At 67.7% G+C, this 56,397-nt stretch carries 55 protein-coding genes and 2 tRNA genes (2 of these 57 running past the window's edge); 31 read left to right on the top strand and 26 right to left on the bottom strand.

Features of this window, described 5'->3' with window-relative positions:
- The 7 genes from tig to JOD66_RS21090 all read right to left on the bottom strand — a co-directional run.
- Positions 1-703 carry the 5' portion of a trigger factor gene (gene tig, locus JOD66_RS21120; RefSeq protein ID WP_204838771.1) on the bottom strand. Its footprint begins 683 nt before the window's first position, so only the first 703 of its 1,386 coding nucleotides appear in the window; it begins with the start codon at positions 701-703; its stop codon lies off the left edge, out of view.
- A gap of 70 nt (positions 704-773) precedes the next feature.
- Positions 774-846, bottom strand: a tRNA-Pro gene (locus JOD66_RS21115).
- 39 nt (positions 847-885) lie between these two features.
- Positions 886-956: transfer RNA gene (locus tag JOD66_RS21110), tRNA-Gly, on the bottom strand.
- Positions 957-1,064: 108 nt separating this feature from the next.
- Positions 1,065-2,111 (bottom strand): PP2C family protein-serine/threonine phosphatase, encoded by a 1,047-nt coding sequence (locus JOD66_RS21105; protein WP_204838770.1) that lies wholly within the window; start codon positions 2,109-2,111, stop codon positions 1,065-1,067.
- Positions 2,108-2,956: an Fpg/Nei family DNA glycosylase gene (locus tag JOD66_RS21100; RefSeq protein WP_204838769.1), complete on the bottom strand. Its 849-nt coding sequence runs from the start codon at positions 2,954-2,956 to the stop codon at positions 2,108-2,110. Before JOD66_RS21100 ends, JOD66_RS21105 begins: the two co-directional genes overlap by 4 nt.
- Complete coding sequence (locus JOD66_RS21095; protein ID WP_204838768.1) at positions 2,956-3,459, bottom strand: ribose-5-phosphate isomerase; 504 nt, start codon at positions 3,457-3,459, stop codon at positions 2,956-2,958. Before JOD66_RS21095 ends, JOD66_RS21100 begins: the two co-directional genes overlap by 1 nt.
- A 159-nt stretch (positions 3,460-3,618) precedes the next feature.
- Positions 3,619-4,986: an NAD(P)H-quinone dehydrogenase gene (locus JOD66_RS21090; protein ID WP_204838767.1), complete on the bottom strand. Its 1,368-nt coding sequence runs from the start codon at positions 4,984-4,986 to the stop codon at positions 3,619-3,621.
- Positions 4,987-5,029: 43 nt separating this feature from the next.
- On the opposite strand from JOD66_RS21090, the gene JOD66_RS21085 reads away from it, so the two are divergent.
- The 6 genes from JOD66_RS21085 (at position 5,030) to JOD66_RS21060 (ending at position 13,355) form a co-directional block, all read left to right on the top strand.
- Entirely contained in the window at positions 5,030-5,899 is an 870-nt protein-coding gene (locus JOD66_RS21085) for an ABC transporter substrate-binding protein (protein WP_204838766.1), read from the top strand.
- Positions 5,896-6,756 (top strand): amino acid ABC transporter permease, encoded by an 861-nt coding sequence (locus tag JOD66_RS21080; RefSeq protein ID WP_307823635.1) that lies wholly within the window; start codon positions 5,896-5,898, stop codon positions 6,754-6,756. The genes JOD66_RS21085 and JOD66_RS21080 overlap by 4 nt, the downstream gene beginning before the upstream one ends.
- The gene (locus JOD66_RS21075; protein ID WP_204838765.1) at positions 6,756-7,514 is read left to right on the top strand and encodes an amino acid ABC transporter ATP-binding protein; all 759 of its coding nucleotides are present in this window, start codon (positions 6,756-6,758) and stop codon (positions 7,512-7,514) included. The genes JOD66_RS21080 and JOD66_RS21075 overlap by 1 nt, the downstream gene beginning before the upstream one ends.
- Positions 7,515-7,589: 75 nt before the next feature.
- Complete coding sequence (locus JOD66_RS21070) at positions 7,590-8,285, top strand: alpha/beta fold hydrolase (protein ID WP_204838764.1); 696 nt, start codon at positions 7,590-7,592, stop codon at positions 8,283-8,285.
- A 118-nt stretch (positions 8,286-8,403) separates the two neighbouring features.
- On the top strand, positions 8,404-12,414 hold the full coding sequence (locus tag JOD66_RS21065; RefSeq protein WP_204838763.1) for a hypothetical protein: 4,011 nt from the start codon (positions 8,404-8,406) through the stop codon (positions 12,412-12,414).
- 470 nt (positions 12,415-12,884) lie between these two features.
- A complete protein-coding gene (locus JOD66_RS21060) occupies positions 12,885-13,355 on the top strand; it encodes a hypothetical protein (RefSeq protein WP_204838762.1) in 471 nt (156 codons plus the stop codon).
- Here JOD66_RS21060 and JOD66_RS29745 read toward each other — a convergent pair.
- Positions 13,305-13,577: a helix-turn-helix domain-containing protein gene (locus JOD66_RS29745; RefSeq protein ID WP_372442674.1), complete on the bottom strand. Its 273-nt coding sequence runs from the start codon at positions 13,575-13,577 to the stop codon at positions 13,305-13,307. The two genes, JOD66_RS21060 and JOD66_RS29745, sit on opposite strands and share 51 nt — an antisense overlap.
- A 78-nt stretch (positions 13,578-13,655) precedes the next feature.
- Here JOD66_RS29745 and JOD66_RS21050 point away from each other — a divergent pair, with 78 nt between their 5' ends.
- The 6 genes from JOD66_RS21050 (at position 13,656) to JOD66_RS21025 (ending at position 23,521) form a co-directional block, all read left to right on the top strand.
- Positions 13,656-14,834: a hypothetical protein gene (locus JOD66_RS21050; RefSeq protein WP_204838760.1), complete on the top strand. Its 1,179-nt coding sequence runs from the start codon at positions 13,656-13,658 to the stop codon at positions 14,832-14,834.
- 385 nt (positions 14,835-15,219) lie between these two features.
- Positions 15,220-16,287, top strand: coding sequence for a hypothetical protein (locus JOD66_RS21045; protein ID WP_204838759.1), 1,068 nt, complete (start codon positions 15,220-15,222; stop codon positions 16,285-16,287).
- Between the two features lie 245 nt (positions 16,288-16,532).
- On the top strand, positions 16,533-17,585 hold the full coding sequence (locus JOD66_RS21040; protein ID WP_204838758.1) for a tyrosine-type recombinase/integrase: 1,053 nt from the start codon (positions 16,533-16,535) through the stop codon (positions 17,583-17,585).
- A gap of 11 nt (positions 17,586-17,596) precedes the next feature.
- Positions 17,597-17,929, top strand: a complete 333-nt coding sequence (locus JOD66_RS21035; RefSeq protein ID WP_204838757.1) for a transposase — start codon at positions 17,597-17,599, stop codon at positions 17,927-17,929.
- 192 nt (positions 17,930-18,121) lie between these two features.
- The gene (locus JOD66_RS21030) at positions 18,122-21,634 is read left to right on the top strand and encodes a hypothetical protein (RefSeq protein WP_204838756.1); all 3,513 of its coding nucleotides are present in this window, start codon (positions 18,122-18,124) and stop codon (positions 21,632-21,634) included.
- A 768-nt stretch (positions 21,635-22,402) separates the two neighbouring features.
- The gene (locus JOD66_RS21025) at positions 22,403-23,521 is read left to right on the top strand and encodes a DUF8611 domain-containing protein (RefSeq protein ID WP_307823634.1); all 1,119 of its coding nucleotides are present in this window, start codon (positions 22,403-22,405) and stop codon (positions 23,519-23,521) included.
- 475 nt (positions 23,522-23,996) lie between these two features.
- Here JOD66_RS21025 and JOD66_RS21020 read toward each other — a convergent pair whose 3' ends face one another.
- Both JOD66_RS21020 and JOD66_RS21015 read right to left on the bottom strand, forming a co-directional pair.
- Positions 23,997-24,500 carry a DUF5994 family protein gene (locus JOD66_RS21020; protein WP_204838755.1) on the bottom strand — a complete coding sequence of 168 codons (504 nt, stop codon included), beginning with the start codon at positions 24,498-24,500 and terminating at the stop codon, positions 23,997-23,999.
- Positions 24,497-25,546 (bottom strand): fatty acid desaturase family protein, encoded by a 1,050-nt coding sequence (locus JOD66_RS21015; protein WP_204838754.1) that lies wholly within the window; start codon positions 25,544-25,546, stop codon positions 24,497-24,499. The genes JOD66_RS21020 and JOD66_RS21015 overlap by 4 nt, the downstream gene beginning before the upstream one ends.
- Positions 25,547-25,646: 100 nt before the next feature.
- On the opposite strand from JOD66_RS21015, the gene JOD66_RS21010 reads away from it, so the two are divergent.
- Both JOD66_RS21010 and JOD66_RS21005 read left to right on the top strand, forming a co-directional pair.
- On the top strand, positions 25,647-26,387 hold the full coding sequence (locus tag JOD66_RS21010; RefSeq protein ID WP_204838753.1) for a GAF and ANTAR domain-containing protein: 741 nt from the start codon (positions 25,647-25,649) through the stop codon (positions 26,385-26,387).
- 50 nt (positions 26,388-26,437) lie between these two features.
- Positions 26,438-27,160, top strand: a complete 723-nt coding sequence (locus JOD66_RS21005) for a GAF and ANTAR domain-containing protein (protein ID WP_204838752.1) — start codon at positions 26,438-26,440, stop codon at positions 27,158-27,160.
- Positions 27,161-27,313: 153 nt separating this feature from the next.
- Here JOD66_RS21005 and JOD66_RS21000 read toward each other — a convergent pair whose 3' ends face one another.
- Both JOD66_RS21000 and JOD66_RS20995 read right to left on the bottom strand, forming a co-directional pair.
- Positions 27,314-27,559, bottom strand: coding sequence for a hypothetical protein (locus tag JOD66_RS21000; RefSeq protein WP_204838751.1), 246 nt, complete (start codon positions 27,557-27,559; stop codon positions 27,314-27,316).
- Between the two features lie 4 nt (positions 27,560-27,563).
- Positions 27,564-28,043: a DUF5994 family protein gene (locus JOD66_RS20995; RefSeq protein WP_239546760.1), complete on the bottom strand. Its 480-nt coding sequence runs from the start codon at positions 28,041-28,043 to the stop codon at positions 27,564-27,566.
- Between the two features lie 547 nt (positions 28,044-28,590).
- Here JOD66_RS20995 and JOD66_RS29620 point away from each other — a divergent pair.
- Both JOD66_RS29620 and JOD66_RS20985 read left to right on the top strand, forming a co-directional pair.
- Positions 28,591-29,280 (top strand): LuxR C-terminal-related transcriptional regulator, encoded by a 690-nt coding sequence (locus JOD66_RS29620; protein ID WP_204838749.1) that lies wholly within the window; start codon positions 28,591-28,593, stop codon positions 29,278-29,280.
- A gap of 274 nt (positions 29,281-29,554) precedes the next feature.
- Positions 29,555-29,791 carry a lipopolysaccharide assembly protein LapA domain-containing protein gene (locus JOD66_RS20985; RefSeq protein WP_204838748.1) on the top strand — a complete coding sequence of 79 codons (237 nt, stop codon included), beginning with the start codon at positions 29,555-29,557 and terminating at the stop codon, positions 29,789-29,791.
- 76 nt (positions 29,792-29,867) lie between these two features.
- Here JOD66_RS20985 and JOD66_RS20980 read toward each other — a convergent pair whose 3' ends face one another.
- Both JOD66_RS20980 and JOD66_RS20975 read right to left on the bottom strand, forming a co-directional pair.
- Positions 29,868-30,149, bottom strand: coding sequence for a DUF5994 family protein (locus tag JOD66_RS20980; RefSeq protein WP_204838747.1), 282 nt, complete (start codon positions 30,147-30,149; stop codon positions 29,868-29,870).
- A 1,032-nt stretch (positions 30,150-31,181) separates the two neighbouring features.
- A complete protein-coding gene (locus tag JOD66_RS20975; RefSeq protein ID WP_204838746.1) occupies positions 31,182-31,709 on the bottom strand; it encodes a DUF5994 family protein in 528 nt (175 codons plus the stop codon).
- Positions 31,710-32,594: 885 nt separating this feature from the next.
- On the opposite strand from JOD66_RS20975, the gene JOD66_RS20970 reads away from it, so the two are divergent.
- The 4 genes from JOD66_RS20970 to JOD66_RS20955 all read left to right on the top strand — a co-directional run bounded on the left by JOD66_RS20970 (position 32,595) and on the right by JOD66_RS20955 (position 35,245).
- Positions 32,595-33,038: a sortase domain-containing protein gene (locus JOD66_RS20970; protein WP_204838745.1), complete on the top strand. Its 444-nt coding sequence runs from the start codon at positions 32,595-32,597 to the stop codon at positions 33,036-33,038.
- Between the two features lie 75 nt (positions 33,039-33,113).
- On the top strand, positions 33,114-33,293 hold the full coding sequence (locus JOD66_RS20965; protein ID WP_204838744.1) for a helix-turn-helix domain-containing protein: 180 nt from the start codon (positions 33,114-33,116) through the stop codon (positions 33,291-33,293).
- Positions 33,290-34,498: a prealbumin-like fold domain-containing protein gene (locus JOD66_RS20960; RefSeq protein ID WP_204838743.1), complete on the top strand. Its 1,209-nt coding sequence runs from the start codon at positions 33,290-33,292 to the stop codon at positions 34,496-34,498. Before JOD66_RS20965 ends, JOD66_RS20960 begins: the two co-directional genes overlap by 4 nt.
- Before the next feature lie 90 nt (positions 34,499-34,588).
- Positions 34,589-35,245 carry a class F sortase gene (locus tag JOD66_RS20955; protein WP_204838742.1) on the top strand — a complete coding sequence of 219 codons (657 nt, stop codon included), beginning with the start codon at positions 34,589-34,591 and terminating at the stop codon, positions 35,243-35,245.
- Positions 35,246-35,269: 24 nt separating this feature from the next.
- Here JOD66_RS20955 and JOD66_RS20950 read toward each other — a convergent pair whose 3' ends face one another.
- Together JOD66_RS20950 and JOD66_RS20945 are read right to left on the bottom strand one after the other, a co-directional pair.
- Complete coding sequence (locus JOD66_RS20950; RefSeq protein WP_204838741.1) at positions 35,270-35,464, bottom strand: hypothetical protein; 195 nt, start codon at positions 35,462-35,464, stop codon at positions 35,270-35,272.
- 46 nt (positions 35,465-35,510) lie between these two features.
- Entirely contained in the window at positions 35,511-36,557 is a 1,047-nt protein-coding gene (locus JOD66_RS20945) for a CAP domain-containing protein (RefSeq protein WP_204838740.1), read from the bottom strand.
- 564 nt (positions 36,558-37,121) lie between these two features.
- Between JOD66_RS20945 and JOD66_RS20940 the strand changes: the two genes are divergently transcribed.
- Both JOD66_RS20940 and JOD66_RS20935 read left to right on the top strand, forming a co-directional pair.
- Positions 37,122-37,577 carry a hypothetical protein gene (locus tag JOD66_RS20940; protein ID WP_204838739.1) on the top strand — a complete coding sequence of 152 codons (456 nt, stop codon included), beginning with the start codon at positions 37,122-37,124 and terminating at the stop codon, positions 37,575-37,577.
- Positions 37,574-38,347, top strand: a complete 774-nt coding sequence (locus JOD66_RS20935) for a hypothetical protein (RefSeq protein ID WP_204838738.1) — start codon at positions 37,574-37,576, stop codon at positions 38,345-38,347. The genes JOD66_RS20940 and JOD66_RS20935 overlap by 4 nt, the downstream gene beginning before the upstream one ends.
- A gap of 53 nt (positions 38,348-38,400) precedes the next feature.
- Here the strand turns inward: JOD66_RS20935 and JOD66_RS20930 are convergent, their stop codons facing one another.
- The 7 genes from JOD66_RS20930 to JOD66_RS20900 form a co-directional block, all read right to left on the bottom strand.
- A complete protein-coding gene (locus JOD66_RS20930; RefSeq protein ID WP_204838737.1) occupies positions 38,401-39,159 on the bottom strand; it encodes a hypothetical protein in 759 nt (252 codons plus the stop codon).
- An 88-nt stretch (positions 39,160-39,247) separates the two neighbouring features.
- Positions 39,248-41,011 carry a replication initiation protein gene (locus tag JOD66_RS20925; RefSeq protein WP_204838736.1) on the bottom strand — a complete coding sequence of 588 codons (1,764 nt, stop codon included), beginning with the start codon at positions 41,009-41,011 and terminating at the stop codon, positions 39,248-39,250.
- A gap of 222 nt (positions 41,012-41,233) precedes the next feature.
- On the bottom strand, positions 41,234-41,650 hold the full coding sequence (locus JOD66_RS20920; protein ID WP_204838735.1) for a hypothetical protein: 417 nt from the start codon (positions 41,648-41,650) through the stop codon (positions 41,234-41,236).
- 483 nt (positions 41,651-42,133) lie between these two features.
- Positions 42,134-42,952, bottom strand: a complete 819-nt coding sequence (locus tag JOD66_RS20915; RefSeq protein ID WP_204838734.1) for a hypothetical protein — start codon at positions 42,950-42,952, stop codon at positions 42,134-42,136.
- Positions 42,949-44,082 carry a DNA polymerase III subunit gene (locus tag JOD66_RS20910; RefSeq protein ID WP_239546752.1) on the bottom strand — a complete coding sequence of 378 codons (1,134 nt, stop codon included), beginning with the start codon at positions 44,080-44,082 and terminating at the stop codon, positions 42,949-42,951. Before JOD66_RS20910 ends, JOD66_RS20915 begins: the two co-directional genes overlap by 4 nt.
- A gap of 14 nt (positions 44,083-44,096) precedes the next feature.
- Positions 44,097-45,188, bottom strand: a complete 1,092-nt coding sequence (locus JOD66_RS20905) for a hypothetical protein (protein WP_204838732.1) — start codon at positions 45,186-45,188, stop codon at positions 44,097-44,099.
- Positions 45,188-45,385 carry a helix-turn-helix transcriptional regulator gene (locus tag JOD66_RS20900; protein WP_204838731.1) on the bottom strand — a complete coding sequence of 66 codons (198 nt, stop codon included), beginning with the start codon at positions 45,383-45,385 and terminating at the stop codon, positions 45,188-45,190. The genes JOD66_RS20905 and JOD66_RS20900 overlap by 1 nt, the downstream gene beginning before the upstream one ends.
- A 102-nt stretch (positions 45,386-45,487) precedes the next feature.
- Here JOD66_RS20900 and JOD66_RS20895 point away from each other — a divergent pair, with 102 nt between their 5' ends.
- Complete coding sequence (locus JOD66_RS20895) at positions 45,488-46,045, top strand: helix-turn-helix domain-containing protein (RefSeq protein WP_204838730.1); 558 nt, start codon at positions 45,488-45,490, stop codon at positions 46,043-46,045.
- 3 nt (positions 46,046-46,048) lie between these two features.
- Complete coding sequence (locus JOD66_RS20890) at positions 46,049-47,203, top strand: tyrosine-type recombinase/integrase (RefSeq protein WP_464581138.1); 1,155 nt, start codon at positions 46,049-46,051, stop codon at positions 47,201-47,203.
- 54 nt (positions 47,204-47,257) lie between these two features.
- Here JOD66_RS20890 and lpdA read toward each other — a convergent pair whose 3' ends face one another.
- Complete coding sequence (gene lpdA, locus JOD66_RS20885; RefSeq protein ID WP_204838728.1) at positions 47,258-48,658, bottom strand: dihydrolipoyl dehydrogenase; 1,401 nt, start codon at positions 48,656-48,658, stop codon at positions 47,258-47,260.
- 117 nt (positions 48,659-48,775) lie between these two features.
- On the opposite strand from lpdA, the gene JOD66_RS20880 reads away from it, so the two are divergent.
- From JOD66_RS20880 to JOD66_RS20855, 6 genes are all read left to right on the top strand, one after another.
- On the top strand, positions 48,776-49,954 hold the full coding sequence (locus tag JOD66_RS20880) for a S8 family peptidase (protein WP_204838727.1): 1,179 nt from the start codon (positions 48,776-48,778) through the stop codon (positions 49,952-49,954).
- Positions 49,955-49,994: 40 nt separating this feature from the next.
- Positions 49,995-50,447: a gamma-glutamylcyclotransferase family protein gene (locus JOD66_RS20875; protein WP_204838726.1), complete on the top strand. Its 453-nt coding sequence runs from the start codon at positions 49,995-49,997 to the stop codon at positions 50,445-50,447.
- A 47-nt stretch (positions 50,448-50,494) separates the two neighbouring features.
- A complete protein-coding gene (locus JOD66_RS20870; RefSeq protein ID WP_204838725.1) occupies positions 50,495-51,934 on the top strand; it encodes a YncE family protein in 1,440 nt (479 codons plus the stop codon).
- 13 nt (positions 51,935-51,947) lie between these two features.
- Positions 51,948-52,781, top strand: a complete 834-nt coding sequence (locus tag JOD66_RS20865; protein ID WP_204838724.1) for a purine-nucleoside phosphorylase — start codon at positions 51,948-51,950, stop codon at positions 52,779-52,781.
- A 13-nt stretch (positions 52,782-52,794) separates the two neighbouring features.
- Positions 52,795-53,775: a DUF2332 domain-containing protein gene (locus JOD66_RS20860; RefSeq protein ID WP_204838723.1), complete on the top strand. Its 981-nt coding sequence runs from the start codon at positions 52,795-52,797 to the stop codon at positions 53,773-53,775.
- 81 nt (positions 53,776-53,856) lie between these two features.
- Positions 53,857-54,432 (top strand): Uma2 family endonuclease, encoded by a 576-nt coding sequence (locus JOD66_RS20855; protein WP_239545369.1) that lies wholly within the window; start codon positions 53,857-53,859, stop codon positions 54,430-54,432.
- Positions 54,433-54,439: 7 nt separating this feature from the next.
- On the opposite strand, the gene JOD66_RS20850 is transcribed toward JOD66_RS20855, so the two are convergent.
- Both JOD66_RS20850 and JOD66_RS20845 read right to left on the bottom strand, forming a co-directional pair.
- On the bottom strand, positions 54,440-55,249 hold the full coding sequence (locus tag JOD66_RS20850) for an ABC transporter permease (RefSeq protein ID WP_204838722.1): 810 nt from the start codon (positions 55,247-55,249) through the stop codon (positions 54,440-54,442).
- The gene (locus JOD66_RS20845) at positions 55,246-56,250 is read right to left on the bottom strand and encodes an ABC transporter ATP-binding protein (RefSeq protein WP_239545367.1); all 1,005 of its coding nucleotides are present in this window, start codon (positions 56,248-56,250) and stop codon (positions 55,246-55,248) included. The genes JOD66_RS20850 and JOD66_RS20845 overlap by 4 nt, the downstream gene beginning before the upstream one ends.
- Before the next feature lie 64 nt (positions 56,251-56,314).
- Between JOD66_RS20845 and JOD66_RS20840 the strand changes: the two genes are divergently transcribed.
- Positions 56,315-56,397: the beginning of a helix-turn-helix transcriptional regulator gene (locus tag JOD66_RS20840; RefSeq protein ID WP_204838721.1), read on the top strand. It continues 877 nt past the right edge of the window; 83 of the gene's 960 nt are visible here — the first part of the coding sequence; its start codon is at positions 56,315-56,317; the stop codon falls past the right edge of the window.

Genomic DNA, 56,397 nt, shown 5'->3' with positions numbered 1-56,397 from the left:
GGGTGACCTTGACGGCCACCTCGACGTCCTGGCCCACCAGGTCGCCGGAGACGAGCTGGGTGGTGAAGGTCTTCTCGTCGTCGACGCCCATGCCGACCAGCGCCTCGTCGAGGCCGTCGATCATGCCGCCGTTGCCGACCTTGTAGGAGAAGCCGGAGATCTCGGCGCCGTCGACGACCTCGCCGTCGTTGGTGGCGACCAGGTCGATGACCACGAAGTCGCCGTCCTGGGCCGGGCGCTCGACGTCGATGAGGGTGCCGAAGCGCTCACGCAGCGCCTCGACCTGCTCGGCGACGTCCTCGTCGGTGACCTCGAGGTCGTCGACGGACGCCTCGATGCCGTCGTACGACGGGAGCTCGAACTCCGGCTTGACGTCGACCTCGGCGGTGAACTCGAGCGGGCCCTGGTCGTCGTACTTGAGGACCTCGACCTCGGGCTGGGCGAGGGGGGTGAGGTTGTTCTCCTGGAGCGCCTCGGCGTACTTGCTGCCGAGGATGTCGTTGAGGGCCTCCTCACGGGCGGCTCCGGGGAACTGGCGCTCGATCACCTGGGGCGGGACCTTGCCGCGGCGGAAGCCGGGGACGTTGATCTGCTTCGCGATCTTCTGGTACGCCGCGTCGAGGCTCGGCTTGAGCTCCTCGAAGGGCACCTCGACGGTCAGCTTGGCCCGGGTCGGGCTCAAGGTCTCGACGGCGCTCTTCACAGGTGTTCTCCTACTTGTACTTGTCCGGGATGGTGCACGGGCCGCCAGGCCCGCCGATCAGGGCGATCTGTCGGGGCGACAGGACTCGAACCTGCGGTCTCCTGCTCCCAAAGCAGGCGCGCTAGCCACTACGCTACGCCCCGCGGAACGGCCCGGCGCTCGGGTGGACGGACCGCACTTCGAGGGGATGACGGGAATCGAACCCGCGTAATCAGTTTGGAAGACTGAGGCTCTACCATTGAGCTACATCCCCGACGGTCCCGACCGGGCTCGCGCCCGGCTGAAGACCACGCGCAATCGTGCCACACGCCCGCGCAAGTGCCCCAACCCGGGCGGTCCCCACCGGGCGGCTCAGGGTGGCTCAGGGCCGCCGGTGGACCACCAGCAGCGCCCGGTCGTCGTCCGGCGAGCCGACGGCGGCGACCAGACGCCGGGCCAGGCCGTCCCACGAGCCGCGCAGCAGCGACTCGGCCTCCCCCATCATGTGGTCGATGCCGAGGTCGATGTCGCGGCGCGGCTCCTCGACCATGCCGTCGGTGTAGAGCAGCAGGCTGTCGCCGGGCGCGAGCCGGCCCCGGTAGCACGCGAAGTCGGCGTCCTCCACGATGCCGAGGACCGGCCCGTCGGGTCGCAGCGGCTTCCACCGGCCCGAGCCGGCCTCGCGCTGGACTGCAGGCGGGTGCCCGGCGGAGCGCAGCTCGAAGGTCCCGGTGCACAGGTCGACCGAGACGTGGACGGCGGTCGCGAAGCCCTCCTCCCAGGCGCGCTGGAGCAGGTAGTCGTTGGCCGCCGGGAAGAAGCGGTCGGGCGGCAGCGCGGCGACCAGGCCGCCCATCGCGCCGGAGAGCTGGAGGGCGCGGGTGCCGGCCGCCTCTCCCTTGCCGGACACGTCGACGACGACCAGCTCGATCCGCCGGCCCCGGTCACTGGCGGTGGCGACCACGAAGTCGCCGGCGAACGGCGAGCCCCCGGCCGAGGAGAGCGCCGACTCGACCAGCCATTCCTCCGGGAGCTCGGGGATCTCGCCCTGCGCCAGGATCCGGTCGCGCAGGTCGACGAGCATCGACTGGCCGCGCAGCGGCCCGACCCCGACGTGGTCGCGCCGCAGCGACAGGCCGATCACCAGCAGGCACAGCCCGTACATCACGCAGAGGGCGACGACGACCCGCACCTGGTAGGTCTCCTGCAGCAGCGCGGCGCAGCTGAGCGCGAACATGATGTACGTCGCGAACCACCGCAGCAGCCGGTTGCTGAGGAACAGGATGCCGATCACCAGCGGCAGGAAGACCAGGTTGACCGGGACGTCCTCGGGCTCGACGGCGATGCCGGCGACCACCGCCGCGGCCACGAGCGCGAGGAAGGCGGCGAGCCCGACGTCGGAGCGCAGCCAGCGCCGACCGCGGTTCATCGCGCCGCTCCTCGTCCCGCCCGGGACCGGAACACCGGCTGGCAGCGCGGGCACCAGAACAGGTTGCGCCCGCCGAGGACCTGGGTGCGCACGGTCCCCTGGCACACGTGACACGGCTGGCCGGTGCGCCGGTAGACGTAGACCTCGCCGCCGTGGTCGTCGACCCGCGGCGGGCGGCCCATCGCCTCGGGTGTGTGCTCGGGCCGGACGGTGTCGATCCGCCCGGTCCGCACCCCCTCGCCCATCAGCACCACCAGATCGTCCCAGATCGCACCCCACTGCGTACGGCGAAGCGTGCGACCCGGCCGCAGCGGGTGGATGCGGTGCCGGAACAGCACCTCGGCGCGGTAGACGTTGCCGACTCCGGCGAGCACGCCCTGGTCCATCAGCAGGGTGCCGATCGGCGCGCTGCTGCGCGAGATCCGGGCCCACGCCCGCTCGGGATCGGCGTCCGCGCGCAGCGGGTCGGGGCCGGCCTTCGCGACGACCGCGGCCCGCTCGGCGGCGGTGACGAGCGCGCACGTGGTGGCGCCGCGCAGGTCGGCGTACGCACCGGGCCGGGCCAGCCGCAGCCGGACCTGGCCCACGGGCGGCGGGATCTCCGTCACGCCGTCGCGGACCTCGAAGGTGCCGTAGAGGCCGAGGTGGACGTGGACGAACCGCTCGCCCTCGAACCGGATGAACAGCTGCTTGCCCCAGGCGTCGGCGTCGACGAGCAGCGCGCCGTCGAGTCGAGCGGCGGATTCGGCGAACCGGCCCTGAGGGCTCCCGACCTGCACGCGGCTCCCCCCGAAGACCGCGGTCAGCTCGCCGGCGAGGCGATGGAGGGTATGACCCTCGGGCATCAGTCCTGGTGTCCGAGAGCGGACTCGGGCAGCGGCGGCAGCTCGCCCGTCGTCTCGTACGACGACAGCTGGCCGATGCGCCGCACGTGGCGCTCGTCGCCGGGGAACGGGGTGGCCAGGAACACCTCGACCAGACGCGTCATCTCCTCGAGGGTGTGCATCCGGCCGCCGACGGCGACCACCCAGGCGTCGTTGTGCTCGCGGGCCAGGGTCGCAGTCTCCTCGGACCAGGCCAGGGCCGCGCGGATGCCGCGCACCTTGTTGGCCGCGATCTGCTCGCCGTTGCCGGAGCCGCCGATGACGACGCCGAGGCTGTCGAGCCCCTGCTCCCGGTCGGCGCGCACGCCCTCGGCCGCGCGCAGGCAGAAGACGGGATAGTCGTCGAGCGCGTCGTAGACGAAGGGACCGTGGTCGACCGGCTCGTAGCCGTGCTCGGTCAGCCAGCCGATCAGGTGGGACTTGAGCTCAAGGCCGGCGTGGTCGCAGCCGAGGTGAACGCGCATGGCAGCGATTGTCTCAGGCGGTGGTTTGGGGAGTGGGTGGCGGGCTTGGGATTCATCACGGGATGTAGGCGAATCCGAGCTTCTGTAGCGGAGTTCCGCTACAGAAGCGGCCACTCGTCTACATCCCGTGATGAATCCCCGGCACCCCGGACCCGCCCCTCAGATCTGGTGCAGGCGGCGGGCGGCCTCCGCGATCGACCCGCTGATCGACGGGTAGACCGTGAACGTCTGGGCCAGCTGGTCGGCGGTGAGCCGCTCGGTCACGGCCAGGGCGACCGGGTGGATCAGCTCGGACGCGCGCGGGCCCACGACGACGCCGCCGAGCAGGCTGCGCGAGCCCGGCGCGACGAAGAGCTTCACGAAGCCGTCGACGATGCCCTGCATCTTGGCGCGGGCGTTGGTGGCGAGCGGCTGCATGATCACCTCGGCGAGCACCTCCCCCGCGTCGACCTGCCGCTGGGTGACGCCGACGGTCGCGATCTCGGGGGCGGTGAAGACGTTGGAGGCGACCACGGAGAGGTCGAGCGGCTGTACGGCGTCGCCGAGCACGTGGGCCATCGCGATCCGGCCCTGCATGGCCGCCACCGAGGCCAGCATGAACACGCCCGTGCAGTCGCCCGCGGCGTAGACGCCCGGGGCCGACGTACGGGAGACGCGGTCGACCTTCACGAACCCGCCGTCGTCGAGGACGACGCCGGCCGACTCCAGACCGATGCCGGCGGTGTTGGGGACCGAGCCGAGGGCCAGGATGCAGTGGGAGCCGGTGACCTCGCGGCCGTCCTGCAAGGTGACCGTGACGACGTCGCCGGCACGGCTGACCGACTGCATCCGCGAGCGCGACAGCACCGTCATGCCGCGGCGGGTGAGCACGTCCTCGAGCACCTGCGCGGCGTCCTGGTCCTCGCCGGGCAGCACCCGGTCGCGCGAGGAGACGAGGGTGACCGGGATGCCGAGCGACTGGTAGGCACTGGCGAACTCCGCGCCGGTGACACCCGAGCCGACCACGATCACGTGCTCCGGCAGCTCGGCGAGGTCGTAGACCTGCTCCCAGGTGAGGATCCGCTCCCCGTCGGGCTGAGCGGTGTCGAGCACCCGGGGCCGGGCGCCGGTCGCGACCAGCACCGCGTCGGCGTCGTACGTCGACTCGGTGCCGTCGGCGAGGGTGGCCACCACCCGGGACGGACCGTCGAGGCGCCCGCGGCCGTGGACGACGGTGACGCCCTCCCGGGCCAGCCGGCTCTCGATGTCGGCCGACTGGGCCAGGGCGAGCGCCTTGACCCGCTCGTTGACCCGGGCCAGGTCGACGCGGGGCGCCGCGACGTCGATGCCGAGCTCGCCGGCCTCGCCGAAGTCGGTCATCACCTCGGCGGTGGCGATCAGGGTCTTGCTCGGCACGCAGTCGGTCAGCACCGCCGAGCCGCCGACCCCGTCGGAGTCGACGACCACGACCTCGGCCCCGAGCTGAGCGGCCACCAGGGCCGACTCGTAGCCACCGGGTCCCCCACCGACGATCACCACGCGCGTCATGCCGCCATTCTTGCAAGCGGCGCCCGCGCCCTACGATTCCGCCATGCGCCTGTCCCGAGTCGTCACCCCCGTCGCCGCCGCCCTGCTCGCCACGGCGGTCGCCGCCTGTGCCCCGGCGGAGGACGAGCCCGCACAGAGCGGCGAGAGCGCGTCCGCCGACGAGTGCGCCGTCGCCGACCTGCCCCTGGTCAAGAAGGGCGTGCTCACCGTCGGCACCGACTCGCCCGCCTACGAGCCCTGGTTCGTCGACGACGACCCCACCAACGGCGAGGGCTTCGAGTCCGCCGTGGCGTACGCCGTCGCCGAGGAGCTCGGCTTCACCAAGGACCAGGTCAGCTGGGTGACGGTGCCGTTCAACAACTCCTACAAGCCCGGCAAGAAGGACTTCGACTTCGACATCAACCAGATCTCGATCAACCCCGAGCGCGAGAAGGCGGTCGACTTCTCCGACGGCTACTACTCCGCCGCTCAGGCCGTGATCGTGCTGAAGGACAGCCCCGCCGCAAAGGCGACCTCGCTGGCCGACCTCGCGAAGTTCAAGATCGGCGCCCAGACCGGCACCACCTCGCTGACCGCTGTCCGCGACGTGATCAAGCCCGACCAGGATCCGCTGGTCTTCCAGAACACCAACAACGCCAAGCAGGCGATGCTCAACGGGCAGGTCGACGCGGTCGTCGCCGATCTCCCGACCGCCTTCTACATCAGCGCCGTGGAGATCGAGGACAGCACGCTGCTCGGGCAGTTCCAGTACGACGGCGGCGAGCCCGAGGAGTTCGGCCTGCTGTTCGAGAAGGGCAGCAAGCTGGTCCCCTGCGCCAACCGGGCCCTCGCCACCCTCGAGGAGAACGGCACCCTCGACGACATCCAGCAGAAGTGGCTGTCCGACGCGGTCAGCGTGCCCGAGCTGCAGTGAGCGAGCCGGCCACCGACTGGCGGCCGAGCGAGCGGGAGCTCGCGCGCCGTCGTACCAGATCCCGCCAGCGGCGGCACCGCATCGTCGTCGCCAGCATCGCGACCGTCGTCGTGATCGGCCTGCTCGGCGCGGCCCTCCTGCTGTCGCCGGGCTGGCCGCGGGTGCGGGCGACCTTCCTCGACTGGCACCACGCCCGGGAGTCCCTGCCCAGCATCACCGAGGGCTTCTGGATCAACGTCAAGATGTTCCTGATCGCGGAGCCGCTCATCCTGGTCGCCGGGCTGGCGCTCGCGCTGATCCGGCAGGCGCGCTCGGCGTGGCTGGTGCCGCTGCGCGGGCTCGCGATCGTCTACACCGACGTCGTGCGTGGCATCCCCACCCTGCTGCTGGTCTTCCTGTTCGCGTTCGGCATGCCGGCGCTCGGGCTGGCCGGACTGCCGACGAGCCTGTTCTTCTGGGCGACCACCGCGCTGGTGGTGTCCTACTCGGCGTACGTCGCCGAGGTGTTCCGTTCCGGCATCGAGTCGGTGCACCCCTCCCAGCTGGCCAGTGCCGAGGCGCTGGCGCTGTCACGGGCCCAGACGATGCGCCACGTCGTGGTCCCGCAGGCGGTGCGCCGCGTCGTGCCCCCGCTGCTCAACGACTTCGTGTCGCTGCAGAAGGACACCGCGCTCGTCGCCTCGGTCGGGCTGTTCGACGCGCTGTACGCGGCCGCCGACTACGCGAACTACAACTTCAACTACACCCCCTACCTCGTCGCGGCGGTCTTCTTCATCGCGATGACCGTGCCGCTCGCCCGGCTGTGCGACGTGCTCGCGCGACGGCTGGCTCGGCGCGAGCGGGCAGGAGCACTCTGATGACCGCGCTGCTCGACGTCCGCGACGTCCGCAAGACCTACCCGCGCCACGACGAGCCGGGCCGGCGGGTGGTCCTCGACGACCTCTCCCTCACCGTCTCGTCCGGCGACGTGGTCTGCCTGATCGGCTCGTCGGGATCCGGCAAGTCCACGCTGCTGCGCTGCCTGGACCTGCTCGAGCCGATCGACGACGGCGTCATCGAGTTCCGAGGTCGCGAGATCTCCGACCCGCTCGTCGACCCCCGCGATGTACGCCGCGACATCGGCATGGTGTTCCAGGCCTACAACCTGTTCCCGCACCTCAGCGTCCTCGACAACTGCACCCTCGCTCCCCGCAGGGTGCACGGCATCCCGGCGGCCGCCGCGAAGGACAAGGCCCGCGAGCTGCTGCACCGCTTCGGGCTCAGCGAGCACGTCGACAAGCACCCCGACCGCCTCTCCGGCGGCCAGCAGCAGCGGGTCGCGCTGGTCCGCGCGCTGTGCACGGACCCCGCGCTGCTGCTGCTCGACGAAATCACCGCCGCGCTCGACCCCGAGCTGGTCGGCGAGGTCCTCGACATCGTCCGCAGCCTCGCCGAGGCCGGAACCACGATGGTGCTGGCCACCCACGAGATGAGCTTCGCCCGCGAGGTCGCCTCCCACGTGTGCTTCCTCGACGGGGGGCGGATCGTCGAGGAGGGCCCGCCGGCGCAGGTTCTCGGCGCGCCGGAGCAGGCGCGGACCCGCGAGTTCCTGCGCCGGGTGCTGCCCGAGGCGTGACCCGGTGCGGGGCCGTTGAGCAACGGGCGGCGTCCGCCTATGCTGAACTGAATTCAATTGATTTCAGGAGAGCCGATGCCCACCTACGTCCTCGTCCACGGCGCCAACTACGGCGCCACCAGCTGGCGCCTCGTCGTCCCTCACCTCGACGGCCCCGCACTGGCGGTCGACCTGCCCGGGCGCGGCGCCCGACCGGCCGACCTGAGCCAGGTCACCTTCGACGACTTCGTCGCGGCCGTCGAGGAGGACGTCGTCCGGGCGGACGTGCGGGACGCCGTCCTGGTGGCGCACTCCGCCGGCGGGCTGACCGCCGCCCACCTCCTCAACCGGATCCCCGAGCGGTTCCGCTCCTGCGTGCTGGTCGCGTGCCCGATCCCGCCGCACGGCCAGGCGATCGTCGACAACATCGACCCCGGGATCCGGGAGGCGGTGCTCGCCGGCTCGGGCGACGGCACCTACCTGCTGGACGAGGAGACCGCGCGGACCGCGCTCTGCAACGACCTGGACGCGGAGACGACCGCGGCGGCACTGGCCGAGATGACCGCGGACACCACGGCCCTGCTCTCCGAGGTCGCCGACCTGAGCGGACTGCGCGCGCTGGGGCGGGTGACCTACGTGCGCACCACCCTCGACCAGACCCTCCCCCCGGCCCAGCAGGACGCGGCCATCGCCGCGATCGGCGACTGCACCGTCGTCGACCTGGAGGCGGGCCACCTGGCGATGTACTCACGCCCCGCGGAGCTCGCCGGCGTCATCGTCGCCCGCGGCTGAGGCACTCCCCCCGGCCACTCCGCCGTCCAGCGACATCACGCCTTCACCTGGTTGAAACAACAACTACCTAGCGTCGCGTTCTCTCGGGTTTCCCCCATGAGTCAGGAGAGAACGTTCGATGAAGGTGATCAGTGCGCCCACGCGGCGCCTGCTCGCGCTCGCGCTGGCCGCGAGCGCGCTGGGCGTGCCGGCGGCCGCCGGCGCAGCGCCCCAACCCCAGGTCACGGCGGCGGCACCGCAGGCCGCCCTCCCCGATCCCCTGGACCGCGGCGGCTACACCCCCGAGACGATCCAGGAGGCCAAGCTGGGCCTGGTCTCGCTGCAGGAGCCCGCCTCCGACGGCACCGCCCCGGCGGCCGGCACGGCGCGGGCCGCCGAGCAGTTGGAGATCCGGGGCGCGCTCTACTACCCCGAGGACCGGACCGAGCCGTCGCCGGTGATCGTGCTGGTGCACGGCAACCACGGCTCCTGCGACGCCGGCCAGGACACCACGACGGCGTCCTGCGCCCAGTTCAAGCGCAACGAGGCGGGCTACGCCTACCTCGGCGAGAACCTGGCGACCTGGGGCTACACGACCTTCTCGGTCTCCCAGGACCAGCTGATGATGCGCCAGGACAACCCCAAGGGCAAGGGCATGCACCAGCGGCGCAAGCTCATCGCCGCCACCCTGGACGCCCTCAGCGCGGCCAACCAGCCGGGCGGGCTGCCCGTCGACGCGCACACCACCATCGGCACCACCCTGGTCGGCAGGCTCGACATGACCCGGATCGGCCTGATGGGCCACTCCCGCGGCGGCGACGCGGTCACCAGCTTCATCGACTACAACCGGATCCGCACCGACGGGCCGCGCTACCCCCTGCGCGGCGTGATCTCGCTGGCGCCGGTCGACTACGAGCGCAAGGCGCCGTACGGGACGCCGTACCTGTCGATCCTGCCGTGGTGCGACGGCGACGTCTCCAACCTCCAGGGCGCCCGGTTCTTCGAGCGCAGCCAGTACGTCAACGCCGACGACCCGTTCCCGCGGATCCAGTCGTCACAGCTCGGCGCCATCCACAACTGGTACAACACCGTCTGGTTCGCCGACGGGCAGGACGGCGGCAATGTCGCCGACGCAGCGTGCGGCGACTCGCGGCCGACCGACAGCAGCAACGTGCAGCCCCACAACCTGCGGCTCACCGGCGCGGCCAGCTACGCACCGTGGTCGTACGTCCTGGACAACTCCGACACCTACAACCCGCTGGTGAACACCAAGATCTCCGGCGACCCGGCGCGGATGGGCGACCAGGAGAAGATCGGTCTCGCCACGATGGGTGCCTTCTTCCGTCGGTACGTCGGCGGCGAGGGCGCGTTCGAGCCCTACCTGACCGGCGAGCTGTCGGACACGCCGAGCCACGAGCAGATCCCGGCGTCGGCCTGCCCGACGAGCGAGACGGGCACCCGGATCGCCTGCGCGGAGCGGGTCTCGACGAGCTACTTCCCCTCGGCCGAGGAGCGGGTCGACGTGATCCGGCCCGAGATCACCAACCCCCTGGGCCTCAACGCCCTCGGCGGCACGCTGAGCGGGAGCGGGTTCGTCAACCCCTACCTCACCGACGGCGGGGTGTCCCCGCGGCCGAAGACCACCGCGGGCGGCTACGACTGGTGCAACCCCGAGCCCGACGACTTCGCGCCCGCGCAGCTGGGCAAGGGCAGCCAGCCCACCGCCGCCAAGGCCTGCCCGCTGCCGGGGAAGGCAGCGCTCGGCGGCCAGAACGGCACCCGGGAGAACGCGCCGGTCAACCACTCCTACGGGCGTCAGCTGGCGCTGGCCTGGGAGTCCGGCGGTGACGCCGTGCTGACGGCCGACATCCCGGCCGCCTCCGGCGACGTCAGCGGCCTCAAGGCGCTGGCCCTGGGCGCGGACGTCAACTTCTTCGACACCCGCAACCCGGGGGCCGACTCCGAGGAGCGCACCTACGACCCGGCGTCCACCACCCAGGACTTCCAGATCGTGCTCACCGACGCCGCCGGCCACCAGGGCGTCGTGAACGCCGGCGACCCGCGGTGGGGCAACGCGCTGCACATGTCGACGGGCACCCAGACCGCGCGGACGCATGTCGTCCTCGACCAGATCCGGGTGCCGCTGACCGAGTTCGCCGGTCAGGGCGTCGACCTCACCGCGGTCGACTCGCTCGAGCTGCGCTTCGGCGGCGAGGGCCTGCCGCAGTCCGGCTCGATCCAGCTCGCCGACGTCCGCTTCCAGGAGGCCGCCGTCGACGAGCCGCTGGTCCTCTCCGACGGCACCGACGTCGACCAGGGCGCGGGCCACGGCCCGCCGGCGACGGGTCCCGACCCGGCCGACTTCCTGGCGGAGACCGACAACACGCCGGGCAACGTCTCCCTGGTCGACACCACCGGCGAGGCCGCGGCCAACACCACCTGGGTGGTCGACGACGACCGCGCCCAGTGCCCCGACGCCAACTACACCTCGATCCAGACCGCCGTCGACTTCGCCTCCCCGTGGGACACGATCGTGGTCTGCGAGGGTGTCTACGAGGAGTCCTCGACGCCGGTCTCCGGTCCGGGCAACCCGGTCGCGACCGGTGCGCTGAACGGCCTGACCATCACCAAGCCGCTGACGATCAAGGGCGCCGGTGCCGACAAGGTCACCATCAAGCCCGACCAGTCGATCAGCGACCTGGCCGGCCTGACGCCGTACCTGCGCGACGGCGGCGGCAACGTCATCACCGTCTCGCGCCAGTCCCTCGGCTCCACCGACACCAACGAGATGTTCGTCGACATCTCGGGCGTCTCGGTGACCTCCGGATCGACCTGGGCCGAGGCGGGCATCGCCTTCTTCGGCGCGGCGGGCCGGGTGTCGGAGAGCAAGGTCGGCCCGCTCCGCACCGCGAGCGACGCCGGCGAGCTGGCCGCGCACCCGCACGGCTGGGGCGTCGTCAAGACCGGAGTCGTCCAGGGCGCCGGGCCCGGCACCGTCGAGTCGGAGGTCACCGTCGCGGACAGCCAGGTCACCGGCTACCAGACGGGCGGCATCCTGTTCGACGGCGCCAAGGGCGTCGACGGGGCACCGGCCACCACGGCCCGCACCGGCATCATCCAGAACGGCTACGTCGTCGACACCGCCGTGACCGGTACGCCGGGATCCGTCTTCGCGCAGACCGGCGTGAAGTTCACCAGCGGCATGCAGGGATTCGTGCGCGGCAGCCGGATCACGGGCAACTACTACAAGCCCGATCCGTCGAAGTCGTACGGCATCCTGCTGGCCGACGCCGGCACCGAGCGCTCGCTGTTCGGTGAGTCGAGCATCGTCACCGGCAACGGGTGGGCGGTCTACAACGGCACCGCCGACCTGGCCGCCGTCCGCACCGACGCGCCCTTCGCGCTGAGGACGAGCTACGTCGGCACCGGCAACCCCGTCGCCGGCGGACCCGCGGACCCGGCCAACGGCCTCGAGGCGATCTCGGGCAGCGGCTCGGTCACCCTCGCGTCCCGGCAGTCGACCATCCCGGCCGGCATCCCCACGGGTCCCGGCTCCGTGGCGGACGATGCACCCACCGCAGCCCTGGTCGATCCCGCCGACGGCGTCTCGGTCAAGATCGGCGAGACCCTGCGCCCGGTGGCCCTGGGCCGCGACGACCACGCCCTCCGCTCGGCCCGCCTGCTGGTCGACGGCAAGGTCGTGGAGACGCTCGCCCACGCGCCGTACGTCTTCGGGTGGACGCCCGGCGCGGCGTACGGCGGGAAGTCGGTCACGCTGTCGACCGAGGTGACCGACAGCGCCGGCCAGACCACGACCTCGGCGCCCGTCACCGTCAAGGTGACCCGGGAGGTCGTCACGCCCACCGCCACCGTCGTCGGCCTGACGAAGAACAAGAAGAAGGGCGAGGCCACCGTCTCGGTCGCCGTCAACACCGCCGGCACCCTCACCCTCACCGGCCCCAAGGTCGCGACGAAGACCGTCACGACCACCGGCGCCGAGACCGCCACGGTCGTCGTCAAGGCGAAGGGCAAGCTGAAGAAGCAGCTGCGCAAGAAGGGGAAGGCGAAGGTGACGCTCACCCTCACCTTCACCTCCGCGGGCGGCACGGTCACGGTGAGTCAGGTGGTGAAGCTGGTCAGGCGGCGCTGACCGGAGCCGCAGGCAGCATCGGCACCATCCTCGCGGGGTGCCGATGCTGCCCGGGCGGTGCGACCCCGTCGTACCCGGCATTCGAGTCGTGGATCCGGTCGGGACACGACACAGATGCCGGGTACGACGGGCCAAGGACGAGCAAGACCCCGCCTCGACGTACGAGGCGGGGTCCTGGCCTGAGTCGAGCTAGAGGTTGATCTTCTGACAACCCACCGTTTGACGAGGCTGGCCAGCGTTGGCCACCGTGATTTCGGCGCTCTGACCTGCGCAGACAGCGTTGGCAGAGCATGAATCGCTTCGGCCCGAGACGGACATGCTGTGTACCCATCGTGTACCGGGCACCGAGGCACAGCCCTCGCCGCGACTCGTGGCCGTCGGAAGACGGCGGCTTTGACACACCGATGTCAAAGCTTCGCGGGGCTACTTCTCACAGCGAGCTAGAGACGTTGCGAGGAGACCAGAGACAAATGCCCATCTTGAGTTCCACCGAGCCTGCCCAAGAGATAGTCCGCTGCATCGAACACTCCGACACCCTGCACCTTGGGTTCCCCGGCCAGTCCCGGCTGACCATCGCCCGTCGCGACACCATCTGGGTGGGCGGGGAGCAGTTCTGGGAGGCGTGGTGCAGCGGCCCCTATCCCACCAACGGATTCCATCGCCAGGCCTTCGACCGCGCCAAGGAGCACGGTGAGCTGTACGTGTACCGCATGCTGGAGGAAGGCGTCGGCGGAGCACTCGCCTGGGAAGGCCTCTGCGGCAGGTGCGAGATCGGGGTCAGCGGCAGCAGCGCGTTCTCCGTGATGGACCGGTACGTCCAGCACACATGCCGTCGCGCAGAGCCGGGCCGGCCAACCAGCATTCCATCCGCTCCGGACGGACCCCAGGGATCAGTAGGGGAGGAGATCCCGCCCGTCAACACCCAGGACATCAGCGATTGAGTACAAGGTCTTCAACTCGAGGTTCAACTCAGTTTCCGTGTGACGAGAACGCTCAATCTTCTGCACCAAGTTCTTCGAGTGGCCAGCAAGGTACGCCAGCCGCTCCTGGGTCAGGCCTTGATCCGTTCTCAGCCGGTGCACCCGCTCGCCCAACCGTCGGGAGTGATCAGCGGTCCAAGGCACTAGAGCATCGTTCCGAGGGGGCCTCCTGTAGGCCACCATTCAAGAAGAGCCCTCTCAAAGTGGTCTAGAGTCAGGCGCGAGTAGCCACTACTCAACCGAACGTTGCTGGGAGGAAACGTGACCAACGATGAGAAGCGAGCCCCAGACGGCCTCGCGCCCATCCAGGCCAGTGGCCCAACCACTCCCCCACCTGGACTTCCTCCGCCCGCGTCGCCGCCTGCCGGCCAGATGCCGGGCCCGACTCCGCCCTCACGCGGCCCCTCCAGAACGCTGGTTGCGGCGCTGGTCGGCATCCTCGCCGCCGCACTCATCGCAGCCGTCGTCATCCTGGCGATCTCTGGCGGCGATGACCTCGCGGCACCGCAACCGAAGACGGGTCCGAAGGTTGCCGTTGTCGGGGACACCATCAGTCCCGCCGACGGCATTGAGGTCGAGCTGGAGGCGGTGCTTCCTGCTACCGGTGACGCCCGCGCCGGAAACCGTCTACCCAACACGCCGCCTTTCGTCGCAAGCGCCCGCGTCAAAGCATGCGTGATCAAACCTCTGGCAGCCGGGCTTGCGCTCAACCTCAGTCCTGACCGCTTTGGAACCGAGTTGCCACACCACGGCATGGCGGACTTCGAGGACGCATTCGACTTTGAGTTCGACTTCGACCAGACCTCTGATCGGGAACCCAGCTACCCGGAGTCGGTGACCTTCAGCGAATCAACGCCGGTAGATACCTGCCAAGAGGGATGGATCCAGCTCCCGCTCGAGGCTGAGCCGTTCGCGCCGACCGCCGATTACGTCGCAGACCACTACAACATCTTGATCACGCTGAGTTCGGGCGACTTCATCGGCTGGCGGGTCACGCCCGGCGCACTCTCTCCGTCCGACTCAGGTCTCCCCAAGGCCTTCGAGATGCCCGGCACCGACACGGTCGGCGCCACCCAAGACCAGAGCGACGGCTTCCCCGTGACACTTGTCAGCATCGAGACACCCGCCACGGGCACATATCGGGCCACCGTCAAGATCTGCGACCTCTATCGCGAGGAGTGGAGGAACGACACGGCGTTCGGCCCGATGGTCGCCAGAGCCGCTGACAGCCCGGACGTGAACCGCGGGCCCGGGACCGTGCTCGCAGAAGGTGTTGAAAGCAAGAACTTCAAAGCCGTGTCCGGGGGCGACAACTGCAGCGTCGGGGCATTCGACTTCGCCATTGCGACCGAGCTCCCCGACGGAGGGTTCTGGCTCACAGCTGGCGAGGACAACTCCGGCTGGGGCCGCGGCCTCGAGTTCTGGGTCCCAGTGTCCTGATTCAGCAAGTCGGGCTCAGACCCTTGGCGGCCCTCTACCCCGCCGCCCCGGCGTCGGCTGCCGTAACGGAGCATTCCTCGGGGTTGGTCACGCCGTAGTACTTGGTTCCACGGCTGGTGTAGATCCAGCCATTGCTGCCTTGATTGCCCTTGACCTGAGCATTAGAGGGGGCAGCCGTGACCTCCAGGCAACGGGTTTCCGAACCGGACACCAGGGGTGCCGGGAGCACAGCTGCCGGCCACCGTCAACCTCAAGCGGGCCGGGGCGACGGACCCAGACTCGCTCCTCGGTCGATTGATGAGTACGACCGGTCAAGGTCACAGAGCCGTCCGCCGGCTCAGATAAGGAGAGGAATCCGTCGGACGTCGGGCGTACGGTCCTTGCCGTGGCAGAGACCTACGCGGAAGACCTCAACCTGGACCCGGGACAGTTCCCGGAACTCAACCGACGGTTCTTCGCTGCGGATCGGGGTCCCCACCTCTTTATCCGGCACCGCATGAGAGGCCTGATCCTCGCCGCCAGCAGCGATGAAGAGATCCGAGCAAAGGTGGAGAGTGGGCTCACTCTCGGCGAGCTGCGGCTGACGGCTCCCGACCACAATGGGCCACTCGGCGAGGATGGAGTGGCCGAGGTTGCCGCTCTCGATGCCATCGTGTTGTTTCACCACGCCGCCGAGACCCTGCTCCAACTCTTCTTTGTCCTCGAAGCTGCGCCCGCCTGCCCGTGGCTGGAGATCGCCAAGATCAAGCGAGAACACCGCCTCATGACCAAACGCTTGCGGAATTTGAGGAGCCAGTACAAGTCGCAGAAGACCAAGGAAGCACTGGTCCGCGTGTTCTGTGCGCAGGAACTGTCGGGCCCGGAGAACATCGAGAAGGAGCAGTGGGCTGACATTGTGCTCGGCTTGCGGCTTGTCGTCGCCGAGGCAGCGAAGAGGTTTCAAGAGGAGACCAACCTCTACAACTCAGCGAAGCACGGGCTCAGCGCAGTGACGGGGCGGGCAACACTCCGGCTGGGCGAGGAGTCCAACCCACTGATCGACATGCGCGGCCCGTCTCTCACCATCCTTGAGCCGAGGCCCACCGGCGCTGGCACAGGACACAAGTGGCACGAAACGACCAGATGGGTGGAGACCGAGAAGACGGTTGCAATGACCGGCTTGATGGCCCATCTGATCGAGAACGCCTGGCACATCGCACGAGCCACCTATGCAGACGGCCCGAGGGACACCCGTCTCCGCTACCTGTCTGGCGCCCAGGTCGACCAGATGCTCCACGGCGACTACCCCGAGACCGGCTACAAGATGACGGTCACAGAGTTTCCGATGCCGTTGCTCTACCGGTCAGCCCCCGCAGCCCTCGGTGGGCCCGAGGACGACTCAAGTCACACGGGAGCACTTGACCCCCGCATGGCCTCGTTTCAGGTGGGGCACCGGCGGCCGCGGGAGAGCTGAGCGCCGCTCGGAACAGCAAGCCGGCCGCCGGAGTGTCGCCCAACTGCTCGCTGGCCGGAGTCCACGAACTCCGCCGGGGCAGAGCGCGGATTTCACCTGCCTAATCAGAATTCTGACCTTGGCGGCGTTCATCGGCGACATTGGGAAACATGTCCACCTCAAGGCTATTTTTGATGCGTGAAATAGAGTACGATAAACGAGTATTAAGTAAACAAAGGTAGCCTCCTCGAACATCGACAGGACAAATGGCTGGACGTGAAGTTTCCTCGCTTCGCGCTTCCCTCTCGGCCTTTGAGCAGACCTTCGATTCCTCGGCGTACATCGACTCGGTCCGACAGCACGACCTTGCAGAGAACACCCACCGGGCCTACTCCGGGGACTACCGCCACTTCGTGAGTTGGTGCGATCGCGCAGGCCTCTCCCCCGGCGAGGTCTCCGAAACCACGCTGCTGCTGTACCTCACCTACTGGGGCAGCCCGGACACCCACCGGTCTTGCGAACGCTGCATCCGCCTGGCAGCCCTCCGCACCGTTGCCGGGGACAAGTCGCTCAAGGTCTCCACATTGCAACGGCGCCTCTCCGGGATCCGTGCAACTCTGCGCAGCCTCGGGACGCCGGGCGTGACCTCACCCGATCATGACGTGTTGGCGGCAACGCTCAACCATCTGCGCCGGGAGCAGGAGTACCGACCGCGGAAGGCTCAGGCCATCTCCGAACGGCTCATCGTGCAGATGGCCAACGCCTGCGCCCAGGACCGCAAGGGCTTACGGGATCGGGCACTGCTGCTCACTGGCTACCTCGGAGGGCTCCGCCGATCCGAGATCGTTGGCCTGGACCTCGCGGATGTCGGGTTCCTCCCCGAGGGCGTCCGGCTGCTGATCCGGAACAGCAAGACGGACAGGAGCCGCGAGGGGCAGACCGTTCACATCCCCCTTACCCGCCACGCCGGGACCTGCGCCACGAGGACACTCCGCCATTGGATCGAGGTCCGTGGCGACGGATCGGGGCCGCTGTTCCAGAGCATGCACCGCGGCGGGGTTCTCCGCGATACCCGCCCCGCGCCCGTGCTCGTGGACCGGCTGGTCAAGCAGTACGCCGCCCAGGTCGGCGAGGCCTCCGACCTGTACTCAGCTCACTCACTCCGCTCCGGCTTTGCCACCTCGGCAGCCCGAGCCAGCGCGCCGGTGAGCGCCATCAAGGACCAGACCAGGCACCGAAGCCTCGTCTCGCTGGAGCGGTACATCCACGAGGGCCGTGCCTTCGAGGACTCTGCCGTCCACTTCCTCAAGACCCTCTGAAAGGAACAGTGATGACCAAGACGGACCGCCGCAGGCGCCGGAGGTTCTCGTACAAGTACAAGGCGCGGATCGTTGCGGCCATCGACGCGGCACCACGCGGGAGCAAGTTGCCGATCCTCGTGCGGGAGGACCTGGACTACAGCCACATCCGCAAGTGGCGGGGCCAGCTGGCCAGACCAGAGTCCGACCGCATGCGGCGCCGGTTCACCGACGAGTACAAGCACGCCATCGTCGCTGAGTACGACGCTGCACCGCGTGGGACGAGGCTGCCGATCCTGGTGCGCGAGGACCTCGCTTACAGCCACATCCGCAGCTGGCGCAGACAGTTCGCGAGCTCCGAATAGCTGCATGCCCGATCCGGCCGATTCAGGAGGAACCACGATGTACGACCCAAATGACCCCTACGGGATGCAGGACCCCTACTACCGGCCTGAGCCGCCTCCCCCGCCACTCATCCCTGCAAACGACCCCGTGGTGATGACGGTGGTCCTGGTCATCCTGGTCCCGCTGCTCATCGTCCTCGCCTTAGTGATCTGGTGAGCGCGGCCATGGCGAGCAGCATCAAATGGCTGGGCAGGCCCAGGTGGTCGACGTGGGTCCTCACTGTGTTGATCGCCGTGGTCACGATCCTCGGCCTCAACATCGAGGACGCACGTCCGGCCGAGGCATCAGCCCCGGCAATGAGCTCCGCAATCGGCCCAGCCCAGAACAACTCGGTCCTGCCTCGGTCTGCATTGCCGTCAAGGGCTGACGAGGACTCCGCCGATCCCTCCGAATCCCTCGACCCGGTTGCAACTGCGCAGCAGGCGAAGAACACTTCCACCTTGTTCGGCGCCTGCCACTATCTTGCCTACTGCCGGTGGTGGAAGGTCAACGCGATGCCGATGCCATCGGTGGGCCTGACCTCGATGTCTCAGCTCCCCGCGGCGATCTCCGGCTCCACCGCGCAGTTCATCTTCATCATGGCCTCGCTGGGTGTGCTCTTGATGGGGACGGCCCTGAACTTCGCCATGTCCGTGGACCTCCTCGGCCAGGCCACATACACCGCCGACTACCTGTATGCACACATCACCAGCTCGGTCCTGGGCATGGACGGCGGCAGCTCCAAGATGCTGGCGGTCATCCTCGTCGGGATGCTGGTCGCAGTTGGAGCCAAGATCCTCCTTCCCGGCATCGACCGGACCGGCGTCAACCTGGGGTACAAGTCCATCGCCATCTCACTGATCGGGGTGGTCGCGTTCGGGCTGATGGCAACCCAGGCGTCCAAGAACCACAACGGGGTCGGCGGCAACGCAGACAAGGCGCCCATCGCGGCGATGGCACAGAACGAGGCCTCGAAGGAGTCGGTGAGAAAGGTCGGAGACCTAGAAATCGTCCCTCTCGAGAACATGTCCTACGACTCCTCGGACTGGGCATTTGGATCACCCGGCTGGTTGGTGGTCACAGCGTCGAACATCGCCAACGACCTCGGTTCGGTTCTCTCCGGCACCGTGTCCTCGTTGAGCAACTCCCTCACAGACGGAGGGATCGGCGATCTCAACGGCTCTTGCGGCGAGTACGTCAAGGCGATGCACGAGGTGTTCATGCAGACCGACGCCGCCAAGAACCGGGCTACCAGCGCGGCCACCCTGGTGGCCTACGACAACCTTGCCTTGCAGCTGTACTACAACAACTACAAGGAGGCTGCGTTCGGCTCCACTCCGATGGCCGGAGACACCTGGTGCCGTTCCGTCGAGAACCAGGCCCGCATCCCCACATCCGAGCAGGCTCTGCTGTCCCGCCTGTCTGGCCAGATGCAGTACCTCGTCGGCACCGGCCCCGTGAACGGGCTTCAGCCAGTGAGCAACACCCCCACCACCGACGGGAAGCTGCTCGCCGCCGATGGCACCTGGACCGAGAAGGGCGCCCCTCCCTCACAGATCTTTGGGCCAGTGTTCAAGGGCGGCGACTCTTCAGGCGACTCCTGGAACAACGCCGGAGTGCAGCAGATCATGTTCTTCGCCGCCTGCGATCTCAGCGGCGCCGAGCCGGCCATCGTCCCTGAGTTCAAGAACTCCCACCACGCCGATGACGGTGGGGACGGGAACGACGCCGGCGACCCCTTGGTGGCCGACGATTGCAAGCAGGTCATCGACGACTCCGACGGGTTCGGCTCGGAGAGCAAGCCTCCTCACCGGTTCGGATGGAACGAGTCAGACGGGTGGGCCGTGGTCGGTCCGCTGTTCGGCATCGGCGCTGGGTCAGGTGCTGCAAAGTTGAGCACCGAGTCGGCCATTGAGTACTACCAAACCGTGGTCCTCGGCTCGAACGCTTACGCCGCGCTCATCTTGGCGATCATCTCTGTTGCGATGACCTGGCTGACCATTCGGTACTTCGGACCGGTGGTGGTGGGTGCACTGTTCTCGCAGGCACTCGCGGTAGCGGCGTTGATGTTCCTCGCGCTGTTCGTGATCCTGCTCATCGTCCCGTCCAAGCGAACCCGGAAGCTGTTCGACACGACCATCAAGGTCATCTGCGCTTCGATGCTGGTGTCATCACTGGTGGCCACGCTGTTCGCCTTCACAATGCTCCTCGTCGTCCTGTTCACCGCCTTCCTGACCGTGCCCGGAACCGACGGGATCCTCGATGCAGTCCTCACAGGCACCGGTGCTCTCCTCGCCTTCTGGGTGGTCAAGAAGGGGCTGGCCCAGTTCACCTCGCTGCGCCTGGGCAAGGTTGGCTCCGGGATGAAGGTCGCCTTCGCAGCGGCCTCCCCCGCTCTCCAGAACCTCGGATTCGATGCCATCAACCCGCTGGACCGTGACTTCTGGTCCTGGCGCCAGCGCAACAAGGTGCCTGAGAAGCAGGACCTGATCAACGACCACAACACCCCGGTCCAGCCCAACCAGGGCAACGACACCGAGGACCTGCTCACCGACGACAAGAAGCGGTTCCGGGACTCCAAGGTCGGTAAGGGTTTGGACGCCGCCGCGCTAGCAGCACTGAAAGCTCCCAACCCCTACGCCAAGGCCGCAGGAGGTGCCTACATCGCAGGCAAGTCCATCGGAGACGGCGTGGAGTGGATGAAGGCCCGTATGGACACCGAAGAGGAGCTCAGGGCCAGCGCTGCCGATACCGGCATCGGCACGTTCTCCGCGCTCCTCCACCCACTCCAGCCCACCCCGGTGGACCATCGCAAGGCGCAGTTGATGGACAACCTGGTGGCAGAGACGCCGGACCTCTCCGACCGTGCGCTGGCCGAGAGCAATATCCTCGTCCCGTCGGAGGACAACGTCCGAAAGAGGCTGGCGGAACCCGGCTCCGGTCTCCGCGCCGAACCGGGTGCGACTCCCCTCTCCCCAGCCAAGGCACAGTCGATGCTGGACCGTCTGAGCCACCAGGCAATGGGGCTGAGCCCAACGGATCCGACGCCCCTCACCGGTCTGGATCGTGCTGCTGCCTCTGCGTGGCTGACGTCGGGCAGCAGCGACCCGCTGCGACCTGACCTTCCCGTCGCTGCGGACATCCCCGCGATGTCGTTTCCTCCGCTGTCGGAGATGACCCCGGAGCTGCTGGACCAGCACTCTCTCCCCGACCTGGGGATCCCAACCGCGACGTCCCTGCCCGACGCGGGTGATCTGCCCGAGTTGTTCGGCGCCATCAGCGAGGAGGAGTTCTGGGCGGCGAAGGTGGCACTGGCCGAGCAGATGTTGCAGCGTATGGCCGAGGGCGATCGTCCCACCGTCGGCGAACCGGAGCTTTGGCAAGAGACCAACGACGCCGCAGAGCAGGTGGTGGACGGCCACCTCTCCGGCCGACTCGATGCCTGGGACCTCGCCTCCTACCCCGAGGAGGACCGCCAGCGACTGGACAATCTCGCCGAGCGAATCAGCGCGATGTGCGGTCTGTCCGTCGCTCCCAAGATGTTCCCCGGCGGAAGGTCACGGACCGGCGCCGCCGACGACGCCGATCACCCCGATCCCGTGACTCCCAACCGGCCGCGGCTCACCCTGGAGACCCTGCAGCGGATCATCACGAGCAGCCGACGGCTGCACAGGCACCGGCCATGAACCGCTAGCTCCAACCGCGCTCGGCGTCGACAGCACGAGCACCCGGCCGCTACGACATCGACCACCGCCACAGCACGGCAGCGGGATACGCCATCTCGTGCCACGCAAAGCAACGGGTACTTCAGGTTAACCTGAGCGCTCCGAGATTAAGGGGTTCATAAACCCTTTGTATTTGATGTTCCTGGACCTTGGTCCCAAAGATGCATTTCTGAATGCCGCAATCTGGCTGCAAGCTGACAGATGAACTGCGGACAAAATGACCTCCACCAGGGCGGAGCCCTTGGTGATCAACAAGATGACACCGGGGATGACACCCGGAGGACAAACGGATGCAGACCGCGAGGACATCACGATGCATCCCCGGTGCCGTCAAGTTGACATTCAGATGTCAAATCTGGTGATGCAACACCCCAAGGACCACAGCGAGGACAACCCGATCAACCGCCAGACCTCCACGGCGGACAACAGGATGAAGCACCACGATGGACCGCAGAACGAAGCAGGCCAGGAGTCAGGCATAGACCCTCAGTAAGTTGCGACGTCGCGAGGGCTCCATCACCTCGGGCGTCGACGCTTGCGGGTGTTGTTGCGGCGGACGGCGGCCCCCACGGCTCCTCGCCCTTTCGAGGGGGCAGCGCCTCGTTCAACTCCTCGGTAGTGTTCCGGCTGTCCGTCTCCAGCCATCACTTCACGTTCTTCGGGATGACCTTCCGAACGGCGGCAGTTGTCTCCCCTGTTGTGTCGGGAGCATCCGGCATCCTAGTTAATGTGAAGCTCCGCAACGAGACCCGCCACCTGAAGTGCAAGGCGCTGTCCTCCATGCGCTCCGCGATGACCGCCTTCAATAGCCTTGACGAGGACGGACGCCCGTCCCGAGTGCTCATCCACCTCCAGCACGCATTCGAGATGTTGCTCAAGGCAGCCTTGGTGCAGGACAAGGTGCCGGTGTTCGATAAGGAAACCGGCAGATCCATCGGCTTCCTGAAGTGCGTCAACCGCGGTGGACCCAGGCCCCTCGGCCTGAGCGACGAGGAGGCCGGGACTCTCCGCACCATCAACGCAATGCGGGACCAGGAGCAGCACTGGTACACAATCGTGGAAGAGGGGCTGCTGTACCTCTACACACGGGCGGGCGTGACCTTGTTCGACGATCTCCTCCACCGCGTGTTCGGGGAGCGCCTCGCTGACCACCTTCCGCTGCGGGTGCTGCCCATCGGCACCGAGCCCCCACAAGATTTCCAGACGCTGGTCGACCGGGAGTACGCAAACATCGCCGGCCTGCTCAAGCCCGGTCGGCGGGCAAGAGCAGAGGCTGATGCGAGGGTCCGTGCACTGCTGGCGATGGAGGCGCAAGTCGACGCGGAGGCCGAGATCAGTGACGCCGATGTCCGCCGCGTAGTCCGGGGCATCCAGGCCGGCAAGGCCCGCGCCACCGTGTTCCCAACACTGTCCAAGGTCGCCACCGCTGTCGAGGGAGTGGGGCTATCCGTAGAGGTTCGGTTCGTCAAGAACGAGGGGCTGCCGGTCCGGCTGGTCAAAGAGGATGAGCAGGTCGACGCCGCTGCGATCCGCTTGATGCCGCTGCATCGCAAGTACCATTGGGGGGCCTTCGACCTCGCGGACAAGCTCGGGCTAACTCGACCTAGAGCCACCGCCCTGCGCCAGCACCTGGGAATCGACTCTGATCCGGACTGCTTCCAGATGTTCACATTCGGATCCCAGAAGCACCCTCGTTACTCAGACAACGCGTACACCCGAATGCGAGACGCACTCTCCGACGGCGTCGACATGGAGGCAGTCTGGGCCTCTCATCGACCGGCCCAGAAGAACAAGCCTCGACCTGACTGCACTCAATCAGGATGTAGTGCGGCACAGGCGGCGTCATGAGCCGGGACACAGGCTCACCGACGATGGGCACCGTCGAACACGAGTCGAAGGACGCCACGCGATGCCCAACTTGGCCACCGTGTCGTCGTTGCAACAACCACTCGTTCGGCGTCGGCACTACGCCTGTGACCGCGGCCGAGAAACTGCGCACTCCATATGCCAACCAGGAACAAGAGCAACGTCGCCTCCGCCGTTGCAGCGAGTTGGTGGTCGGCGAGGCTCCCCATCCCGAGCAAGCACCTACCTACCGTCAGAGCGTGGACGCCGAATCATCAGCCAGCGAGGAATGAGCTGCAGAGATGGTTGCCCAGATTCATCAGGGCGTCCGAAGGACTGCTCATCGGCGGGCCGCGTCCGTCCTCCAATGCGGGGTGCTTGCCGAGGGCCTCCGGGCACTGAGCACGGCCGAGTGGCCCGCCATTCCAGGCACTGCCCGCTTGGATAACGTCGATGCCGCCCCTCGGCAAACCTCGGGTCAGGACTGTTGACGGCGGGTGCCACCCTCGTTCTCCCATGTCGCTTCCTCAGACTCCGCTCCCCTGTTGGAGGGACCGGCGCTCGCGGCGACGAGCAGGTCGGCGGCCGAGAGGATGTTGCGTTCGTCGGTGGCCGTGTCCATCAGGGTCCGCGCGGTCGCGGTGTGCGTGCTGCTGGGGATCACGAGCAGTTCGAGTCGCTCGCGCGAGGAAAGAATGACGGTCATCAGGTGGGTGTCGTCCTCGGGGAACGAGCCGACCTTGACGAGCCCGCGCTGAGCCTTGATCCGGCGGGTGGACGGTCGGTCGGGTTCGGCGTCCCAGTCGGGCGGGGAGAACAGCAGGCGCGCCGGGCTGCCGATGTTGCTCGGGAAGTTGTCGATGAGGTCGGCGCACTCGATCTGGAGGTCGCGCGACTGGGGCCACCAGGCCCCGTCGAGACGCCGGGTCGATGAGCTGGGGTTGAGCGAGATCCTCAGCGGAGCTCGGTCGGTGGTGGTCATGGTGTTGCCTTCTTTCGTGGTGTTGACGGTCCAGGTGCGGCAAGTCCGACCTGGTGGAGGTGCCCCAGCGCCAGCCGGTAGGACGTGAGCAGGGTCGTCTCGGCATAGGGGATCCCTCGCTCCTGGCAGTGCTGACGAACGACCGGCTGGGCGAGCCTGAGGTTGGGGCGCGGCATGTTGGGGAACAGGTGGTGTTCGATCTGGAGGTTGAGGCCGCCGAGTGCCAGGTCGACGAGGGGGCCGCCGCGGATGTTGCGCGAGCACAGCACTTGGCGCAGCAGCGGATCGTGGGCTTCCTTTGCGGTGGGCACCGGCATTCCCTTGTGGGACGGGGCGAAGGAGCTGCCGAGGTAGACGCCGAGCACGGCCTGGTGGATGACCACGAACACGATCGCCTGGAGCCAGGTCAGGGCGCTGACAACGAGGGTCAGGTAGAGCGCGAGGTGGCAGAGCAGAAGCAGGCCCTCGGCCCACCGGTGTGCGATGCCGGGTCGCAGGAGCGCACGTATGCCCTCGGCTCGCAGGTTGAACCCTTCGAGCGTGAGGAGTGGGAAGAACAGGGCGGCCTGGTGCCGGGTCATCCAGGCTGGCCCGCCGCGGCGTTGGTACGCCTGGTCTGCGTCGAAGACGAACACGCCGGCGGCGACGTCTGGGTCGGAGTCCAGGTCGTTGGGGTGCGCGTGGTGCGCGTCGTGCTTGGCAGTCCACCATCCGTAGCTGAGGCCGTTGAGGAGGTTGCCGAGGGTCAGGCAAAGCGCTGTGGTGAGCCGGCGGCTGCGGACGATCTGGCGATGGGCGGCGTCGTGGGAGAGGAACGCGATTTGTGCCGATGCGACGCCGAACGCGGGCGTGAGGAGGAGAGCCCACCACGAGTCGCGCAGCAGGAAGAGGAGCAGCACTAGGACGGCGAGCGCCGCTAGGGCGAGGGCGCCGAGTTGGATGTAGAAGACGGGTCTAGGGTGGAGGAGTCCCCGTTGCCGGATCTCCCGCACCAACTCGCCGTAGTCGCTGCGGAGCGCCGCGCCTCGAGGATCTGGAGTCGGCATGACTACTCCCGGTTGTCGCAGATCGCGCCGCCGGGGTCCGAGGTGGCCTTATTCGTCGAGGCTACCCCTGCATTCCTAAGGGCAGAGGGGTGAGCACGACGTGACGACGACGACGCAGATCCTCGCGGCCATCAGAGCGCGGCACCGCGACGGAAAGCCACTGACCGACCAGCTGTGCATCGACTGCGCACAGTCACTCAGGCTGGCCGGTGTGGGGATGACTCTCATGAACGCGGCCGGTCATCAGGCGGTAGTTGGTACGTCGGGCGCCGTCGCCTCCCGTCTTGAGGAGATCCAGTTCGATCTTGGCGAGGGGCCGAGCCTCGACGCGTCGCGCTGCGACCGCACGGTCGGCAGCGACGACCTCGGCGACGAACTCAAGGACGGGGTGCTGCTGCGCTGGCCGGCTTTCGCCCCGGCCGCGCTGGCTGCTGGGATCAACGCCGTCACGGCGGTCCCGCTCAGCGTCGGCGGCGTCCGGCTCGGCAGCCTGAGCATGTACCGCTCCGCCCCCGGCCGATTCGACGTACAGCAGCAGACGGCCGCACAGGCCTACGGGGGCGCCGCCGTCGTCGTGCTCCTCCATCTGCAGGACCGGACCCCGTCCGTCGACCTCACCCGCGACACCCTGCACCCCGACCTCGGTGCTCCGGTGGCCCACCGCGCCGAGATCCACCAAGCGACGGGCTTCCTCTCCGTCAAAGCCTCGGTCGGCATGACCGAGGCACTGCTGCTCCTGCGCGCCCACGCCTTCGCCGCAGACCGCTCACTGCTCGACGTTGCCCGCGACGTCCTCGCAGGACGGCTGCGCATCCACCCAGAGGAGAGCGAAGATGATTGACACAGACACGGTCCGCCAGGCCCCGGTCCGCGACAGTGGAGGCGAAGACCATGACAAGTGAGCAAAGGCTGGCGCGGGTCTTCGTCGAGCTCGCCGACACCCTCGTCGATGAGTTCGACACGCTTGACTTCCTCGCCACGCTGACCGAGCGGAGCGTCGAGTTGCTCAATGCCGATGCCGCCGGCGTGATCCTTGCCGACGCCCGCGGCGTCCTGCACGTGGTCGCCTCCACGAGCGACCGGGCCCAGCTCCTCGAGCTCCTCGAACTGCAAAACGACGAGGGCCCGTGCCTCGACTGCCTCCAGAGCGCGCGTCCGGTCGTGAACGTGGGCGGTGGCGAGTCCCAGGAGCGGTGGCCGCGGTTCAGCACTGCCCTCGCCGAGGTCGGCTTCGCGTCAGCCCATGCGATTCCCCTGCGCCTACGCGATTCCGTGGTCGGTGCGATGAACCTGTTCTGCGCGGCCGACTCCCACCTGAGCGAGGACGACGTCGCGATGGGCCAAGCGCTCGCCGACATCGCGACCATCGGGCTCCTCCAGGAGCGCGCCGTCCGCCAGTCCGGGCTCATCGCCGAGCAACTCCAGACCGCACTCGACAACAGGGTCCTGATCGAGCAGGCCAAGGGAGTGCTCATGGCAAGCGCCGAGATCGACGTCGACCAAGCATTCCGGTTGATGCGCGACTACAGCCGCCGCAACAACCACCCGGTCAAGGACGTCGCCCGCCAGGTCGTGAACCGCACCTTGAGCGTGGAGCACCTACGCCGCTCCTGACGCGGCGCGAACCTGATCGAGACAGCAACCCATCGGGGGCAGCTCATCGGGGGCAGCTCGTCAAAGCGGTTCTCTCCGCCCGCAACGTCGCAGCTGATTACCACATCCAGTGTCTACACCGGATCACTACGCCCGGCACCGATCGATCACACCTCACGCGTACTGCCCAGTTGAGCTCCTCGTCTCCTCGGCTGCCGTGTCGAGGACGACGGCCGCCGCGACCCGGGCCCACGACACCACCAGTGTTGCTTCGTTGTCCGAGCCAGGATCAAGGACCTTGAGCACTCCGGTCGTCTCGTTGCCGACCTGGGAGATCTGCGACCGGACGTCGTCCTCCATACCCGCGGCGATCCTCCACCGCTGGGTCCAGCCGCTCCCGTAAAGCATCAGGTAGGACACGGCGCTACCCTCCTGACTTTGCTGGGCGGAACGACGGTGCCACGGCGTGGGGCCCCCACCATGTCGCGCCATTGTCGGTCCAACGGTCAGCAGGATCGACATCGGGATGTTCTGTGACAAGGTCAAGAATGTCCGCAGCGCAATGTTTGTTTCCGTGCGTCGACGCGGCCAGCAGAGCTTCCGCGCCCTGGTCATCGGTGAAGTCGGGCGGGACCACGAGCAGGTAGAACACGGCTCGCTCTGCTGTCTTGAGCCTCACGACGTGATCGTCGGCTTGGGGACGCCAATCCACTTTCACATAGCCATCGGCGACCGCGACACGCGTCGGTGCCACGGCCCAATCCGGGCGGGACGCCGAGACCCACCCCACCTTGCCGAACCGCGCCGGGAAGTGGTCGACCAGGTCGGCCAACTCGACCACCAGGTTGTGGCTACGAGGCCACCACCCGCCATCCAGACGGCTTCGTCCGGGGTGCTTCACCATCCGGAGCCGCACAGGACCACGCGCGGGCAAGGAAGCATGGACGGGACAGTTCGACGTCGTCATGACGTCCGCCTCTCGGACTGCTCCTCGCCGGTAGGGTCCGGAACTGGGCAGTCACCACCAGTCTACGCCTGACTGACCAACCGCGCTGTCGAGCGAACAGAGCCGAGGCTGGCAGGCCGCGCCTCCTGCTCGGGAGTGCCCGTCGGGTAGAAACTCTCTCCGTCCCTGATCGCGATGGCCGACCCAGTGTCGCACCCGCCGGACAGGCCCTGCCTTGAGCCCGACGCTCCGCGAGCTCCTAGCGCACAGTGAACTGAGGTGATATGAAGGTCGATACAGACCCGCTTGGACCCCGCGAGTTCCGTGCTGGAACGCTAGGGGGAATCACGTGTCGGGTATATCGGAGCTGTTGGCGATGTCGGGGCAGATGCCGACTGTGTCCGGACGAGCCTCACGGCAACCAGAAGGCGTTCCGCCCGGTCGCGTACTGAACCACGGTACGGCGACCGCGGAGGCAGTGCGGTACGGCGGAAACCCGCGGCCGGTGCGGATCACCGTCATCGACCACCACGTTCTCTTCGCTGACTCCCTCGCGATGGCGCTGGACCCCGAGGGCTTCATCGTCACCGTGATCGACCCTGGGGAGCAGCACGCGTCGCTGGCCACCGTGCTGGCCGCCGCACTACGTAGCGCTGGCCGGCTCGTACTACTCGAGCATCGCCTGGGGCTGGTGGGCGACGGACTCCGACTCGTCGCCCCCCTCACTGCATCCGGGGCGACAGTGGTGCTCCTAACCGACACCACCGACCGGGCCCGATGGGGGACTGCGGTGCACCTAGGCGCCAAGGACGTCCTGCACAAGACGTGCTCGCTGAAGGAGCTGGTGGACACGGCCCGACGGGTCCGTGACGGCTTGCCGCTGATGAGCCGAGACCAGCGCGCCACCTTGATCGAGACAGCACGCGCCGACCGAGACGAGTCGCGGGCCATACGAGCCCGACTGGACCGGCTGACCCGACGCGAGAAAGAGGTCCTCGGCGCGCTGATGAACGGCGACCCGGTCCAAGAGATCGCCCGCACAAACGTCGTCGCCGTGGCAACAGTGCGGACCCAGGTCAAGTCGATCCTGAGCAAACTCGAGCTGCAATCACAGATCGCAGCCGTCGGCGCAGCTCATCGGGCGGCCTGGAGCCCACCCAACTCCGCCGGAACCCACCGTGTGTTGCCGGCATGACCACCTGGCTATGGATCCTCGGAACACTCCTGTGGACCGCGATCATCGCCACCGCCTGGATCTCGATCGCCAGCACACGAACCGGGCGATCCGAGCGAGCAGGTGATCTGGCGAACCGGATGAGCAAGCCCGTAGGACAGGACCGACCTTGACCACCGGACCCATGCCACCGAGCAGCGACCGGACCCCACCCACCGGGAACCCGACGCACCCCGAGCCCCGTCCAGCGGCCAGGCCACGACGGCTCCGCACCACCCGCCTCAGCGCTGCCTGGGTGGCCGTCGGCATCGCGCTCATACTCCTCCTACTGCTGATCATCTTCATGCTCCAGAACTCAACGAACGTCGACGTTCGGTTCCTTGGCACCGACGGGCAGATCCCTCTCGGGCTCGCCATGTTCATCGCAGCCGTCGGCGGAGGTGCCGTTGTCGCGGTCGTCGCGGTCGGTCGCATCACCCAGCTGCGTCTCAGGCTCCGCCGAAGCAGGCGCGACAAAGTGGACCGCGACTGAACGGGGCATTCGCCAGTCCCCACGGCAGATGGCTACCGTGCCACCGGAGATCGGGACCTGCCGAGGCTAGGAGAGATCACGGCTCCCCCGCGCCGCCGTCGTCCTCCCACACATCCACCTCAAGCGGCACGACGCCACCGAAGTGGCTACGCGCCGTCTCGAGGGGAACACGTGCCGAACTCACGTCCCGCTCGTCAGCGGCTCGACGCATCAGATCCTCAGCGACATCGATCTCCGTCGCGCTGGGAATCACGAGCAGATGACGACGATCCCCCGAGGACGTCACGACGATCAACACATGCGTATCGTCGGTGGGAAAGGCGCCAACTGCGACGGTGCCATCGCTCGCCGTGATCATGCGCTCCGAAGCCCCTCCGCGACGGCGTCCCAGTCCGGTCGGGAGAAGAGCAGTCGGGAAGGCAAACCAACCAGACCGGCGGGTTGGTCGCCATCGGCCTCCTCGACATTCGACTCGATCGGAGTCGCCTCGGCCTCCCGCCTCGCCGGCGACGCTTCTCTGCTCATGTCGGTCGCCTCGAGCGACGGCCGACACGACCACCTGACCTCGTTGCGTCGGGCAGGACCTCGCCCGGCATCCCCCAATTCTTGGGGAGGCGGGCGACTTCCAACGCGTCTGTTCGTTGAATGCCCTCGGATGTCCTCGGTGTTCGTGTGCCTGGAACCTGGAGTCCTGGACGGTTGGTCGACGACCGTGACGGCATGATCGAGAGTTAGGGGCCTTGCTGCCCTCAAGTTCCGCGCGTCTACCTACCGCGACTTCGAAACCACAGCTGGCCGCGACGCGCCCTCGTCGTCGCGGTCGGTGTCGGAGTCTTCGTGGCGGGACTGCCGCTCAAGCGCTCGCCCCGTCCGACACGACGCCGCCGGTCATCACCCATCGACATCTCGCCCAGAATGGGGACCGGGGTGTGGGAGGGGTGGTATGCAGCCCCGAGAAGCTTCTGAGCTGGCGTGTCGACCGCATTTCCTAGCGTCTGACCGGAGCCCAGCCAGGAGAGAGCGTGAAGCAGTGACCACCCGGATCGAGGGACGAACCAGCGCCGAGGGCGCCATCCAGATCACGATGACGGCGATCGACTTCGCCGGTATTGTCCGCTCACGACTCGGTGAGCTGCCTCGCGGCACGAGTTCTCGTCGTCGTAGCCGCGGTTCCCATCAGTTGCTACAACGCCTCCGTCGACGGTCAGGCGCCAACCCCATTTCCCGTAGGGGCGCTGATACACGTGCATCTCGACAGCTCCGCTACCGACCGTCGGCGATCGCGAATCGCTCCCAGGCGCTCGCGAGCGGCTCGCGAAGACCATCTGACGCAAGACGAGCAGCACCCGGCCCCACGAGTGGCCATCGCCATCCGGCGCGCCGATCGTCCTCACGGCTCGCGCCCAGCCGCGCCGCCCTCACTCTCCCAAGCCGACGTTTGAAGCGCGACATCTCCAGTGATGCGCTTCGCCGAGGCAAGCAGCGATGCCGCCGAGAGCGTGTTTCTTTCGTCGGTGGCCTGACCCATCAACAGGTCGGCCGTGTCTGACTCGCAGGTGCTTGGGATCACCAACAGATGAATCCGCTCGCCCGACTCCATCACGACGACCATCAGGTGGGTGTCGTCTCCGGGGAAGGAACCCACCTTCACTGTGCCTCGTGAGGCCAAGATCTTGCGCGCCGAGGGCCGCCCCACCACTACATCCCAGTCGGGCCGCGAGAACAACAGCCGCGCGGGACGGCCGAGCATCCTGGGAAAGTTGTCGATCAAGTCGGCACACTCAGCCTGGAGGTCACGCGACTGGGGCCACCACGCGCCATCGAGTACTTGCGATTGAAAGCCGTTGTAGAGCGCGATTCTCAGAGGAACGCGGTTCTCCGGCTGATGACGCGAGAGTGCAGATGATGACGTCGTCATGACGTCCCCTCTTTGGCTACCCTGCGAGTCCGGAGGGACTGGTCCTGGCAGCTTGGTTGAGTTCCACACTACGTCGTCGCAGCAAGCCGGGGACTCCCCAACTTTGGGAAGGCGCACCCGCCTGATCGCCGGTACCAGTTGCAACAGTCGATACGGTCGCCTCTCTCGTGACTCCGCGTCGGCCAGGCCCTGCCACGAATCGGCACGGTCAAGTCCCGCGTAGTCGTATAGCCCGCTGCGTTCTCCTTGATGGGGTGTCAGGCGGTCAGTGCGGGGTAGGTCATCGGCTCCGATCTCGGGTTCGGTGGTGGGCACGAAGGCACGCGGAAGTGGGCCAGGACGTCGAGTCCGAGGTAACAACGGCCTTCGGCCCGTGCGTCGGTCCGCTCGGCCAGGACTGCGCCGACAGGGCGCACGATGGCTTCGGAGGCGGGGAGTTCACGGCAGGACCGAGCAGTTCGGTGACGGCGATCCAGAGCTCCCAACGCAGCGGGTCCAAGCAGGCAGCGACCACCTGCGTCTCGGGTCGCCTGCGAGTCCGAGCACATCATGCCCCCGTCGCGGTCTGTCACCAGACAACTCCTCCAAGCGCTGGCCCTCGACATCATCCTCACATGAATGACCTTGAGAACAATGTTACCGATATATCGCACAGGAACTGTCCCTACTGATCAACACGAAATAGAATTTCGTCTAAGAGCGCTCAATATCGAGCGTTGGTACTTCAAGATGATGCTATTCAAGGAGAATGCGATGAGGAACTTCCCTCGACTATTGGCGGTAGCGGCCATGGGAGCTGGGTTGATGCTGCCGACGGCTGCGCACGCCCAGGACGACTCACCCTCATCTGCCCCTCGTCCGGGCGCAGGTGCCCACATACGGGTCGTGGGCACCAACGTCAGCGCGTCCCTGAAGCCGTACACCCTGCGGCGGTTCCCTTCCGTCTTCCCGGTGCCAAAGGGACGCAGCCAGGTTGGGGTGATCAACATCAAGGAGGCAGGCGGGACCTGCCCGCTGTCCGCCAAGACCGTCAAAAACCTCGACCGGGACTCCTGCTCGACCCTGCTGTTGGCCCACAACTACCTCGCATTCAAGGAGCTTCCTCGGGCAAAGGTCGGCAGGAGCGTCGTCGTCTCCCTTCCACATGACAGAGGCTTGACGAAGGTCCACTGGGAGATCACCAAGGTCCAGCGCATCCGGGAGCAGACCACCCAGATCGCTGATGCGATCTACAACACCGGAGCCAAGTACCGACGTCTGGTCCTCGTCACCTGCGGCAAGGGCCCGATGCGGGTCGTCGTCACTGCCCGGTTCTCCCACGTCAGCTGAAGTGTCCCGAAGCCATGAGCCTTCGACACGGCGGCGTGAGTCCCGCCCACCCACCATTCGAAAGCGGAGGTGGCGATGACCAGCCAACTCCTGACCGTTCCAAAGGCCGCGATCTCCCTGGGGATCGCGGCCTCAACTTTGTACCGCTGGATCAGGACCGGATCAGTCGAGGTAATCCGCCATCCCAACGGACAGATCCGGATCTCCATGGAGCAGGTTCAGGCACTCCGCGCCTACCTCTCGGACTCCGAATGAACAGCTTCCCCGCCCTCCGCCAACCGATGGCCGAAGGAACGAACACCCGAAAGGAATCACCTATGCGTACGCGCACCGTCGCCGGAGTTGCGGCGACCATCATCGGAGCCGGAGGGCTCGCATTCGCTGGAGTCGCACCGGCCCACGCAGACGGCGGCAAGGGCGCCAAGTGCGACTTCAACCTGCGGATCAACAAGGTGGACTCCGCCAACGGCGCTCCCCTCGCCGGAGCCAAGTTCAAGATCACCGCCCCCGAGGACGTGTGGCTGATGACCCCAGAGCAGCGGGCCACCGTCTCGGCCACCTACCAGGAAGCCGCCACCCAGGCCTCCGATGCCATCGCGAACTCACCCGAGCGGAAGGCGATCGAGGCATACGAGGCGGCGCGGGCGACGGCGTGGTCGATGGGCCTCGATCTCGGGGACTGGATCACGAGGTTGCAGGCGGCGGTTGCCGCTGCCAACACGGTCGGTGGGCTGGCCGACGATGACGGAGCCGCGGGCAACCCCGTGTCCTCCAAGGCGGACTCGGTCGTCGCCACGTGGAACCAGTTCATCGCCGACGCCCAGGCTGCCCAGGCATCCGGTGCCGCGGCCGACTTCAACGCACTGGCCAGCAAGTGGAGCAACGAGAAGGACACGCTGTACCTAGACAGCGTCGGCAACTCCTGGGTGGACGCCCTGTACCCGGAGCCCTCGACTGCGGCCAACCACGCCGCGGTGGCCGCGCTCGGCCAGGCCACCCACGAGTACGAGGTGACCACCGGAGCTGACGGTTCTGCCGAGTTCGCGTCCTGGGGGCTGAGGACGGACCTCACTCCCTGCGGGGACCTGGTCGTCGAGGAGACGTCCGCTCCGCAGGGGTATGTCCGAGCTGGCGGGACCGTCAACTTCGCTCCCCACATCGAGCCGACCAGCCAGGTTCTCGAGGTGAAGAACTCCAAGGAGCCGGAGACCCCGAGGACGCCGAACACTCCTGAGGAGCCGAAGAAGCCCAAGGCGCCGAAGATGTTCCACGTCATCAAGACCCCGAAGGGTCCGAAGGTCCCTCAGCACCCGTACGCCCCCGCCGGGGGAAGCGGCTACCTCTCCACCCAGGACAACAGCGACTCCGGGAACTCGCCACTCCCGCTGCTCGGCGGCTCCGCCGCACTGCTGTCCGGGCTCGGTGCAGGAGCGCTGGCACTGCGACGCCGCGTCCTCTGAGGTAGCCCCTCCCCAATCCGCGGGCCCGGACGAGTTGGACCACCTTCCTTTCCTCGTCCAGGCCCGCTCCTATTCCAGAGGAGAAATGAGATGCGTAGAACCAGCCGAACCACCGCGGCCCTGAGCGCAGCGGCACTAACGCTGTGCACCGTCGGAGGCCTCACCTCTGCGACGGCGCTGACGAACCTCCGTGACGCTCCGTCGGTGGAAGACCGCTCCGTTGTGCCCCGCCCCGTGGAGGAATCCTCGACGGCACAGGCACGGCGAGGGACGACGTCCACGGCACCCCTGACGAAGGGGACGGCCATCTCCATCCCCGCCGTCGGGCTGGACGCTGGCCTCAACCCCATCCGATTCCAGGGCTCGGTGTTCACCCCGCCATCGGACATCAACCGCGGAGGGATCTGGGGAGCCAAGCTGGAGGCCAGGAAGCCCAGCACAACGGTGCTCATCGGCCACGTGTCTGATCCACATGACCGTCCGGGTGCGTTCAAGAGCATCTGGAACGCACGCCGAGGAATGACCGGGACCACCCGGGACAAGCAGGGACGGATCCGCACCTGGAAGGTCACCAAGATCTGGCAGACCCCGAAGGAGTCTCTGCCCCGCGGGGTGTTCCTGCCAGGCAAGAAGCGGGTCCTGCGCCTGATCACCTGCTACGACCGGATCAGCTACTCTTCGGGGCGATTCCACTACCGAAGCAACCTTGTGGTGGAGATGGAGCCGATTGAGGGGCCGAGCAAGTAGCGCCCAACTCGGTGTTCTCCCGTATCAGTCCCCCGGCAGAGGCAGCGTGTCGATGAATGTCTCGGCGATCCCTTCAGCACGGTGCGCTGCGGCGGCCATGAACACATCCACGAAGGACTCGCGGTCGACCAGGATCCAGAGGAACAGGCCGAGGGCCACGATGTCTCGCGCCCTACGGCCGCACCACCGCACGGCCTCAAGTCCGTCGAACAGATCCATAAAGTGATGGTGCCACCGGGCTCCGACAGTTCAACGGAACGGCTTCTCAGTACCCCGTGATGTTGGAGCAGTCCGCGGCAGCGGTCCGGAGAGCGACCACTCCCCCACCATCGACGGCGAAGGCGCTGGCCACCCCCGCATAGGTGTCGGCGTAGGACAGCAGGATCGCGCGGTGACTAGGCGAGGCCATCCAAGCCTGGACCGTCTCCTGGGCCACGGCTTCCATGTCCTGGGGGTATCGGGTGGTGGCCAACGCCTCTGAGAAGGCGTTCGGGAACCCGCCGGGTCGCTGGTTACAGCCCAGCGCATCCCCATCGGCCTTGATCTCGGCGCTGGATGGGTGCGCCAGCGGCAGGTTGTTGTCGATCAGGTGCTGCGCCCAAGCCCTGCCAGCGGGTTCGATCTCAGGCAGCCGCTTCCACGGACTCAGCGCCACGGGCTGACCGTTCCAGGTCCCCATGTTCTGGGACCGCTGGACGTTGATCAGGTCAAACATGCGGTCCTCGAGGTACTTCAGCGCCTCTGCCGACGGAAGGGACGGTCCCACCGTCGGGCCGCCAGCCTTGGCCAGCAACAACTCCGTTGCGTCAGCACGGGCATTCGCCTTGATCACAGGAGCATTGGCATCAACGCCCTTGTCTCGCAGCTTCGCCCGGACCGCCTTCTTGGCTGCACGGTAGGCCGCCTTCTTGGAGCGACCCTTGACGGAGGCCTTCGCTGCAACAGCGGACGAAGCATTGGCCGTGACCTTCACCGTCAGCGTCTCCTTGGCGGGACCACTGCCGTCGCACCTGGTGACCTCGCCCTCAGCCTCGTAGGTGGCGGTGGTGGTCACCGTCCCGGTGGCAGACATCGTGGCTCGGATCTGACCGCCTGATCGACGGACGCCCTTCTTGGAAAGGCTCTGGCCACTCACTGCTACCGAGCTGCCTGCGGGAGCGAGCATCGCGATGAAGGCAGTGGGCTTGCACAGAACGACATCACTGCGGACATCGCCGGCTGCCTCGGCGGGTGAGGCTGGAGACAGCGATCCGCCCAGCACCGCGAGTCCCAGCACGGTGCCTGCGACCTTGCCCCACCACGCCACGGTCATTTTCACAACTCCCTCCCCAGAGCACCGAACAGTCCCTCAACCTGCGCGGCTGACAACTCACCGCCAACCCATCGACGGGAGTGCTGGGGATCTTGCCATGAGAAGCCGCTCGTCAAACAGCACGCCCCAAACCAGTGCAATGGTGCCGTGGACTATCCGTACTGATATCGCCGACTAATCTCGAAATCGACTTGGTCGAGTTGATTATCTGGAGGACTTTACAGATGGGGATTCATTCAACGCCGTCCTATTGCAGGACGGTCATCTGATGGCGAGGCGCAGATTCTGCGAAGGCTGCGGTGACGTGGACAGCTCGAACACCCCCGCTCCCGGACCAGATGGCTATCGGTGCACCTCCTGCGCACGCGACCACCGCCAACGACTTAGGAACATCGAGCACATCAAGACTGTGATGGAGGGAGCCGGCCAAGTCCTGAGCGGCAAGGACCGAGCAGCGGTCGCGGACTACCTCGAGGGCTACATCGACCTCGCCACGCTGGCCAATCGCTTGGACACCCCGCTTGTGACCTTCCCCGCCGACTCCACGTCCCGCGAGGCCCAACAGTGACCGCGCCTGCGCCGCGCGAGACCTGCTGCGTCATCCAGTGTGGGGAGCCCGCCGAGTACGTGCTCGGGATGCACCGCGCCTCGGGCGAGGTCAGCATCGGGTTCTGCAGCCAGCACACCCTTGAGGTGATGCCCTCGCTGATCGACGGTCCCTACATGGAGCAACGGCCCGCGGAGTCAGAGGTGTCCGCTCTGGAAGCCGAGTTGGAGAAGCAGGGCGTCACCACGGAAACGATCCGTCGGTTCCAGCAACTCCTCTGGAACGTCGCCACTAAGGACCGGCAGATGAGCCCAAGCGACTCGGAGACGGATGGCGAGTTCATGGTCCGGATCCTTCAAGCAGCGGTTCCGAGGGGTCTCCGGGTGATCGCCGTCGCTGTCAGCGGCGAAGCGGATTGGTCCTTCCAAGGCATCGGCGGCGGTTCCAAGGAGCCGAGGCAGGCACCGCGATGAGACTGGTCGAAGCGACTGCGATGACCGCGGTCTATGTGCGGAGGATGAAGGAGGACCGCATCCAGCGCGGCCAAGTGATGGGGCATGTGGTGACGGCGTTCCGCGGAGACTCCCAGATCTGCATGTTCACGGTCACCAGCGATCGAGACCTCCTGCTGGAGGCCACTGATCTCGCTGCGTCCGGTTTCGGAGCTGACATCGTGACGCTGTCGACGGACGTCTGGGCCACCGAGTTGCTGAACCATCCTGACACTGGGATGCCGTGGCAACACGGCGAGCTCGATGCCTACACCCAGCGGCACCCGGAAAGGTCGCCAGCAGAGTTCCGATGCCTCATCGCCACCACTGCCTACAACAGAGCCGACAACTACTTCACCTACATGCAGGCATACCGGACCGCCCCATCACGAACATCGAGAGGTCGGACGGCGATCCAGTGGCTGGATTGGGAGCCCCCTCAGGCGTCCATGGACCGCTACGTCGATGCCGAAGTGCACTCGATCCTTGGAAGACCGACGGCTGATGTCGAGCTGATTCGGGCGGGCATTGCCATCTCCGAGACTCCGATGTGGCGGGACCACCTGGACCTCGTGACCGCGCGGGAAGCCTCCCGGCGGTTTGGTGCGTCGGTCGAGGTGACCATGTTCGCCGAGGCGGGCAGCGAGCGGGAGCGCCTGCTGAGCACACACCTCCGCCCCGACGAACTGATGGAACCCAAGGACATCAACGAGCTGCGGCGCGACGCCGGGCCGCAGACCTCGTCGAGGTGACACGTCTCGGCCCAATTCGCCCTGTCCTACGCGCGGCTATCGCAAGAGTTGCCTCAACTCCGAAGATCGCCGCCGAGATCCGGCGGTTCGACCACCTGCCCTGGACCAAGTCGGCGCTGGAACAGGCGCTGCCGATCCGTGTCAGGCTCGGCGAACAACAAGATGCGCAGACCCTTGTCTCCGAGCTGCTGCGTTGCCGAGCGAAGGGTGGCGAGGTCTGCGTGGTCCCGCCAGTTCTCGGTTTGAGCGACCGGGTATCCGTTTCGGGCAAGGAGAAGGTCGAGGGTGGGTTCCATCATGACCTCGGTCATCACGTCGGGCAGAAATCCGCAGACCTGGACATCGCCGTCCGGCGGTTCCCAGTTCAACCACTTGATCTCCGTCCGTCCCCTGACCAGCGGCGAGGGAACGGTCTCGTAGGCCTGCACCACGTGGGTGGAGTCGCCCGCCCTGTTGACAACGAGGGTCATCAACATCTCCCTGGTGAACCGCTTCGCCCGCTCCGGTTGTGCTGCGACGTACTCCGTGATCTGTCCCGGCTCCCAGGGAATCCCCGTTTCGGGGTGAGTGGGCTCGGTGGCCATCACCGTGTCGTTGCTGAGCCCCAGAAGGTCTGCCCCGAACCCCACGGCGGCCAAGTGCAACACGGGGACCAGGGCGTCTCTGCCACCGGAGACCTCGATCAGCGCCACCGGTTCGGATCCGCGCCAGCAGGACACGAAGGAGTTCAGCTCCTCGCCCCGGCGTACCGTCCGTTCCTTCACGGAGCGAACGAACAACGCCGTCCTATCCCGTGCCTCTGCAATCCTCACGCCTATTCCTCTCTGGTGTATCGCTACGAAGCGCGAGGAAAGTAGTTCGCCAGTGCGCCAGCGGCAGAGCACTCCCGAGCGACGTACCTCAGCTCCACCCACGGCCATCCCGCCAATGCATGCGGAGGCGATGCCCAGCGGCGTCTCCCTGAGCGCCCGTGACGCTCGCGGAGTACGAACGATCGACCTGAGACCCGTGCGGCGCTCCTTGGGCCCCTTGAGCGCTTCGGATGGGCCCTTGACGCCCGTGGGAGTTCGTCGGAGTCGTTGAGTTCGGGAGGTTGAACACGGCCAGCACCATGTCTCGGGGCGCGGGCACGACGTGATCGGCGCTGTCAGCGCGGTTCTCGGGATGCTCCGCGGGCTGATCGGGCTCATCGGAGACCTGATCCTGGCCAAGTTCAACCCCCTCGGCGCGGAGTCGGCGGACGGTGCGCATCGAGATGTCGAGGAGATGGGCGATCTCGGTGTTGGTGAGGCCCATCGCGGTCAGCTCCGCGACCTGCTCCACCCGGGTATTCGAGGGGGAGGACATGGCGTACTCATTGACGTCCCTATCAGAAGAATCGGCGGAGCCGGCCCGCCCGTGCTCGTCGTACTGGTCGGTCTCATCCTGAGGCCCGGCAGGCGCCGAGCCCGTGTCATCGAACCCCTCGGCCAATGCCCGCGACACCTTCTGTTGGGAGCACCCGAGTCGGTCACCGATCTGCTGCTGAGTGAGTTCGGGGTGCGACTCCTTCTCAAGTCGAATGCGTGCCGCGTCGAGGGACGCTCGGGCTGCCCTAGCCGCGATCCGTGCAGGGATTGCACACTCCCGGCGGTTGCGTTCCATCTGCTCTGGATTGCTCTCCCAGGCCTCGGCGCTGGCTCGTCGCGCAAGTTCGATGGCCCGCTGGCCTCCCACTTCCGGCGTGTACCGCTGGTTACAGAACCTCACCACCGACCGGATCACGGCGTCGGCTTCGCATCGGTGGACCGGATGCCGATGGGGCTCGATGTCCTCGAACAGCGTCAGGAGGCGGTCGGCGGTGGGCAGGAGCTGCGCCTCGGAGATGCCCTCCAGGCCGGATCGGCGGAGTTCGTACCCCTCGTGCCGGAGAACCTCGAACAGCGTGCGGCTCCTGGCGATCAACTGCCCCGACTCGTCCCACCAGAACCCTCGGGGGTCCTCGGCGCATCCATCTAGCTGGCGGTTGCCGGTGGACCGATCCGATGACCACAGGCTCGACGCAGAGACGGTGAAGTCCTCGGGGAGGATCGTGAAGCAGGCCGACCGGAGCTCCGAGATGGTGAGCCCGTCCCGGTGGTTCTGCCACCACACGTAGTCGGAGTTCTTGGCCAGCGGGTTCCTGGCGGTGCCGAAGGTGTAGGCGGGGTCGCCGTCCAGCGCCGCGGTCATCTGCACCTGAAGGGCCGCGAGGTTGGCCCGCTCCCTCGGGTTGTCAAGGTTCACGGGGTGGGCGAGCCGCCACTGCGCATGGACGTGTCCACTGTCGATGTTCTGCCCATACAGGTTGGGCTTGATCGGGAACGCGGCCAACGCCTGCTCCGCCGCATCGAAGGGAAGATCGATGTCCACGTTGAGGAACACCACGTACTTGGGGCCACCGATCCGTAGGTGGGTGGAGTCTCGGAGCGCGTCCATCGTGCAGGGGACGTGCCGCCAGTACAGGCCGTCGTCAGAACTCGGATCCTCGGGTCGGTGGGGCCGGCCAGCGAGGATGGACCTTGCGTCCCCGAATCGGTCCAGGTACCACTGACGGTCATCCTCGGTCAGCCAGGTTGCGCTGAACTCGTCGGCGGATCGCTGATGCAGAGAGGGGCCTCCTGGAAGGAAGTCCCCGGTGATCAACTACCTACCCGAGCTGAGCCGGTAGGAGGGAGGATGGCCCTCGTGATTCGTGCGAAGCGACTCTCGCGGAGAGTTCAGCGTCGACGAGCCGGAGACGCTGGCTCCCGAGGCGCCAGCGGAAGCGCGGAATGGCCCATCTGACGCGCCGACGGGCTCAGCTCGACGCTCGATAGCGCCGACTCCCTTGCGGGCTCTCAGATGGGCCATCACTTCGCCGACTCCTTAGCCGCGGTCCAGTTCCCACTTGGGGCCGCAGGGTTGGCTCAGCCACCTCTCCTGCTGGAAGTTCGGATCCGCCTCCACCATGACCACCACCTCTGCGCGGTCGACAGCGACGGTCCAGACCTGGTGGCCCTCGAAGCCGATGTCAACAAACTCCTTGTAGTACCGGTAGTCCACGACCTTGCCGATGTGCGGGCGCCAGGCCTCCGCGCCTGGGTCCTCGTCCAGCAGGACTGTTGCCCCGACGGGGATGCCGTCAGAAATCGGTCGGGGCCTCGGAAGGTCGACGTGCAACACGTACTCGTCGGCGATGTCATCTTGCATTGTCACTGGGCTCACCGCTTTCTCGCTGGAAAACAGAACAACGCCGCTTCCGGAAACCGGAGTCGACGTCGTTATAAAGACTAGACGGCCCACATATCAGATGTACAGCGCTGCGCTATTCATAGAAACGGGTCGGGCCCCGCGGCCATTGCCAGATCGCGGGGCCCTGATTCCAGGCGGCCCAGCGAAGGCTGCAAGTTGCCGTTCTTTCCACCTGAAATCTAAGAGGCATCGTATTAGGCAGAACGACATTCGGGCCAATCCCTAGTAGAATCGAGATATCAACTCGACCATCCACGGAAGGGGAAATGAATATGGGAAGGCCCATCCTCACCGAGCCCGGTCGAGTCGTGCCGGGCATCGAACATGGCACGACGAGTGCCTACGACAGGCGCCGCTGTCGCTGCCTGACCTGCCGCAAGGGCCACCGAGAGCGGCTTGCAGCTCACCGGAAGAGGACCCTCGACCGCATCGCCGAACTCGAGGCTGCCCTCGCCGCCAAGTAGCCACACCCCAGGAAGGGCCGGACCGCGTACTCCAATCCGCGGTCCGGCCCTTCGCTTTGACATTCGAATGTCAAAGGCCGTCCACGATGGCCCGCACGAGGACACCGAGTCGCATCTGGTCGACGGCCAACCGGTCGGTAACGGCACGCGGCCCCTCGCAGAGCCGCTGCCAGCGCTGACCATGAGCGACGGCGACCAAGGCCCGCTGCCACACCAAGGGGCTCCGACTCCGAGCCTGCTGCGCCCAATGTCGTCTCGGCTCCTCTGACCTGAACAGCTTGCAGCCCGCGGCCGCCCCGACCCCGAGGCTCGAGATGACGTTGTAGGCGCGGATCCTTCGCGCCACGGCCAACCAGGGCACCTCCTCCTGAAGGCAGGCGATCCGAACGCTGCGATCACCCGCGAACACTCCTTCGAGGATGTCCTGCAATGACGCCGACGTCTCTGGCCTGTCCATCCAGAACTCGGTGCCGCTGAAGCCTGGGAACGCACGCAGCAACGCCTTGAGGTCGTCGGACGGGTCGGAGTAGCAGGCGACGCCCAGGTGCACCTCGATGTCCAGTCCGTCGAGGCGGTGCAGGAACTCCTCGATGAACCCAGGTGGCCAGGGCGCAGACCACGAGCTGGCGAACCTGATCTCGGGCCTGAACTCAGGATCCACGATGCACAGAGTCAGAGCGGAAGTGAGGCCGAAGATGTCCTTCACGTATCGGTCGACGTGCTCCTCGAGGAGGTAGGCCCGATTCGCGGCGTTGACGTACCGAGCAGCGTCCACCACCTCGACGGCCCGGGCAGGGTCTCCACTCATGGAGAAGATCCACGCCTCCTTGGCATCGTTGATCCTGTTGGTGTCGTCGCCGGACCACACCCGGAGCGAGGTGATGGTCATGCTGCACCGCCTTCTGGATTCTCCACGAGCCGGCTGACCACCGATTGGAGGCGATCCAGTCGTCGCATCACCGCAAGGTGCCGGTCCAGATCCGTGGCCGAGATGCACTGGACCAACGCCGCCTCCAGGGCCAGCTCTGCACGCAGACCTGCCTGGCCCGCGAGGTCGAGGTCGGCCAACACCTTGAGGCGGGATGCGATCACCTCCTCGGGAATGGCCCGAGCCACCTCGAAGTGTTGCCGCAACCGCGGCGAGGTTCGGTACGAGTCCGCGGCGCCACGCTTGTGAGCAAGTAGGTCCAACCAGTACTCGACAGCAAGTCCGCGGACAGCTGCGGCACGGAACTCCCCCGATGCGACCGCTTCCCGGACCTCGACCAGCATTGTGCCGACGTTATGAGCGGCCATCGCTGCAACGATCCGCTCCGCCGTTGACCGGTGTTCAGTCGTCAGGCCGTGAGCAGAGCCGTCCAGTAGAGAAAGGGCATTCCGAGGAGAGCCCCCAGCCTGCTGAGCCAGTCCCACTGCATCGGGCACTCCGAGTTGGATGCCCTCCTTCGCCGCGACCGAGAGGAGCAGCCCGGCGAGGTCCTGGTCGGCTACCGCACCGAACGCGACGTCGATGCATCGGTCGCGGACCGCAGACTGAAGCTTCTCCGGTTCAGTGGTGCACAGGATGAATAGCGGCTTCGAGTCTCGATCCTCCAATGGGCCCAGCAACCAACTCTGCGCGTTGTAGTCGAGGGCGTGCGCCTCATCGAGGAGGTAGACCCGGCGGTTAGCGATGGTGCCGAGGTCTCGGTGTCTCAGAGCTTCTTGGAGAGCCTCCCTGTTCGAGGCCTGCGCGCAGCTGATCTCCTCGTAGTAGGACATCCAAGGAACCTCGCCGGGCTGAAGGATCTCGCACCGGTCACAGCGCCCACATGGCTCCCCCTGATGGGGGTCAGTGCAGTTGATCGCAGCAGCGAGGATCCGTGCGGTGGTGGTCTTGCCAGATCCAGTCGGACCGCAGAAGAGGTAGGACTGCCTGATCTCCGTTGAAGCCACGGCCAGGCGAAGGCCCTCAATAACCGTCGCCTGGCCGACCACTTCCCCGAACCGGCGGGGCCGATACTTGGCCGCGAGATTCATGTTCGGGGAGGACATCACGCGGCGTCCCGCCTGCCGGCCTGGGCGTCCCCGGTTCCGAACGGACTGCTCTTCCTCATGTCCTTTCGGTAGATGCAGCCACAGCCGTTGCAGGTCGCCCCTGGCCCGTGCAGGTAGGCCACGTTGACCTTGATCTGGAACGCCGGATCTTCACAGTCACAGCGAAGCTGCACCTCGGAGGCACCGCCCTTTCGCGGCGGAGCAGAGCCCCTCCGCTTCTTCGGCTCGGGCGAATCGGCACTGCTTTCGTTGCCAGCACTGCCTTTGTCGCCGTCAACGACGCCCTCGCGGGTGTTCCCGGGTGCATCACTAGCGCCTTGGGGTTCGTGAATGGCCTGGTCGCTGGAACCGTCGGCAACTCCGTTTCGCTCAGACGCCTCACCACGGCCGCGGGGTCCATAGGTCCCACGCGCCGCATCGATCCGCCCGTCGTCATCGGCGATGGAGTCGGAACCAGCCTCGGCATTCGGGAGGCGTGATCCGCCGTCGGAGGTGCCGATACCTTCGGCTCGGGGATCGGCAGGCTCCGCTGAGACACGTCCCGCATACGGGATGCTCAGGCGATAAGCGATCATCCCGGCTTCGAGCCTCTTGAGGACGTACCCGTACCTCGCCGTCGCCTCGTCCATCATCCGAGTCTGCGACCACCCGCTGGCCTTACCCGCGTTGAGGACCTCCAGTCCGAGCTCCCTGGCAGCGTCACGCCACTGTGGAGTGAAGTACCTGCCCTGGCGGGTAAACGGGGAACCTCCACGTGAATAGACCAGGAGGGTCGCGAGGTGGCGCAGCACCACATGCAAGAGGTCACTGGCAGGGCAGTTCAGCACTCGCGTAGTGATGCGCATTTCCGGCACCTCAGACCGGGAACGCTTGTCCAGCCACGATGCGGGCAACTGGTGATCGCCGTCTGGGCCCACGAACCCCTTGCGGACCTTCACGGACCCGTGGTCTCGGACAGCCGCTGGATCGAAGATCACCACCACCGGCGGCAGTGCCGGGTGATGACGTCGGATGGCGTCCACCGTGACCTCGACCGTCAGCGCCAGCGTCGATGCGATGTCGCTTCGCGTCATCCCGTCGGCGCTCATCACGCCACCTCGCTGTTGTTCTGCTGGTACTGCTGCTCCAGCCACACCAGAACGTCACACCGCCGGTAGACCACTCGGCGCCCGAGGCGGAACGACCTCGGCCCGATCCCGATGTGGCGGTAGTACCTGCAGGTGGCCGGAGACTTGCGCAGCAGTGCCGCCACTTCCTCGGTGGTCAATAGGTCAACGTCGATCATGGCGCCAGTCCTTCCTTTAGCGTGAATCTGTCTACTACTATTGAAAGGAAGGAAGAGTGCAGAGCACAAGAACCAAGATTCCCTTTAAGGAAGGCAGGACCGATGCCACGCAAGACGCCCAATCGCACGGTGGGAGCCAATGAGAACCTCGCAAGGCGCATCGAGATGGAACGCAAGAGCCGCGGCTGGAGCATCGAAGGCCTCGCCAACCGCATGACGGCGGCAGGCTGTCCAATGAACGGATCCGCGATCTATCGGATTGAAGATCCTGAGATTCGCCGGAAGGTTGACGCCGACGAACTGGTCACTATGGCCACCCTCTTCGAGATGTCCGTGGCGGACCTACTCACACCGCCGGAGGCCGCTCACGACAGCGAAGTGCGCAAGTTGTTCCGCAGGTGGCAGAAGTTAGACGGGCAACATCGGCGTCTCCGCGCGGAGGCAGGTGCCGCATGGGACGACATGGTGGCCTTCGCTGACGCCAGCGGAAATCAGGCTCTCGGCACCCTTCGGGAACTCCTCCACGACAACGAGAAGGCCTATCGCCCCCACGACCCCAGCATCGTGGACACGCTCCTCGAGGTTTCGCTAGTACGTGACCTTCCGACGCAGTCCCACGCAGAGCGGGAACGCGAGCGGCGCCGCAACGGGGAGGACTGAGAGTTGGCGGCGCCGGAGCGTCGGGAGCGGAATGGAAAGGTCCGATGGTACGCGCGGTACCGCGATCCTGAGGGCCGGCAGCGGTCCAAGACCTTCGATCGCAAGGTGGACGCGCAAGCCTTTCTCGATGATGTCAGCTCTGACATGCGCCGAGGGCGGTACATCGACGTCGATGCAGGCAAAGTCAGCTTGAGGGACTACTCGGCTCAATGGCTGTCTGCTCAGACCTTTTCGGAGACCACCTACAGCCTGGTGGAGCAGAGACTTAGGTTGCACGTGTATCCGAGACTCGGAGACCGGCAGCTCCGGCAGCTGACGCCCTCGGTGATCCAGGCCTGGCTGAAGGGTCTGAGCGACCTCGCGCCGAAGTACCAGAAGGACATCTTCGGACACCTCAGCGCCATCCTGACGGCTGCCGTAGACGACGAGAAGATCACGAAGAACCCATGCAAGGCCCAGTCGGTGAAGCGCCCGAAGCTGGAGCCTCGGAAGGTGGTGCCATGGACTCGGGATCAGGTCGTCGCGGTTCGTGATGCGCTGCCTGACCAGTATCAGATCATGGCCACCCTCGCTGCTGGCCTGGGATTGAGGCAGGGCGAGGTGTTCGGTTTATCTCCCGACGACATCGACTTTCTTCGGGGCACCGTGACGATCCGTCGACAGGTGAAGCTGTTCGTCAAGAACAAGGCGTTCGCTCCCCCGAAGGCGGGAAGGACCCGGGAGATCCCTCTGCCCTCCACGGTCCGCGATGCACTCGCGGCTCATCTCGCCGCCCATCCAGCTCAAACAGTCACCCTGCCGTGGAAAACCCTCGGCGGCGAGGCCGTTCCGGTGTCCCTGGTGGTTACCCGCCACGGCGAGGCGATGGGACGGAACTGGGTGAACAGCTACCTCTGGGGACCGGCCCTAGACAAGGCCGAGGTGCCCCGAGGTAGAGACAACGGGATGCACGCGCTCCGCCACTTCTACGCCTCGGTGTTGCTGGACGCCGGGGAGAACATCAAGGCGCTGTCCTCGTACCTCGGCCACGCCGACCCTGGATTCACCCTGCGGACCTACACCCACCTGATGCCGTCGAGCACCGAGCGGACCCGCCAGGCCATCGACGGTGCCCTCAAGGGCCAGGACCCCGCCTCGACGTCCGAGACGGGGTCCTGATGTGTACCGATTGTGTACCCAGAGCCTGTTCATAGGCTCTGACCTGGGCGTTTGCTAGAGGTTGATCATGTGCCCGGCGATCCCGTGGATCGCCTCCTTGACCGCCTCGGACAGCGTCGGGTGGGCGAACACATTGCGACCCACCTCGTCGGCGGTGAGGTCCCACTTCTGCGCGAGGGTGAGCGCGGGGAGCAGCTCGGTGACGTCGGGGCCGATCATGTGGGCGCCGAGGATCTCGTTGAACTCGGCGTCGGCGACGATCTTGACGAAGCCGACGGCCTCGCCGAGGCCCTGGGCCTTGCCGTTGGCGGTGAACGGGAACGAGGCCGTCTTGACGTCGTAGCCCTTCTCCTTGGCCTGCGCCTCGGAGTAGCCGAAGGAGCCGATCTGCGGCTGGCAGTACGTCGCGCGCGGGACGAAGTCGTACTCGACCGGCATGGTCTCGGCGCCGGCGAGGGTCTCGGCGGCGACGACGCCCATCGCCTCGGCGACGTGGGCGAGCATCATCTTGCCGGTGACGTCGCCGATGGCGTAGACGCCCTCGACGTTGGTGCGGCAGTACTCGTCGATCTGGATCGCACCGCGCTCGGTGAGGGCGACGCCGGTGCTCTCCAGGCCGTAGCCCTCGACCCGGGGGGCGAAGCCGAAGGCGGCCAGGAACTTGTCGGCCTCGAGCACCTGCTCGTCACCGCCCGCGGCGGGGGCCACGCGCACGCGTACGCCGGAGCCGGTGTCCTCGACGCCCTTGACGGCGGTGGAGGTCAGCACCTTCACGCCGAGCTTCTTGTAGTGGCGGGCGAGCTCCTTGGACACGTCGGCGTCCTCGGTGGGGACCATCCGGTCGAGGAACTCGACGATGGTGACGTCGACGCCGAAGTTCTTGAGCACGTAGGCGAACTCGACGCCGATCGCACCGGAGCCGCCGATGATGATCGACGAGGGCAGGTTCTCGTCGAGGATCTGCTCCTCGTACGACACGATGTTCTTGCCGTTGACCTCGACGCCGGGGACGGTGCGGACCGTGGCGCCGCCGGCCAGGATCAGGTTGTCGCAGGTGTAGTCGGCGGTGGAGCCGTCGTTGAGCGCGACGGAGACCGACTTCGGGCCGGTGAGGGTGCCCCAGCCGTCGATCTCGGTGATCTTGTTCTTCTTCATCAGGAAGTGGACGCCCTTGCTCATCTGCCCGGCGACCGCGCGCGAGCGCGCGTGCGTCGGGCCGTAGGCCATCGTGGCGTCGCCCTCGATGCCGAACTTCGCCTTCTCATGGGTCAGCGTGTGGGCCAGCTCGGCGTTCTTGAGCAGCGCCTTGGACGGGATGCAGCCGACGTTGAGACAGACGCCGCCCCAGTACTTCTTCTCGATCACGGCAACGGACTTGCCGAGCTGAGCTGCGCGGATCGCGGCGACGTAACCACCGGGGCCGGCACCGAGGACGAGGACATCGAAGTGGGTCACGCGACCAGCGTAGTAGGGCACCTCCTTGTGTCCGGCATCACGCTCAGGGCAGAGTGCAGCTACTCATGGGTACGGCGGCATGGGGCCGCCGTCCGCGAAGAGGAAGCTGCTCCCTTCATGTCTCGGATTCTCGGATTCATCGCGTCCTGCGCGCTCGCCCTGGCCGGCCTCGCCGCCGTCCCCCTTCCCCAAGCCCAGGCCACCTCGGCCGGGCTGCTCGACGTGATCGTCGTACTGAAGCCGGGGGCCGACGCCGCCGGCACCGCCGACGCGCTGGTGACCCGCAAGGGCGGCGCGGTCACCCACGTCTACGAGCACGCCCTCAACGGCTTCGCCGCCACCCTGACCGACGCCCTGGCCGCGGTGCTGCACGGCGACAGTCGGGTGCTCTCGGTCGAGGCGGACCGCACGATGCGCGCCAGCGACACCCAGTCGCCGACCTCGAGCTGGGGCCAGGACCGGGTCGACCAGCGCACCCTGCCGCTCGACGGCGCCTACTCGTGGACGACCACCGGCTCCGGCGTCGACGCGTACGTCGTCGACACCGGCATCCAGCTCTCCCACCCCGACTTCGGCGGGCGCGCGGTGTCCGGCACCGACACCGTCGACGGCGACGCCGACGCGAGCGACTGCAACGGCCACGGCACCCACGTCGCCGGGACCATCGGCGGCGCGAGCACGGGGCTGGCGAAGGCCGCCCGGCTGGTCGCCGTCCGCGTTCTCGACTGCGCGGGCTCGGGTGCCACGTCCGGCGTGATCGCCGGCCTGGACTGGGTCGTGGCGAACCACCAGGCCGGCCGGCCCGCCGTGGCCAACATGAGTCTGGGAGGCGGCGCGTCGAGCGCGCTCGACGCCGCGGTGCAGCGGGTGATCGCCGACGGCGTCACCATGGCGGTCGCCGCCGGCAACGAGAACGCCGACTCCTGCACGAAGTCGCCCGCCCGGGTGCCCGCCGCCCTGACCGTCGCGGCCAGCGACCGCACCGACGCCCGCGCCTCCTTCTCCAACCGCGGCACCTGCGTCGACCTGTTCGCCCCCGGCGTCGACATCACCTCCGACTGGCTCGACGGCGGCACCCACACCATCAGCGGTACGTCGATGGCGACGCCCCACGTCGCCGGGGCCGCGGCGCTGTACCTGTCCGCGCACCCCACCGCCACCCCCGCCGAGGTCGGCACGGCCATCCTGGGCGCGACCACCAAGGGCAAGGTCACCGGGACCGGGCGCACCTGCGTGCTGCTCGTCGTCTGCTCCCCCGCCACCCCCAACAACCACCTGCTGTACACCGGCGCCTGACCTGTCGGCGGCGTACGACCTCACCCACTAGCCTGACCTCGTGACGTCGTACGCCGCCTACGGCACCAACCTCGACCCCCAGCGGATGGGCGAGCGGTGCCCCCACTCGCCGCTGCAGACCACCGGCTGGCTGACCGGGTGGCGGCTGACCTTCGGCGGCGAGGAGCACGGCTGGGACGGCGCCCTGGCCACCATCGCGCCGGACCCGATCGGCTCGGTGTTCGTCGCCGTCTACGACGTCAGCCCGCTCGACGAGCCGAGCCTGGACGAGTGGGAGTCGGCCGACTCGGGGCTGTACCGCAGGACGAAGGTGCGGATCTCCACGATGGTGGGCGAGATCGTGGCGTGGACCTACGTGCTTGACGCCTACGAGGGAGGCCTGCCCTCGGCGTCGTACCTCGGGGTGCTGGCCGACGCGGCCGAGGCGGCCGACGCACCCGCGGACTACGTCGCCGGGCTGCGCGCCCGCGCCTGCCGCTCCACGGGGCTGTGACCGCACTCCTCGCGTGACCTTCCCGTAACCTGAACCGTTGTCAGGTTATGCGGACGTCCTCCCGAGCTCTCCGTCGCCTGTCCCTCGCCGCCACCGCCGTCGGCGTCGCGGCGCTGGCCCTGGCGTTCCCCCAGCCGGCCCCCGCCGAGCCCGGCCCGGCGGCCAGGGCCGCCGCCGTCACGGACGGCCCCGCCGCCCCGACCACGCTGCCGCAACGGGCACCCGGCCTGCGCGACGTGATGTGGGTCGGCAACAACTGGGCCGGCACGGCGAGCATCGTCGACGCCCACGAATTCACCGTCCTCAAGCGCGGCGTCGACCTGATCCCCGACAAGGCCCAGGAGCTCGCCGCGATCCGGTCCAACCCGGTCGACCTGGCCTACTTCCTGCTCATCAGGTACGGCCCGGGCGAGGGCCACGACCAGTTCGTCGACGACATGTTCACCACCCTCGACGGGCGCTATCTCGCGGTGTCGCGGCCCAGCTTCGCCGACGTCGTCTGGATCGACATCGCCAAGGCCACGGCCGGCGCGCCGGACTCGATCGTCCGCGAGCAGTCGATGGACGGACACCGCAGCGACCACATGGCGCTCTCCCCCGACGGCCGGCGGCTGCTGGTCTCGGACTCGACCGAGCGCCAGGTGATCGAGTACTCCATGGTCGACGAGACGCTCACCGACGGCACCGTCGTCAAGCTCGGCGACCGGCTGCGGACCTTCCCGTCGGGCGAGACGCCACACGAGAGCAACTACACGCGCGACGGCCAGCGGATCTTCCACGCCTCGATCGGGCTGGTCTACACGCCCGGCGACATCCCGCTGCTCGACGCCCTCAAGGGCGACCGCTGGTTCCAGGTCGTGCGCGACGCCGACTTCTCGATCCTGCGCCGCTGGGGCATCGGCCGCGAGCTGGCCGAGGCCGGCTACCCCAACATGAGCAGCGCCGTACGCCCGATGGCGGTCTCCCCCGACGAGCGCTACGTCTACTTCCAGGTGTCCTTCTTCCACGGCTTCGTCGAGTTCGACACCCAGGCGCCCGACCTCAACGGCAAGGTCGACTACACCCTCGGCGGCGTCCCCGAGCCGCGGGTCGGCGCGGTCACCCGGCTGATCCCGCTGCCCAACCGGGTGCCGACCATGCTGCGCGAGCAGTACGTCAACGACTCGGCCCACCACGGCCTGTCGATCAACGCCGCGGGCGACACCCTCTGCGTCGCGGGCACCATGGACGACTACGCCGCCCTCGTCGACCGTACGTCGGGCCGGGCCACCCTCTTCGACGAGAAGACCACCGGGCACACCTACCTCAAGCCGTACTGGACCACCGAGGGCCTCGACGACACCTGCTGGATCTCGCTCTCCGGCAGCGACGCGGTCGCGGTCATCGACACGAACACCGGCCAGGAGCTCGCCTACCGGGCCGTCGGCGACCACCCGCAGCGGGTGCGGCACGGCTACGTCCCGGAAAGCCTGGTCGCGACCTGGTGAGTAGGCTCGCGCCGTGACCGAGTCCCCCACGCCGTACGCCCTGGCCGAAGAGGCCGCCGCCCGTCTCGCCGAGCTGACCGGCGTGGCCCGTCACGACGTCGCGCTCGTGCTCGGCTCCGGCTGGCTGCCGGCCGCCGAGGCGCTCGACCCGACCGGGGAGAACACCACCGAGATCTCCGTGACCGACCTGCCGGGCTTCGGCGCCTCCGCCGTCGTCGGCCACTCCGGCAAGATCCGCTCGATCCGGCTCCCCGGCGCCGACGACGCCGAGGGCGACCGGCACCTGCTCGCCTTCCTCAGCCGCACCCACTACTACGAGGGGAAGGGCGTGCCGGCCGTCGTCCACGGCGTGCGTACGGCGGCCGCGGCCGGCTGCCGCGCGATCGTGCTCACCAACGGCTGCGGCGGGCTCAAGCCGACCTGGACGCCCGGCACCCCGGTTCTGATCAGCGACCACATCAACCTCACCGGCCAGTCGCCGATCGTGGGCGCGAACTTCGTCGACCTGACCGACCTCTACTCCGCGCGCCTGCGCGAGCTGTGCCGCGAGGTCGAGCCGACCCTCGACGAGGGCGTCTACGTCCAGTTCACCGGCCCCCACTACGAGACGCCGGCCGAGGTGCAGATGGCCGGCATCCTCGGCGGCCACCTGGTCGGCATGAGCACCACCCTCGAGGCGATCGCCGCGCGCGAGGCCGGGATGGAGATCCTCGGCATCAGCCTGGTCACCAACCTGGCCGCGGGCCTGAGCGGCGAGCCGCTCGACCATGCCGAGGTGCTCGAGGCCGGCCGCAACGCCGCCACCCGGATGGGCGCGCTGCTCGGCGACATCGTCCCCCGCATCTGACCCACCGCGCCCGATGGAGCCCTACGCCGAGGTCGAGGAGTCCTACCGCCGCTTCGCCGTCGAGGCGGCGGAGTCACCGACCTTCGCCGCGTGGGCGAGCGGGGTGGCCGGCGACCCGGAGGTGCTCGCCTGGATCCGCTCGCTTCCGGCGGCCAAGCAGCAGCCCAACCTGGTGTTCGCCGCCGCCCGGCACCACGGCGTACCCGCGCCCGGACCGTACGACGGCCTGCGCTCCGCGCTCCTCGCCGACGGCGACCACGGCCCGGTCCGGGCGACGATCCTGGCCCGGGCCACCCAGACCAACGAGGTCGGCCGGCTGGCGACGCTGGTGCCGGCGTTCGGCTCGCTGCCCCGACCCCTCGCGCTGATCGAGGTCGGCGCCTCGGCCGGGCTGTGCCTCTACCCCGACCGTTGGGGCTACGCCTGGTCGACGGCGTCCGGTGACGTCCGGCTCGGCGACGAGCCCCGCCTCCCCTGCCGGGTCAGCGGCCCCGCCCCGCTCCCCGAGCGGCTGCCCGAGGTGGCCTGGCGCGGCGGCATCGACCTCAACCCGCTCGACGTCACCGACCCCGACGAGATGGCCTGGCTGGAGACCCTGGTCTGGCCCGAGCAGGACGAGCGCCGGGCCCGGCTCCGGCGGGCCGTCGCCGTGGCCCGGGCGGACCCGCCGTCGATCGTGCGCGGCGACCTGCTCACCGAGCTGCCGGGGCTGGTGGCGCGGGCGTCGTCGTACGGGACGGTGGTGGTGTTCCACAGCGCGGTCATCGCCTACCTGCCGCCGGACCTGCGGCTCGACTTCGACCGAAGGGTCCGCGGCCTGGTCGCCGACGGCGCCTGTCACTGGGTGAGCAACGAGGGCCCGCAGGTGCTGACGTCGGTCACGCGCACCGGCCCGCCCGTCCCCGAGGGGCGGCCCACCTTCGTGCTCGGGATCGACGGGCGGATGGTGGCGCTGACCCATGGCCACGGGCGGGCGCTGCGCTGGGTCGGCTGAGCCCTGGGGAGGACGGACCCTTTGTGTCGTGGGTCCGGTGCACCCTGGTCGGCATGGAGACAAGGAGGCACCATGGGAGTCATGACACTCGTCCGACCGCCGCTCGCCCAGGTCGGCGACATGATCGTGCGCGAGGGGCCGTTCACGGTCGCGGAGCGGGACGCGATCCCCGAGGACGGCTACCGACATGAGCTGCTCGACGGGGTGCTGCTGATGTCCCCGGCGCCGCGGCCAAGGCACCAGGACATCGTCCGGGAGTTGCTCGTCCTGCTCAACGCAGCCGTGCCACGCGAGCTCAAGGTCTACTCGGCACCCTTCGACGTGCGCCTGGTCGACGGATCGGTGCTGGAGCCCGACGTGCTGGTGACCCGACGCTCCGACCTCACCGAGACCGGCATCCACGTGCCGCCCCTGCTCGCCGTCGAGGTCCATTCGCGCTCGACGAAGGTCTACGACCTCGGCCCCAAGAAGGACCTGCTCGAGGCGGCGGGCTGTCCGAGCTACTGGACCATCGACCCCGAGCAGCCCGAGCTGACGGTGTGGTCGCTGCGCGAGGGCCACTACGTCGAGACGGCCCGCGTGGCCGCCCAGGAGACCTGGACGGCCAGCGAGCCGTTCGCGGTGACGATCACGCCGATGGAGCTGCTCGACCTCTGAGGAGAGCTCAGCTGGCGCGATTCATCCGCCGCACGCCGACGGCGAGGCCGAGCGTGCCCACCACCAGCGAGGCGGCCAGACCGGCGAGCACGGTCCCGGCCGGGAAGGTGCCGGCGAACAGCGCCCGCTCGGCGTCGACGATGTAGCTGAGCGGGTTGAGGTCGGCGGCGGTGCGCAGCCAGCCGGGGGCGCCGTCGAGCGGGAGCAGCACGCCGGCCAGCAGCAGGAGCGGGAAGATCACGGTCTGCTGGACCGTCCAGAACACCCACGCCTGCTCCTTCGCGGCCACGGCGAGGGCGAGGCTGAGGGCGCCGAGGCCCACGCTGAACGGAACCAGGACCAGGACGCCGACGAGGACGCCGCCGACGTGCAGGTCGAAGCTGAAGGGAGTCACGACGGCCACGATGATCAGCGTCTGCAGCAGCAGCGGCACCATCTCGCGCAGCGCCTTGCCGATCAGCAGCGAGGAACGGCGCACGGGCGAGACGAGGAGTCGCTCGAAGGAGCCGCTGACGATCTCTTCCGACAGGTTGGCGCCGGTGAAGGAGGCGCTCATCAAGGCGGTCATCGACACGATGCCCGGCACGAACCACTGCAGGGCCGAGCCGTCGCTGGTCTCGGGAAGGAGGGGCGCGAACAGCCCGAGGAAGACGAGCGGCTGCACCATCGCGAAGAGCACGGACGCCGGCTGGCGCAGCACCGGCTGCAGCTCGCGGACGAGCACGTTCGCGATGTCGGCGAGCAGGCCGACCGGGCGCGAGGAGACCCGGGTGCGGTGGGCGGCGGGAGTGGTCGCGGGGGCGAGGTCGATGCTCATGCTGCTGCTCCTTCGGTGTGCTGGGCCGGGGTGGTCTCGCGCAGGCTGCGCCCGGTGAGGTCGAGGAAGACGTCGTCGAGGGTGGGGCCGACCACCTCGATCCGGGTGACCGGCGTCCCCGCGGCGGCGAGGTCGGCGACCAGGCCGGGGGCGGCGTCGCGGCCGAAGGCGGCGCGCACGGCGACATGCGAGCCGGTCACGGTGACCTGCGCGCCGGCGATGCGGTCGGCGCGGGCGGCCGCGGCGAGCGCGTCGGCGGGTGAGGCGAAGTCCATGGCGATCAGGTCGCCGAGGGCCGACTTGAGGGCGGCGGCCGAGTCGTCGGCGATGACCTCGCCGTGGTCGATCACGATCACCCGGCCGGCCAGGGCGTCGGCCTCCTCGAGGTAGTGGGTGGTGAGCACGATGGTGGTGCCGAGCTCGGCATTCAGGCGACGCACCTGCTCCTGCAGGTTCACCCGGTTCTGTGGGTCGAGTCCGGTGGACGGCTCGTCGAGGAACAGGATCGGGGGCTCCTGGACCAGTCCGATCGCCACGTCGAGCCGGCGCCGCTGGCCGCCGGAGAGCTGGGCGACCGGGCGGTCGGCGTGCTCGGCGAGGTCGAAGGCCTCGAGCAGCTCCTCGGTGCGGGCCCGGGCGTCGCGCCGCGAGAGGCCGTGGGCGCGGGCCTGGCACATGATCTCGTCGCGGCCGCGGTACTGGTGCCCGGCGGCGTTGCCCTGCCCGACGTATCCGATCGACCGGCGGACCGCCGCCCGCTCCCGGACGACGTCATGGCCGGCAACGGTGGCGCTGCCGGAGGTGGGGGCGATGAGGGTGGTCAGCATCCGCAGGGTGGTCGACTTGCCGGCGCCGTTGGGACCGAGGAAGGCGACCAGCTCGCCGGCCGCCACCTCCAGGTCGAGGCCGCGCACGGCCTCGATCGTCTGCTTGCCGCGCGTGAAGTGCCGGGTGAGTCCGACAGTGCGGATCACCGGGCCGTGGGTCGTGTTGTTCTCCATGACCACCACGCTAGGAACGAATCCGGTCAGGTTCTGTCCTGATTCTGATCTAGTCTCGGGGAACATGAGCACGAGCGCCCGGATGCTGCGGCTTCTCTCCCTCCTCCAGACCCACCGGTTCTGGACCGGCGGCGAGCTCGCCGACCG

This window comes from Nocardioides nitrophenolicus (assembly GCF_016907515.1).
GTDB classification, from domain to species: Bacteria; Actinomycetota; Actinomycetes; order Propionibacteriales; family Nocardioidaceae; genus Nocardioides; species Nocardioides nitrophenolicus.
This window is presented reverse-complemented; position numbering and strand designations above follow the sequence as displayed.

Excerpts from the sequence above, each read along its gene's own strand:
- JOD66_RS21105 (WP_204838770.1), bottom strand. The coding sequence starts at position 2,111 with ATGAACCGCGGTCGGCGCTGGCTGCGCTCCGACGTCGGGCTCGCCGCC.
- JOD66_RS21100 (WP_204838769.1), bottom strand. The coding sequence starts at position 2,956 with ATGCCCGAGGGTCATACCCTCCATCGCCTCGCCGGCGAGCTGACCGCG.
- JOD66_RS21095 (WP_204838768.1), bottom strand. The coding sequence starts at position 3,459 with ATGCGCGTTCACCTCGGCTGCGACCACGCCGGCCTTGAGCTCAAGTCC.
- JOD66_RS21090 (WP_204838767.1), bottom strand. The coding sequence starts at position 4,986 with ATGACGCGCGTGGTGATCGTCGGTGGGGGACCCGGTGGCTACGAGTCG.
- JOD66_RS21085 (WP_204838766.1), top strand. The coding sequence starts at position 5,030 with ATGCGCCTGTCCCGAGTCGTCACCCCCGTCGCCGCCGCCCTGCTCGCC.
- JOD66_RS21075 (WP_204838765.1), top strand. The coding sequence starts at position 6,756 with ATGACCGCGCTGCTCGACGTCCGCGACGTCCGCAAGACCTACCCGCGC.
- JOD66_RS21070 (WP_204838764.1), top strand. The coding sequence starts at position 7,590 with ATGCCCACCTACGTCCTCGTCCACGGCGCCAACTACGGCGCCACCAGC.
- JOD66_RS21065 (WP_204838763.1), top strand. The coding sequence starts at position 8,404 with ATGAAGGTGATCAGTGCGCCCACGCGGCGCCTGCTCGCGCTCGCGCTG.
- JOD66_RS21060 (WP_204838762.1), top strand. The coding sequence starts at position 12,885 with ATGCCCATCTTGAGTTCCACCGAGCCTGCCCAAGAGATAGTCCGCTGC.
- JOD66_RS29745 (WP_372442674.1), bottom strand. The coding sequence starts at position 13,577 with ATGGTGGCCTACAGGAGGCCCCCTCGGAACGATGCTCTAGTGCCTTGG.
- JOD66_RS21040 (WP_204838758.1), top strand. The coding sequence starts at position 16,533 with ATGGCTGGACGTGAAGTTTCCTCGCTTCGCGCTTCCCTCTCGGCCTTT.
- JOD66_RS21035 (WP_204838757.1), top strand. The coding sequence starts at position 17,597 with ATGACCAAGACGGACCGCCGCAGGCGCCGGAGGTTCTCGTACAAGTAC.
- JOD66_RS21020 (WP_204838755.1), bottom strand. The coding sequence starts at position 24,500 with ATGACCACCACCGACCGAGCTCCGCTGAGGATCTCGCTCAACCCCAGC.
- JOD66_RS21015 (WP_204838754.1), bottom strand. The coding sequence starts at position 25,546 with ATGCCGACTCCAGATCCTCGAGGCGCGGCGCTCCGCAGCGACTACGGC.
- JOD66_RS21005 (WP_204838752.1), top strand. The coding sequence starts at position 26,438 with ATGACAAGTGAGCAAAGGCTGGCGCGGGTCTTCGTCGAGCTCGCCGAC.
- JOD66_RS20995 (WP_239546760.1), bottom strand. The coding sequence starts at position 28,043 with ATGGTGAAGCACCCCGGACGAAGCCGTCTGGATGGCGGGTGGTGGCCT.
- JOD66_RS20980 (WP_204838747.1), bottom strand. The coding sequence starts at position 30,149 with ATGATCACGGCGAGCGATGGCACCGTCGCAGTTGGCGCCTTTCCCACC.
- JOD66_RS20975 (WP_204838746.1), bottom strand. The coding sequence starts at position 31,709 with ATGACGACGTCATCATCTGCACTCTCGCGTCATCAGCCGGAGAACCGC.
- JOD66_RS20965 (WP_204838744.1), top strand. The coding sequence starts at position 33,114 with ATGACCAGCCAACTCCTGACCGTTCCAAAGGCCGCGATCTCCCTGGGG.
- JOD66_RS20960 (WP_204838743.1), top strand. The coding sequence starts at position 33,290 with ATGAACAGCTTCCCCGCCCTCCGCCAACCGATGGCCGAAGGAACGAAC.
- JOD66_RS20955 (WP_204838742.1), top strand. The coding sequence starts at position 34,589 with ATGCGTAGAACCAGCCGAACCACCGCGGCCCTGAGCGCAGCGGCACTA.
- JOD66_RS20950 (WP_204838741.1), bottom strand. The coding sequence starts at position 35,464 with ATGGATCTGTTCGACGGACTTGAGGCCGTGCGGTGGTGCGGCCGTAGG.
- JOD66_RS20945 (WP_204838740.1), bottom strand. The coding sequence starts at position 36,557 with ATGACCGTGGCGTGGTGGGGCAAGGTCGCAGGCACCGTGCTGGGACTC.
- JOD66_RS20935 (WP_204838738.1), top strand. The coding sequence starts at position 37,574 with ATGAGACTGGTCGAAGCGACTGCGATGACCGCGGTCTATGTGCGGAGG.
- JOD66_RS20915 (WP_204838734.1), bottom strand. The coding sequence starts at position 42,952 with ATGACCATCACCTCGCTCCGGGTGTGGTCCGGCGACGACACCAACAGG.
- JOD66_RS20910 (WP_239546752.1), bottom strand. The coding sequence starts at position 44,082 with ATGAATCTCGCGGCCAAGTATCGGCCCCGCCGGTTCGGGGAAGTGGTC.
- JOD66_RS20905 (WP_204838732.1), bottom strand. The coding sequence starts at position 45,188 with ATGAGCGCCGACGGGATGACGCGAAGCGACATCGCATCGACGCTGGCG.
- JOD66_RS20900 (WP_204838731.1), bottom strand. The coding sequence starts at position 45,385 with ATGATCGACGTTGACCTATTGACCACCGAGGAAGTGGCGGCACTGCTG.
- JOD66_RS20895 (WP_204838730.1), top strand. The coding sequence starts at position 45,488 with ATGCCACGCAAGACGCCCAATCGCACGGTGGGAGCCAATGAGAACCTC.
- JOD66_RS20880 (WP_204838727.1), top strand. The coding sequence starts at position 48,776 with ATGTCTCGGATTCTCGGATTCATCGCGTCCTGCGCGCTCGCCCTGGCC.
- JOD66_RS20870 (WP_204838725.1), top strand. The coding sequence starts at position 50,495 with ATGCGGACGTCCTCCCGAGCTCTCCGTCGCCTGTCCCTCGCCGCCACC.
- JOD66_RS20860 (WP_204838723.1), top strand. The coding sequence starts at position 52,795 with ATGGAGCCCTACGCCGAGGTCGAGGAGTCCTACCGCCGCTTCGCCGTC.
- JOD66_RS20855 (WP_239545369.1), top strand. The coding sequence starts at position 53,857 with ATGACACTCGTCCGACCGCCGCTCGCCCAGGTCGGCGACATGATCGTG.
- JOD66_RS20850 (WP_204838722.1), bottom strand. The coding sequence starts at position 55,249 with ATGAGCATCGACCTCGCCCCCGCGACCACTCCCGCCGCCCACCGCACC.
- JOD66_RS20845 (WP_239545367.1), bottom strand. The coding sequence starts at position 56,250 with ATGGAGAACAACACGACCCACGGCCCGGTGATCCGCACTGTCGGACTC.